This window comes from Serratia sp. CoH_122_TC_1, from assembly GCF_058191755.1.
Genome location: NZ_JBXWLA010000002.1, coordinates 243,040 through 300,091 on the forward strand (window position 1 = coordinate 243,040; position 57,052 = coordinate 300,091).

Sequence of the window (57,052 nt, forward strand, 5' to 3'; positions counted from 1 at the left end):
ACCGTCACGCATACCCAACAGGATACAGATCGGGAACGCAAGACCCGCCAGAATGGCGTGGATTACGTACAGAATCGGCGCAACGAACATGAAGGAGAACTCGATCGGTTCGGTGATACCGGTCAGGAACGAGGTCAACGCAGCGGAGATCATGATACCGCCGACTTTAGCACGGTTTTCCGGCTTGGCTGAGTGCCAGATGGCAATCGCAGCAGCAGGCAGACCGTACATTTTGAACAGGAAGCCACCAGACAGTTTACCCGCAGTCGGGTCACCCGCCATATAACGTGGGATATCGCCGTGGAACACCTGACCTGCTGCGTTGGTGTATTCACCGATCTGCATTTGGAACGGTACGTTCCAGATGTGGTGCAGACCGAATGGCACCAGCGCACGTTCAACCACGCCGTAGATACCAAACGCCACTACCGGGTTCTGATACGCCGCCCATTGGGAGAAGGTCTGGATAGCCGTACCGATTGGAGGCCAGATGAAGGACAATACTACGCCCAGAACGATTGCCGCGAGGCCGGAGATAATCGGCACAAAGCGCTTACCGGCAAAGAAGCCCAGATATTCCGGTAATTGAATGCGGAAGAAGCGGTTAAACATATAGGCCGCGATGGAGCCGGAGATAATCCCCCCGAGTACACCGGTATCTGCCAGGTGTTTGGCCGCGATTTCTTCAGCCGGCAAGTGCAGCACCAAAGGTGCAACCACCGCCATGGTTTTCACCATGATGCCGTAAGCCACCACTGCAGCCAGTGCGGATACACCATCGTTATTGGTGAAGCCAAGGGCAACACCGATGGCGAAAATTAACGGCATGTTGGCGAAAACGGAACCGCCGGCTTCCGCCATCACGTGGGAGACTACCGCAGGTAGCCAGCTAAAGTTGGCGGAACCGACGCCCAGCAGGATACCTGCGATAGGCAATACGGACACCGGCAGCATTAGCGACTTACCTACTTTTTGCAGGTTTGCAAATGCGTTCTTGAACATAGTTGAGTGTGCTCCTGAGTAATAGTGCTTTGCTACTTTCCGCGATTCTTCGCGTTGCAAGGGGGGGAGAAAAAACCCCTGCAATTCAGGGTGTCTGAGCACCCCTTGAATTTTTACGCAGAGTAAAATAAATAGGCTGCGCAATGTTTGATGACAGTCACGTTTCGATGAACAAAACCGGGTGTTTTTCTTAAATTGCCTATTTTTTGGCAAAAAAGAGGAAAAAACGCCCGCACCTCGTCCTAAAACGGGTGGGAACATTACCCGTTTCGATGATTAATTACGAGCTTAAAAAAAATTCCGGATTCGATGACTACAGCTATAGCCTAGGCCAAAGTTCAGAGGTCGATGTGAAATAAGCGTGAAAAATTGGCGGTGGTAGCTTCGGCCAGCGTCTCCAGGCTCACGCCCTTCAATACCGCCATGTATTCAGCCACATCGCGCACATAGGCAGGTTGGTTCTCTTTGCCACGATGCGGCACAGGAGCCAGATACGGGGAGTCGGTTTCCACCAGAATGCGGTCCAGCGGTACGTAACGCGCCACATCACGCAACTGTTCGGCGTTGCGGAAGGTCAGGATGCCAGAAAATGAAATGTAGAACCCCAGATCCAACAAGGCTTCTGCGGTAGCGCAATCTTCGGTGAAACAATGCAGCACACCACCACAGTTCTGGGCATTCTCTTCCCGCAGGATCGCCAGCGTGTCTTCACGCGCATCACGGGTATGCACAATGACCGGTTTATTCAGATCGCAACCGATACGAATATGTTCGCGGAACGACGCTTGCTGCAGTTCTAGATTGTCCTTCTGATAGAAGTAATCCAGCCCAGTCTCACCCAGTGCTACGACCTGCTCTGCCGCCGCCAGACGACGCAGTTCAGCGTAATCATAACCGCCTTCAAGATTAAGCGGGTGTACACCGCAGGAGAACGCCACGTCGTCGCGTGCGCCGATCAACTGCGTCATCGCTTGATAGCCGGGTAGCGTAGTCGCGACAGCCAGCACATAGCCAACGTCGCGCGCCTTGGCCTTTGCCAGCGCGTCATCTACGTTTTGGTGCAGTGTTTGGTAATCCAGGCCGTCAAGGTGACAATGAGAATCTACTAACAACATAATATTTTTAGCTCTTTACAGCGAATGAGGATGAGAATAGCCGGTCACGTCAAGCATTTGCTCCCAGCTGAGTAACTGTTCGGTCAGCAGCAGCTCGCGATTAACGCCAACCACGCTGAGCAACTGATGACGGCAATTAAGCCACTGTTGCACCACTTGCTGCAGCGAGGTGCTGCTCAAGCAACTGGCCAGTTGGTGCACCAGCGGTTGTTGATCCTGGTTAAGTGCGAAACTTGCCGCACCTTGCTGCCATTTCATGGCATCCACGAGCAACGCGCATAACCAGTGTAGCCGCTCTGCGACGTCTTCGTGGTTCAACACCGGCAACAACGACAACATGTCACGCTGTGGCAGTGCTGTACGCAGAGCGGCACACAATGCTCCACGTTGCTGCCAACGTTCCGGCTGCAACAATTGTTCAGCAGCCAGCGGCGCGCCATCGTGCAAACGTAAGGCAGTCAGGAGATCAACCTGATTACCCGGTGTTTGGCGGTTGAGCCATTGCAGGCTGAGTTGCTCATCTGGGCTAGCCAGGTGCCAGTACAAACAACGGCTGCGCAACGTCGCGAGCAAACGTGATGGCTCACGGCAACTCAACAGGAAATAGGTTTTTTCCGGCGGTTCTTCCAGCGTTTTCAACAAGGCATTAGCGGCAGCTTCCGTCAGTAACTCCGCCTGCGGTAACCAGATAACCTTGGCTCCGCCCTGCTGCGCATGGGAATAAAGAATCTCAATCACCTGACGGATGGGTTCCACCCCCAGGCTGCTTTTGCCTTTTTCTGGCGTCAACACGTGATAGTCCGGGTGATTCCCTGCAAGCATGAGCCGGCAGCTATGGCATTCACCGCAGCTTTTCTCACCGTTACGGCGCTGACAGATCAACCAGCGGCTCAGGCCATAGGCCAATGCGTCTTCACCGTTACCTACCGCAGCATGTAACAGCAATGCGTGATGACCGCGCCCGGCAGCATATTGCCCGACCAACTGCCGGTAAGGCGTATTCAGCCACGGGTACCAGTTCATTACGCGCCTTCCTGCTGCTGTAGCCATTGGCTGACACAACCCCGAATCGCCGCGGTTACCTGCTCTAACGATTGAGAAGCATCAACAGTGACAATGGACTCGTCCTGCGCAGCCAACGCAAGGTAACGTGCGCGGGTACGCTCAAAGAACGGCAGTGCTTCTTGCTCGATACGATCCAGCTCACCGCGCGCGCGCGCGCGTTGCAAGCCCACTAATGGCGGTAAATCCAGGTAAAGCGTCAAGTCTGGGCGGAAATCCCCCAACACCGTCTCGCGCAGCGAGGCCATCAATTGTTGGTCAACCCCACGTCCGCCGCCCTGGTAGGCTTGCGAAGACAAATCGTGTCGATCGCCAACGACCCACGCGCCACGCGCCATCGCCGGTTTGATTACCGTTTCCACCAACTGTACGCGGGCCGCATACAGCATCAGCACTTCGGCCTTGATCGTTGGCAGTTCACCGTCCACACCACGTTTAAACAGGTCGCGTAGCTTCTCTGCCAACGGTGTGCCGCCAGGTTCACGGGTAAAGACAATCTCGTTGACACCATGTTCGCGCAATACGCTAACGACTGTGTCGCGCGCGGTCGTTTTACCCGCGCCCTCAAGGCCTTCGATAACCACGAATTTACTTTTCATTCTTTTCCTTTAACGCCTGGCGATAGGCTTTCACTGCCTGATTATGACTGGCCAGGTTAGTGGTAAATTGATGGCCGCCCTTGCCGTCGGCAACAAAGTACAGATACGGTGTCTTCGCCGGGTTGGCCGCGGCCTCCAGCGAGGCTTGGCCCGGCATGGCAATCGGCGTTGGCGGCAATCCGTTGATCACGTAAGTGTTATAGGGTGTCGCCGTTTCTAAATCTTTGCGAGTAATGTTGCCATTATAACCATCGCCCATGCCGTAGATCACCGTTGGATCTGTCTGCAAACGCATGCCAATGCGCAGGCGGTTGATAAACACCGAGGCCACCTTGGTGCGCTCTTCCGGCACAGCCGTCTCTTTCTCAATGATTGAGGCCATGGTTAGCAGGTCTTCAGGCGTTTTGTACGGCAGAGTGGTATCGCGCCCCTGCCAGGCTTCGTCCAATGCCTTGGTCATTCGCAGGTGGGCACGTTTCAACAAGGCCAAATCACTCATGCCGGCGGTGTACGAGTAGGTATCGGGGTACAGGCGCCCTTCTGGGTTGCTGCCTTCCGGCATCCCCAAAGCCACGGCGATCTCCGCCTCACTTTTCCCTGCCAGCGTATGTTTGAGGTATTTTGACTGTTGCAGCACCGTCAGCCAGTCACGCAGGCGAGAACCTTCAATAAAGCGAGCACTAAACTGGGCTTCTTTACCGCTGGCCAGCAATTTAAGCATCTGGCGCACGGTCATCCCCGGCGTAAAACGGTAGGTTCCGGCTTTAAACTCCGCCAACTGTGGCTCCAGACGTAGCAACCACGGGAACCACGTACCATTGCGGATCAGCTTATCGCGCACCAGCAGCCCTTCCAATGCAACCCGTCCGGTGCCCGCCGGCAATTTAAAAATGGCTTCCTGCTGGATGGCCAGCGGGGTATCAGCAAAACGTTCAACCTTCTGATACCCCCAAAACAGCAGGCCTAACACCAGAACAAGCGTAATAGAAACGAACTTCAGCTTTCTTTTCTTCATCAATCAGCCATCGTTAACAATGTGGGCGCAAAAAATCATAGAGTTCGCGTGACGGATAACGCCATGATTGCGCGATATTTACCGGCAACAATGGCATCAATGCATTGCTCACCAGCACTTCATCCGCGTCGGCCAGCGTTTCGAGCGGCTCGCTGACGCAATGCAACCTGTAGCCACTGTCCGCCAACAACTCAATGACCCGGCGACGCATCAGCCCGGCCACGCCGGCCTGACTCAAATCTGGCGTAAACACCGCTTTTCCCTTACGCCAGAACAAATTAGCCGCACAGCATTCCACCAGCATACCCGCAGTGTCAAGCACCAGCGCCTCGTCGGCAGCCGTCTGGTCAAGATGCGTGCGGATCAACACTTGCTCCAAACGATTTAGGTGTTTCAGCCCTGCCAGCAGCGGGTTGCGCGCCAGTGCGACCGGACTCAGCGCCAGGCTGATACCCTGTTCACGCCATTGCAGATAGTGCAAAGGGAAAGTGCTGCGGGAGACGATACGCGTGGGATTTTCACACCCTTGTGGACTGTAACCTCGCCCACCGCTGCCTCGCGTCAGTATCGCTTTGACCACACCCAGAGAAATAGATTCTGCGGCGTGCACCATTTCACGTTCTAATGCATCCCAGTCGCAAACAGGCAACATTAGCCGTTGCGCCGCCAGCTGTAGGCGTTCGATATGCCAAGGCAATAAGTCGATTTTGCCGTCCGTCACCCGAGCGGTAGTGAAACAGCCATCACCAAACTGCAAACCGCGATCGCTTGGCGCGAGCGCATCGTGCTGATGTCCATTAATCCAGTACATAGTCTCCCCCTGGCCACTGTAGCTTTCTGTACAGAATAACAGGCACCGATGTCGTTAGCAGCAGCTTGCTATTGAGCAAAGGTACCGGCAAGCAGAGTTTTCCGAGTCGCGTTTCTGCGCCATAAAAAAAGCCCGGTTTAAAAAACCGGGCTTTTTGTCGACTGCCAGCAGAGGTATTACACCTTGCGGAAGATCAATGAACCGTTGGTGCCGCCGAAGCCAAAGGAGTTACACAGCGTATACTGCATATCACTCACCTGACGCGCTTCATGTGCAACGAAGTCCAGATCGCAACCCTCATCTGGATTATCCAGGTTGATGGTTGGTGGTACGGCCTGATCACGCAATGCCAGTACGGTGAAGATTGACTCAATCGCACCCGCAGCACCTAACAGGTGGCCGGTCATCGATTTGGTCGAGCTGACCAACACGCGCTGTGCATCACTGCCAAATACCGATTTCACTGCTTGCGTTTCGGCTTTATCGCCAGCCGGCGTTGAAGTACCGTGCGCATTGATATAACCGATTTGTGACGTGGTCACACCGGCATCAAGCAACGCATTTTCCATTGCCAGCGCAGCGCCCGCACCGTTCTCAGGTGGTGACGTCATGTGATAAGCATCACTGCTCATCCCAAAGCCAACAACTTCAGCATAAATCTTGGCGCCGCGTTTTTTAGCATGCTCGTACTCTTCCAGCACCATCATGCCAGCGCCATCACCCAGAACAAAACCGTCACGGTCTTTGTCCCAAGGGCGGCTAGCGGCTTGAGGATCTTCGTTACGAGTCGACAGCGCGCGTGCTGCGCCAAAGCCGCCGACACCTAATGGGGTACTGGCTTTCTCTGCCCCACCGGCCAGCATCACGTCGGCATCATTGTAAGCAATGATACGCGCAGCGTGGCCAATGTTGTGCACACCTGAAGTACAGGCGGTGGCGATCGAAATGCTCGGGCCACGCATGCCGTACATGATAGTCAGATGGCCTGCAATCATGTTAACGATGGTTGACGGCACAAAGAACGGACTGATTTTCCGTGGGCCACCGTTAACCAGTGAACTGTGATTCTCTTCAATCAAACCCAGGCCGCCGATACCGGAGCCGATAGCGGCACCAATGCGGGTGGCGTTAGCCTCGGTGATATCTAGCTCAGCATCCTGCATAGCTTGCATGCCGGCAGCGATACCGTACTGGATGAAGGCGTCCATCTTGCGCGCATCTTTGCGGGAGATGAAATCTTCAACGTTAAAATTCTTTACCAAGCCAGCAAAACGCGTTGCATAGGCAGTAGTATCGAAATGGTCGATCAGGCTGATGCCACTCTGACCGGCAAGAAGAGCGTTCCATGTGGACTCTACCGTATTGCCGACAGGAGACAACATGCCCAGTCCGGTCACAACTACTCGACGCTTAGACACGTTTGTCCTCCAAGGAGGGAAAAAATAACACTAGGGATAGAAAAAACTTAGGCGGTCGAGTGACCGCCTAGATATGTTCTCTTACTGCTGGCTAGCGTTGATGAAATCAATAGCTGCCTGAACAGTAGTGATTTTCTCAGCTTCTTCGTCTGGAATCTCAGTGTCGAATTCTTCTTCCAGTGCCATTACCAGCTCAACAGTGTCAAGAGAATCAGCACCCAGATCTTCAACGAAAGAAGCGTTATTTAAAACTTCTTCCTGTTTAACACCCAATTGCTCAACAATGATTTTCTTAACGCGTTCTTCGATAGTGCTCATACTCTTAAATTTCCTATCAAAACTCGCTTTCGCGATGGTTTTCGTAGTGTATAAAATGTTGAAAAAGATGCAACTAAATCCCGGCTGGTCAAACCACGATTTTACGCTATTCTGCGGTTTTTACCCCAAATAACGCAAATAGTTTTCGCATTTTTTAAATCATGTACATGCCGCCATTGACATGTAACGTTTCACCGGTGATGTAGCCAGCCTCGTCAGAGGCTAAAAATGCAACAGCGCTGGCGATTTCTTTAGCATCCCCCAGCCGATTGGCTGGAACTGATGACAAAATGCCTGCACGTTGATCATCTGTCAACGCCCGTGTCATGTCCGTCTCAATAAAGCCAGGTGCCACGACGTTGACTGTAATGCCACGTGAAGCAACTTCACGTGCCAAAGACTTACTAAAGCCAATCAAACCGGCTTTAGCCGCCGCGTAATTAGCCTGCCCTGCGTTCCCCATGGTACCAACTACGGAACCGATGGTGATGATCCGGCCAAACCGCTTTTTCATCATAGCTCGCATTACCGCTTTTGACAGACGGAATACGGAAGTCAAATTGGTGTTCAGGATATCCTGCCACTCATCGTCCTTCATACGCATCAGCAGGTTATCACGCGTAATGCCGGCATTATTCACTAAAATGTCGATTTCGCCAAATTCAGCACGAATAGATGCCAGAACGCTGTCGATAGATTGAGCATCAACCACGTTCAACGCAAACCCTTTGCCGTTTGCACCCAGGTAGCTGCTGATAGCCTCAGCGCCGCTTTCACTGGTGGCGGTGCCGATCACTTTAGCGCCGCGTGCCACAAACGTTTCTGCAATAGCCCGGCCAATACCCCGGCTAGCGCCGGTGACCAGAACAACTTTACCTTCGAAGCTCATTGTTTTCCTCTTTATTGCTCAAGCGCCGCTGACAGGCTGGCGGTGTCATTAACGGCCGCTGCTGTCAGGGTGTCAACAATACGTTTAGTCAGGCCGGTCAGAACCTTACCCGGGCCAACCTCTAGCAGCAACGTAACGCCCTCTGCTGCCATAAACTCTACGCTCTCGGTCCAACGTACCGGGCTGTACAACTGGCGTACCAGCGCACTGCGGATCGCTTCAGGATCGGTTTCGGTGCGCACATCGACGTTATTCACCACTGCAACCTGCGGCGCGCTGAACGTGATTTCTTGCAACGCAACGGCCAGTTTGTCCGCCGCCGGTTTCATCAGTGCACAGTGCGAAGGTACGCTCACCGGCAACGGCAATGCACGTTTGGCGCCAGCGGCTTTACAAGCAGCCCCTGCACGCTCAACCGCCTCTTTATTGCCGGCAATAACGACCTGGCCCGGAGAGTTAAAGTTCACCGGGGACACAACCTGCCCTTGGGCAGACTCTTCACAGGCTTTGGCGATCGCGGCGTTGTCCAGACCGATAATGGCGGACATCGCCCCCGTGCCTTCCGGTACCGCTTCCTGCATCAGTTTGCCGCGCAGCTCAACCAGACGGATTGCCGCCTGGAAATCCAACACGCCCGCACACACCAGCGCCGAGTACTCACCCAGGCTGTGGCCGGCCATGATTGCAGGCATTTTACCGCCCTGTTGCTGCCAGACGCGGAAAATCGCTACGGAGGCGGCCAGCAATGCCGGCTGCGTCTGCCAGGTTTTGTTCAGCTCTTCCGCTGGCCCTTGCTGCACCAGTTGCCACAGGTCATAACCCAGGACGGAAGAGGCTTCGTTGAAGGTCGCTTCAACAATCGGATATTCAGCGGCCAAATCGGCCAGCATGCCAAGAGTCTGTGACCCCTGACCTGGAAAAACAAAAGCAAATTGCGTCATTTTTTCTTCCTGTTAATCAGAAACGAACCAGCGCCGAGCCCCAGGTAAAGCCGCCGCCAAAGGCTTCCAACAGCACCAGTTGGCCGCGCTGGATCCGCCCATCACGCACCGCTTCGTCGAGCGCTGCAGGGACAGAGGCGGCAGAAGTGTTACCGTGACGATCGAGCGTCACTACCACTTTATCCAGCCCCATACCCAGTTTTTTCGCCGTTGCGCTGATAATGCGCAAATTGGCCTGGTGTGGTACCAACCAATCCAGCGCGCTGCGATCCAGATTATTAGCCTGCAACGTTTCATCAACGATGTGCGCCAACTCGGTAACCGCAACTTTGAATACTTCATTACCGGCCATAGTGACGTAAGCCGGTTTGTCCTGCTCTTGACGATCCTTGAACGGTAACGTCAGCAGACCACCGTAACTGCCGTCGGCATGCAGGTGGGTCGAAAGAATGCCAGGCTCTTCTGAGGCCCCCAGCAAAACTGCACCTGCACCATCACCAAACAGGATGATAGTGCCACGATCTTGCGGATCCAAGGTGCGCGACAGCACATCCGCGCCGATCACCAATGCGTGTTTAACCGCGCCATTCTTAACGTACTGATCGGCGACACTCAACGCATAGGTAAAACCGGCACAAGCTGCGGCCAGATCGAAGGCGGCACAGTCTTTAATGCCAAGCATCTGCTGCACCTGGCAGGCAGAACTTGGGAATGCGTGGCTCGAGGTAGTGGTAGCCACTACGATCAACCCGATATCTTCTTTAGCCACACCAGCCATTTCCAGCGCTTTTTCAGCCGCATGGAAGCCCATCGTCGCAACGGTTTCGTCAGCAGCGGCGATACGGCGTTCACGGATACCCGTACGTGAGACGATCCACTCGTCAGAGGTATCCACCATTTTTTCTAGGTCAGCGTTGGTGCGCACTTGTACGGGTAAATAACTCCCCGTACCGAGAATCTTTGTATACATGTACGATCAGTCACTCTTAGGTAATACAGCTTCAAGGCGCGCAGCAATCCTGTCAGGGACTTGCCGCTGCACCGCCTGCACAGCCTGTTCGATTGCAACTGCAAACGCGTGTGGGTTCGCAGCGCCGTGGCTCTTGATTACGGTGCTGCGCAATCCTAACAGACATGCGCCATTATACTGGTCGGGGTTCAGGTGGCCGAACCGCTTTACCACCCGCTTTTGCAACCAACGGCCTAACAATTTTAACCACCACGCCTGTTTGCCACCGTCTCCGGATGACTTCAGTAGCGATAAAAAGACTCTTACCACCCCTTCCATGGTTTTCAGGGTGACGTTACCCACAAAGCCGTCGCAAACCATCACATCGGTTTTACCGGTGAGAAGATCGTTGCCTTCCAGGTAACCAATATAGTTGATTGCCGGCGTATTTTTTAGCACGGCGGCCGCTTCGCGGATATTATCCAGGCCTTTGGTTTCTTCTTCACCAATATTCAGCAGCGCCACGCGTGGTTGCGCAATCCCCACGACCTCTTCGGCCATCACCGCGCCCATCACCGCAAACTGGACTAACATGGTGCTGTCGCATTCGACATTGGCACCGAGATCCAACACGACGGTTTTACCGCCTAACTGATTCGGGATCACCGTCATCAGTGCAGGGCGCTCAATACCGTCCAGCGGCTTAATCAGCATTTTCGCCAACCCCATCAACGCACCTGTATTACCCGCGCTGACACAGCCTTGCGCATCACCATTTTTGGTCAATTCAAGCGCAACGCGCATAGAAGTACCACGGCTGGCGCGTATCGCTTGTGAGGGTTTGGCGTCGCCGGCAATCACTGATTCAGCGGGCACGACTTGCAAACGTTCCAGAAGAACTGGATCGGCTTTGGCAAGTAAAGGAGAGAGGGTGTCGGGATTGCCGACCAGCAGAAGATGAAGCTGTAAATTAGAGGCCAGTGCCTGCAATGAAGCAGGCACTGTGACGCAGGGACCGAAGTCCCCGCCCATTGCATCTAACGCCAGGGTTAGACGAGTCAAGGTACCGCTACTTAGCCGATAACCTTGCGACCGCGGTAGAAACCGTCGGCAGTGATGTGGTGACGACGATGAGTTTCACCGGAAGTCGCATCAACAGACAAAGTGGTGGTGGTCAGGGCATCGTGTGAACGACGCATGCCACGCTTGGAACGGGTTGGTTTATTTTGTTGTACGGCCATGGACCTTACTCCTTAATTACTTACGCTTTAAACTGGCTAATACGGCAAATGGGTTTGGTTTCTCCGCCTCTGCAGGCAGTTTGCCAAAGACCATGTCCGCTTCGGACACTTCACAGTGTTCAGATTCATGTACCGGGACGACAGGCAGTGAAAGAATAATTTCATCTTCAATCATTGCCAACAGATCGACTTCGCCAAACTCATCGACTTCGATCGGCTCGTACGCTCCCGGTAATGCCTCAGCCTGCTCATCATTGACGACCGGGCTAAAACAATATGTTGTGTGTACATGATGCTCGAACGGAACTCCACAGCGTTGGCACATCAGCATTACCTGGACGTCCGCATGCCCTGTTATCACCGCGAGGCGCTGGTTATCGATATTAAAAGATAACGAGACCTCAACATCACTGTCCACACTGACCACAGAGGCGGCGACACGTGTAACCTGCTCAGGCGAATAGGAACCAACATAGTCCAATCGTTTCTGAGCGGTACGTACCGCATCAATGGTCAAGGGTAATTTTACCTTTTGCATAGGGCGCGCATATTAACTTTGTAACGACATAGAGTCAAAGAAAAAGGCCTTAAAACGGCACCTTTCACCAATATTCGCTTCCTCAGCGGCGGACAGTTTAAAATGCCCACTCTATTTACGCTACGGTTTACGAAAAAAATTATGCAGAGACTACTCCTTGCCTCCACCTCGAGCTACCGCAAGATGCTGCTGGAAAAGCTGCATCTTCCTTTTATCTGTGCCGCACCGCACGTCGATGAAGCCCCGCAGGCCGGAGAAACCGCAGAGGCGCTGGTGCTACGATTGGCGGCCGCGAAGGCTCAAGCATTGGCCCTCGCCTACCCTGACACTCTGATTATCGGTTCCGATCAGGTCTGCGTGCTCGATGGAAAAATCACCGGAAAACCACACACCGAGGACAACGCCCGCACACAGTTGCGTCAGGCCAGTGGCAAAACGGTCACCTTTTATACCGGCCTGGCGTTATACAACAGCCGCAATAACCACCTGCAAGCAATATGCGAACCTTTCCATGTGCATTTTCGTACATTGAGCGACCTTGAAATCACCACCTATGTGCGCCTTGAACAACCGCTCAACTGTGCAGGCAGTTTTAAAAGCGAAGGTTTGGGGATTGCATTGTTCGACAAACTGGAAGGACGGGATCCGAATGCGTTGATTGGTCTGCCACTGATCTCACTGTTAGAGATGCTGCGGGCTGAAGGTATCAACCCGCTGGCATAAAACACGGTTTACTGGGCTTTTGACTGCTTGCGCAATACCTGCAGGCAGTGGCGTAACTCTTGGTCCATTGGCGCTTCGATACGCATCGTCTCGCCGGTGCCCGGGTGTTCGAAACGTAGCGCAGCCGCGTGCAGGAACAGACGCTTAAGCCCGGTACCTGCCAATTGGCGATCGAACTCACGATCGCCATAGCGATCGTCAAAGGCTATCGGATGCCCGGCATGCAGGGCATGAACACGAATCTGATGGGTACGCCCAGTGATTGGGCTAGCCTTGACCAGCGTTGCATGCTCAAAACGTTCCTCCACCTTGAAGCGCGTTTCCGACGGTTTGCCTTCGCTGTTGACACGCACAATGCGCTCGCCACTTTGCAAAATGTTTTTCAACAGGGGTGCCTGAACAGCTTTGCAATGCGACTGCCATTGACCGCGTACCAAGGCCAGATAATCTTTCTGCATCCCTTTCAGCCGCAACTGTTCGTGCAGTGAACGTAATGCAGAACGTTTTTTCGCCACCAGCAATACACCCGAGGTGTCACGGTCCAATCGGTGCACCAGTTCCAGGAAGCGCGCTTCAGGACGCAACGCGCGCAACGCTTCGATCACGCCAAAACTCAGGCCGCTTCCACCGTGTACGGCAGTACCTGAGGGTTTGTTCAGCAACAACAGATGATCATCTTCATACAGAATGCAATCTGCCAATGCGGCGACTTTGTCCAGCTTGGCGGAAACGGGGGTATCTTCACGCTCGGCTACCCGCACTGGCGGTATACGTACGATGTCGCCAGGCGCCAGTTTATATTCAACCTTAATGCGCCCCTTATTGACCCGTACTTCGCCTTTGCGCACGATGCGGTAAATCATGCTCTTCGGCACGCCTTTGAGGCGAGCAAGCAGAAAGTTGTCGATTCGTTGACCAGCTTCGTCATCGGAAATCGTGATTAATTGTACTGCAGGAATGTTCGTTTTCATGGAGCAGGATTCTAAATAGAGCGCGTAAATAGCGCCACTTCTTTTTATGTGCTTAACTGTCTCTCTGACTGTGGGGGAAACCTTGGCGGACAATAAGGCAGCAAGCCGGTTTGAACGTTTGCGATTTCTTCCGCAGTTAAGGAAAAGTCACCTTGCTATAACCGTATCAGCAGTGGAATAATGTGTTTACTTTCCACGTTGATTCTCGTTAAACAGGGAAAACTGTGGAATTATAAAATTTGTCTGATGGCACAAAAACGCAGCAATGGCGTAAGACGTAATGTGAAATCAAACAATTAGCGGGCTGCGGGTTGCAGCTTGGCCGGCAAACGGAATCAGATCTGTCGACGTAAATCAGAGGCTATTCCCCTAGTAAAAGTGCTGTTTTTCACAAAGAAATACAGGCTTACCGAGATAATGCGCCCCTATGCAGGCGACAACCGTGAGGTTGACGACTTTGCGAGAAGACACGGGGTTTTCGGTTTTAATCCGGCCATGAGGTTATTTTGCCCGCAGCTTTGTCGATAATGTAAAAATAACGAGTAAGTTAAGATGAAAAGAATGTTGATTAACGCAACTCAGCAGGAAGAGTTGCGTGTTGCCCTCGTAGATGGACAGCGGCTGTATGATTTGGATATTGAAAGTCCGGGTCATGAACAGAAAAAAGCGAATATTTACAAAGGTAAAATCACTCGTATAGAACCAAGTCTTGAAGCAGCGTTCGTTGATTACGGCGCCGAACGACATGGTTTCCTCCCTCTTAAAGAAATCGCCCGCGAATACTTCCCAAGTAACTACTCTTCTCATGGTCGCCCTAACATCAAAGATGTGCTGCGCGAAGGCCAGGAAGTGATCGTTCAGGTTGATAAAGAAGAACGTGGCAACAAAGGCGCAGCCTTAACCACCTTCATCAGCCTGGCGGGCAGTTATTTGGTACTGATGCCGAACAACCCTCGTGCCGGTGGTATTTCACGCCGCATCGAAGGTGACGACCGTACCGAGTTGAAAGAAGCGCTTTCGTCCCTGCAACTGCCTGATGGCATGGGTCTGATTGTTCGTACCGCAGGCGTTGGTAAATCTGCCGATGCGCTGCAGTGGGATCTGTCTTTCCGCCTGAAGCACTGGGAAGCCATCAAAAAAGCCGCTGAAGGCCGCTCTGCCCCCTTCCTGATCCATCAGGAAAGCAACGTCATCGTGCGTGCATTCCGCGACTATCTGCGCCCAGACATCGGCGAAATCCTGATCGACAATCCCAAAATTCTCGATCTGGCCAAAGAGCACATTGCTGCCTTGGGTCGCCCGGATTTCAGCAGCAAAATCAAACTGTACAGCGGTGAGATCCCACTGTTCAGCCACTACCAAATCGAATCTCAAATCGAATCCGCTTTCCAGCGTGAAGTGCGCCTGCCTTCCGGCGGCTCGATTGTTATCGACTCCACGGAAGCACTGACCGCTATCGATATTAACTCCGCGCGTGCAACTCGTGGCGGCGATATCGAAGAAACGGCGTTCAACACTAACCTGGAAGCCGCGGACGAGATCGCTCGCCAGTTACGCTTGCGTGACCTCGGCGGCCTGATCGTTATCGACTTTATCGATATGACCCCGGTTCGTCATCAACGTGAAGTGGAAAACCGCCTGCGTGATGCCGTTCGTCAAGACCGCGCGCGTATCCAAATCGGTCGCATTTCCCGTTTCGGCCTGCTTGAGATGTCGCGTCAGCGCCTCAGCCCGTCGTTAGGCGAATCCAGCCATCACGTCTGCCCACGCTGTAACGGCACCGGCACCATCCGTGATAACGAATCACTGGCTCTGTCCATTCTTCGTCTGATCGAAGAAGAAGCGCTGAAAGAAAACACCAAAGAAGTTCACGCTATCGTGCCAGTTCAGGTTGCTTCTTACCTGCTGAACGAAAAGCGTGAATCGGTGAGCGCGATCGAGAAACGTCAGGGTGGCGTGAAAGCGATCATCGTGCCGAACGATCAAATGCAAACCCCGCATTACTCTGTGCTGCGCGTGCGTAAGGGTGAAGAGACACCAACCCTGAGCTACCTGTTGCCGAAACTGCACGAAGAAGAAATGGCTCAGCCGCTGGAAGATGCTCCGATGGAGCGTAAACGCCCAGAGCAGCCAGCGCTGGCTTCGTTCTCTCTGGCTGCTGACGCACCACCACCGGCTGAAGAACCGGCAGTGGCGAAGTCTACCGCCACCGTTACTGCAACCAAACAAGCCGCGCCAGTTGCTGCAAAACCGGGCCTGTTAGGCCGTCTGTTCGGTGGCCTGAAAGCGCTGTTTGCTGGTGAAGAACAGCCTGTTGTCGAAGCCAAACCCGTTGTTGAAGCACCGAAGCAAGAAGGTAACGGTGAAAACCGCCGCCAGGATCGTCGCGGTCAACGCCGTCAAGGTACTGGTCGTAAAGAACGCGGTGAGCGTGGCGATCGTCCAGAACGTGGCGAGCGTAAAGAACGTGGTGACAACCGTGATCGCGATAACCGTGAACCGCGTGAAAATCGCGAACCACGTGACAACCGCGAAGGCCGCGAAACACGTGAAGTACGTGATGAACAGCGCCGCAACCGCCGCAATGCGCCACAAGCCACTGCACCGGTCGATGAGCCACAGTCTGAAGAGGCCGCAAAAGCACAGCGTGAAGAGCAGCAACAACGCCGTGATCAACGTGCCGAGCGTCAGCGTCGTCGTCAGGAAGAAAAACGTCAGGCTCAGCAGGAAGTGGCCGCGCTTGAAAGCGTAGAGACCACCACGGCCAGCACCAGCAATGACGAAGATCTCGAAGAACGTCAGATGCAGAACATGCAGCGCCGTCAGCGTCGTAATCTGCCACAGAAAGTTCGTGTATTGTCTGCGGAAGAAGAACTGCATCGCGCAGCGGAAGAATTATTGGCACCCAAAGCGCCAGTAGCAAAAGCTCAGGACGTGAAGCCTGCCCAGGTTGAAGACAGCGTTAAACTGCTGCCTGAAACCCTCGAGGCGCAGGCCGAAGATGATGCTCAAGGTGATAACCGCGCTAACGGCGAAAACGGCATGCCACGCCGCTCACGCCGTTCTCCGCGCCACCTGCGCGTCAGTGGTCAACGTCGTCGCCGTTACCGTGATGAGCGTTACCCTACTCAGTCGCCAATGCCATTGGCTGGGGCTTTCGCCTCTCCGGAAATGGCCTCAGGCAAGGTCTGGGTAAGTTACCCTGTCACACAGACTGCGCAAGTGATTGAAGAAGCTGAAGTTCAGGCGGAAGCTATCGAGATCGCTACTGACAATGTCATGGCACCGGAAGCCGTCAGCGTAACCGCACCAGCGGTCGTTGAAACCGCCGTACAAGCCGTTAGTGCGCCAGACGTTGCAGTTGAAGCACTTGAAGCAGAAACCCAACCGGTTGTTGAAACCGTTAAGCCGATTATCACGGCTCAGGCTGAGGAAATCACCGCAGCACCTGTGGTTGAGGCACCGGCCGTAGAAGAAACGGCTGCAGCTGAAGTCGCGCCAGTGGTTGAGGCCGCTCCAGTGGTTGAAGAAGCGCCAACAGTTGAAACTGCCCCAGAGGTGGAAGAAACGCCCGTTGTGGACACCGCAGTGACTACCGTTACTGAAGACACGTTTGTTGCCGAGCAGGCATCCGTGGTCGCAGAACCGGAAGCCGCTGTCGAGCCTGTGCAGGCCGTTGTTGCTCCAACCGTTGTTGAAGAAAAAGTGTCTGTTGTACAGCAGCAACCCGCACCGCTGTACAAGCATATCGCAACGGCACCAATGACCAAGGCCCCTGCACCGGATTATGTGCCGGAACAGCAGCAACACAGTGATTGGCAGCGCCCTACCTTCAACTTCGAAGGTAAAGGTTCCGCCGGTGGCCATGCGGCGGCGAACCAAGCCACCGCACCGGCAACCAAACCGCAGCCGGTTAACGATTAACGTAATCTGCTCCGATCAAAAAACCCGCCATAAGGCGGGTTTTTTATTGCAACAAAATCGGCTCAGGCAATTTTCTTCAGGCGTTTGATATCCAGCGAATCAAGTTTGCCATCAAGCTGGCTGACGAATTGCTTAAAATGTTCGGTGGCATTGTGCTTTTCCAATGCCTCTTCGCTTGCCCAGCGTTCAAAAAATACGAAGGTGCCTGGCTGTTCCAATTCGCGGTGCAAATCATATTGCAGGTTACCCAACTCCCGACGGCTTGGTTCGATAATCTCATGTACCGTATCGCTCACTGCAGATACAAATTCAGGTTTCGCCTGTAGGGTCGCAATTACTCGCACTTCCATTTTTTTCTCCCATTCCACATGAATAACCTTGATTACCCGGCAGTTGCACCCGGGAACCATTAAAATCCTTCTCACTATGCGCCTGATAGCCAATTGATTTCAACTTGCTGTGAACAAACAGATGCATCGCAAGCGCTTTCAGCTTATCCTTACACCCCGGCGTGAATAACCCCCATTATTCGCTTTTATGTAGACCCGTTTCTAACCGCCGGAGCCTTGCAACATGACCGCACAACCTCAAGCCCTGAAAATCCGCCGCCCTGACGACTGGCACATCCATCTGCGTGATGATGACATGCTGAAAACGGTTTTGCCCTATACCAGTCAGGTCTTTGGCCGGGCGATTGTGATGCCGAACCTGGCTCCACCAATTACGACCGTCGATGCCGCCCGCGCTTATCGCGACCGCATTCTGGCAGCAGTCCCTCAGGGGCATAGCTTCACCCCGCTGATGACCTGCTACCTGACGAATTCGCTGGCCGCCACCGAACTGGTCACGGGGTTCGAACAAGGTGTTTTCACTGCCGCCAAGCTGTATCCGGCTAATGCCACCACCAACTCCAGCCACGGTGTCAGCGATGTGAAAGCTATCTACCCGCTGTTCGAAAAAATGCAGAAAATCGGCATGCCGCTGTTGATTCATGGTGAAGTGACCGATGCCGCCGTTGATATTTTCGATCGCGAGGCTCGTTTTATTGAGCAGGTTATGGAGCCAATTCGTCAACAGTTCCCAGAACTGAAAATCGTCTTCGAGCACATCACCACCAAAGAAGCGGCCCAATATGTGCAGGAAGGCAATCGATTCCTTGGCGCCACTATCACTCCACAGCACCTCATGTTTAACCGTAACCACATGCTGGTTGGTGGCATCCGCCCGCACCTGTTCTGCCTGCCTATCCTTAAGCGCAACATTCATCAGGATGCATTGCGCAAAGCGGTTGCCAGCGGCTCAGATCGCTTCTTCCTCGGCACCGACTCTGCCCCGCATGCCAAACACCGTAAGGAATCAAGCTGTGGCTGTGCAGGTGTATTCAATGCCCCTAACGCCATCCCGGCCTACGCCAGCGTATTTGAACAACTGGGCGCACTAGAGCATCTGGAAGCATTCTGCTCACTGAATGGCCCGCGTTTTTATGGTTTGCCGGTCAATACCGATTTTATCGAGCTGCAACGCGTCCCGACCACCCAGCCGGAAGAGATCCTCATGGGTGACGAAACGGTAGTGCCCTTCCTGGCAGGAGAGAGCCTGAACTGGTCAGTGAAGGCGTAAGCATCTTTTTTTAACGTAGCCTCTTGCCCCCGGCCGCGGTTAACTGTATAAATATCCAGTAAATCGCTTCGGGGGCAATTATGCGTGTTGAAGTCACTATAGATAAAACCAAACCACTACCGTCAGGGGCCATAGAGGCTCTGACCGGCGAACTGAGCAAGCGAGTCAATCGCCAATTTCCAGACACCGTGGTTCAGGTACGTTATGCCGGCTCAAACGGGCTCTCGGTACTTGGCGGTCTCAAAACAGATAAAGACCTGATCGCAGACATCCTCCAGGAAACCTGGGAAAGTGCTGACGATTGGTTTAGCGCAGAATAATACTGCAATGTAGTTTTTGCCGGGGGTCGCTCTCCGGCTTTTTTGTATTTGAAGCCTGGCGAAGGGGGTTTAATTTTTTGCTGGAAGAAACCCTTTATCTGGTCTGTACTGAATGCTTTAACAGGAGGTATTTGACATGGCCCCAGACAAAGTGAGAAACGAAGAAGCGATGACGTTTGGCGAGTTGCTGGCACTGATCGCCGATCAAAAACGACGTTTAAGCGTGTTGGAAGTGGCATTCTCCTATCTGGCCTTTGGTCTTGATGACAAAGCCAACCAATTGTTAATCCACAGCCTAAAGCTGGAATCGCAAAATCAGAATCGCGATGCCGAAACACAGCAGCACTTTGCCCATCTGGCCTCCGAGTTAGAAAAACGGCTACACGGAAACGCCCCCCCACCTGATCTTACATAGCACCTGGTCTTCCCTCTTTCGCGAGCGAACCTGTAGAATAATCACTCAAATAAATATTTATTTTGCAAAAGAAGGTGGGAAAAGCTCCACCACCGAAACCAGATGCGTATACTGTAATTGCTCACATGATGATGGGCCGCATTGATCCTCGTTAGTCACTCACGGTAGTCACTACTCAATAAGGGGTCTTTATGGACAGAAATGATGAAGTAATTCAGACACACCCGCTTGTTGGTTGGGATATCAGTACTGTCGACGTTTATGACGCCATGATGATACGCCTTCATTACCTGTCTTCACTAGACCAGACACCCGAAGACGCCCAAGTAGACAGAACGCTTTGGCTAACCACAGATGTCGCACGTCAATTAATCAATATCTTAGAAGCTGGCATCGCCAAGATTGAAGCAACGGATTACCAGGACCTTGATCGTAAAAAACACTAGTTCACTCTACCCAAAAACCTAAGGCGCCAGTATTTATCCCTGGCGCCTTTTTATTTGCCTGTAACTCGTGCAACAAGTGCATTGCGACGCCCAACCTTTTATCATGACGGCATAAGAGAGATGTCACAGAGAGGTTATGGCACGTGGAATATGACTTAATTGTTGTGGGCAGCGGTTCGGTAGGTGCAGCGGCGGGTTACTATGCGACACGGGCCGGCCTTAAAGTATTAATGATAGACAGTGCGATGCCCCCACACCGTAACGGCAGCCACCACGGCGATACGCGCATCATCCGTCATGCCTACGGCGAAGGCGAAAAATATGTTCCGTTGATTCTGCGTGCCCAAGCCTTATGGAACGCACTGATTAAACAAACGGGTGAAGAGTTGTTCCAGGATTGCGGTGTGCTGAACATGGGGCCGGAGCAATCAGAATTTATTCGTAATGCCCAGCACAGCGCGCAAAAATTCCGACTCAATACGCAAAACTTGAGTGCGGAAGAGATAAACCAGCGCTGGCCGGAATTCAATGCACCTGAGGGCTACGTCGGCGTATTTGAGCCGGATGCAGGGTTCCTGCGCTCGGAAAAAGCCATCACCAGCCTGATCAAGCTCGCGAAAGACGCCGGTTGCAGTCAGTTGTTCAATTGCCCAGTCAGTGCAGTGCATCCTATCGACGGTGGTGTTGAAGTCATTACCGCTGAAGGCCACTTTCAGGGGCGCAAGGCCGTAGTCACTGCCGGTACCTGGGTAAACGCGCTACTACCCCGACTCCCAGTTACCCCGCTGCGTAAAGTGTTTTCCTGGCATCAGGCCGATGGCCGTTACAGTATCAATAACCGGTTCCCAGCCTTTACTGTCGAAGCGCAAGACGGCAACCATTACTATGGTTTCCCTGCCGATAACGACGGGTTGAAGGTGGGTAAACACGATGGTGGCCAACCTATAGATAAGCCTGAAGAGCGTAAACCTTTTGGCAGTTTTGCCAGTGACGGTACCGAAGTTTTCCATTTCCTGCGCCAATTCTTGCCAGGTGTAGGAGTATGTTTACACGGTGAAGCATGCAGTTATGACATGAGCCCAGATGAGGACTTTATTATCGATACGCTGCCAGGCTGCGATCGCTTAATGGTTATCACTGGCCTGAGCGGCCATGGTTTCAAGTTTGCCAGTGTATTGGGTGAAATTGCTGCACTGTTTGCCGAAGATAAAACGCCCCCGGTGGACATCCTGCCCTTCTCATTAAAACGCTTTGATTAAGCCCTTCGCTTCACTCAATCGCGCCCGCCACCCGCTGCGGGCGGCGGTTGAGTGCCTAAGTTACAACCAAGAATTATCATAACAATCTGAAATTTAATGTAAAAAATATTTCAACGGAAATTTCTGTCGTAAGTATCCGGATTTCCGAATTGATCCGCTGTGGTGTAAGTTCTATTTTACAGCTGATATGCCATAGTAATTCTTCGATCAACAAGGACGTCACCATGAAACTGCTTGTCGTGGACGAATGCTGCTTCACTCGGGTCGGAATAGATAACTATTTTACTGACAATGTTTTCGCCCAGGTAAAATGTTGCCACAGCCTTGAACAGGCGACCCCCCTGCTGGATCACTACCGGCCAAGCCACATTCTGGTGAACCTGACCAAACAGTGCCGCCATAGCGAAGATGACGCCCAACTTCAGGCCTTTATTGATGCTACATCATCGGCACTGTTGTTTATTTATCTGGATACCCCCTACCCTTATAGCGAAACGCCAATGCGTATCGCCGACCACGCATTTCTGTTCAATAAAGCCACTCTGCCGGTGACCTTGCGCATGATGCGCGAAAAGCCGGTGTCACTGATGGACTGCAGCGTTGAACATTCGCTGTTCAGCCCACAGGAGCTGACGGTAATGAAGCATTGGATGGCTGAAATGCCCAATTACCGCATCGCGAAAAAACTGCAAATCAGTTCGCATACGGTCTACGTTCACAAACGTCATATCACAGAGAAAATCAACGCCCGCAACCGGCTGGAATTTTATTCACTGTATAACGTGCTGCGCTACTTCTATCCGCCAAGCGTGCCTTCGAGCGCTATGCCACTGTCTTTGATGGCGGTGTAACCAAAGCCTGCGATAGCAGGCTGCTGTTAATCTTGAGGTATGCCTCTGTCCCACGTTTTGTTCTCGCGACAGTATGAACGCCGGCCGCAAAAATACTATAATCTGCCCGTCCTTACCTTGTGGCCTCTAAGAATGTTAAACAAAATACTGTCGGCGATCGTCAACAACGTGCGCGAACATCTGGTGCTGTATCTCTGTCTATGGCTGGTGTTATTGGTGCTGGACGTCTATTTCTTCTTTATCGCTTAAACGCATGCCATCTCCCCTTCCGCGCCTGTGCTTTAGCCGTTTTGGCAACCCTGAGCAAGTCATTGATTTGGAACACACTCGTCTTCCTGCGCACCAGCCCAACCACCTGCGTTTACGGATGCATTATGCACCGATCAACCCCTCTGATCTGATCCCAATCCACGGCCAGTATGCACACCGTACCGCCTTGCCTCAGGTACCCGGCTACGAAGGCATGGGCGTTGCTATCGATTCTCATGGTCACTCTACCGATAGGCGGGCGCTGGCGATCATGGGTGATGGCAGTTGGCAAACCTGTGTCACGATTGAACAAGCCAGGGTCGTCTGGGTGCCGGATGATATTGATGATGCCAGTGCAGCACAAATCTATATCAACCCACTCACCTGTTGGGTATTGCTGACACAGTGGCTGTCACTGAATGCTGGCGACATCCTGTTGCTAAACGCTGGGGGATCGGCAATAAGCTTTCTGTTTTGCCAATTGGCCGCGCTGCGTGGTATCAAATTGATTGTGGTCGTACGCAATACGGCACATCGACAGGCGTTACTGAATGCCGGTGCATGGCGAGTCTACGAAAAGAGTTTGTTGCAGCAATATGAGTTACAGCTACTGACCGGCCATACCGCGAAGGCAGCGATCGACTGTGTTGGTGGTGAGGAGGGTTTACAGCTGGCACGTTCGGTGGGCCCTTCCGGTGATTTTGTCGCCTTGGGGTTACTCAGTGGCCAACAGGTTGACTGGCAACGTATTGCTCAGCAATTGCGGCTGCGTACCTCACTGTTTCATCTGCGCAAGTGGAATGCACAAGCCACACTGACTCAGTGGCAAGCTGCATTCCAGCAGCTTTTTCATTTGGTCCGTAGCGGCCAACTGACCCTGCAGCCCCCAGCAGCAGTCTATCCCCTACGGCACTATAAACTGGCGCTGCAGCATGCCGCCGACAGCAAAACGCAGGGGAAAATCTTCTTTACTCCGGAGTAACCTGTTTTACTGGCTGCCCATCACCGAGAATTACAGCCAATTTGTGCCCGCCTTCGGTGGTCTCCAGTGCGATACGCGTAATAATGGTCAGTGGCACCGACAACAACATCCCCACTGGCCCCATCAGCCACCCCCAGAAAATCAGAGACAAGAAGACCACCAGCGTCGACAGCCCCAACCCCCGCCCCATAACGCGCGGTTCCAACATATTACCAATCACCAGGTTGATGGCGATAAAACCCGCAGCCACCACCAGTGCATCGCCAAAACCATTAAACAGCAAAGCCTGGACCAAAGGAGGAACAGCGGCAATCACCGAGCCGATATTGGGAATATAATTTAGCAGGAACGCCAGCAGTCCCCAGATAAACGCAAAACGCACGTCGACCGTAGCCAGGAACCCCCAGACAATAACGCCCGTTGCCAAACTGATTACCGTTTTGATCACCAAATAACGGGTAACGCCATCCAGTGCACGCTGAATATTGGCAATACCTTCACTCGGCTTGTCGAGCGCTTGCTGTAATTTGTAAGGCAAGAGTTGTACTTCAAACAGCATAAATACCACTGTCATCAACAGCAGAAATATATTGGTCATTGCCCCTGAAAAACGGCTCAACAGGCGGGTAACCATATTCATGGCCGCACTGGGATCGACATACTGCAACATTGCCTCGGTAGAAATAGTGATATTGGCGCGGTCTGCGTAATGCTGCAGCTCTCCCAGCTTTTCCATCATCATGCCGCGGTACTGCGGTAACGAGCGGGCAAATTCGTTTAGCGAGGCACCCAATATTCCGATGAACAACATCAATATGATGACAACGGCGACCACCAACAAGGTCACGCCCAACACACGCGGTATCCGCCAACGTTCAAGCTGCGTCACGAGCGGATTCAGTACCATAGCGAGGAATACCGCCAGTAAGAATGGCACCACGACATCCGCTGCGGCTTTGACACCCGCGAGAATAATCACCACCATCGCCAGCATAATGGCCAGGCGCAGGCTGCGATCGGTCGACTCTGTTCGGCCCATGACATTTCCTTGCGTTAATAGCGCTGGCCCGACGGACCACCAGATACCCGTTATGTTAGCAAACTCTGCCTCAGCGCAGCACGGGTATTGCAGGTTGGATAGAAAATACCCTTTTTCAAAACATCACCTGGAAATAGTTGGCAATCTTGACTAGGGTTTATTTGTCAAAACCTCTCAGCATATTTACGCAAAATGACAAAAGCTGACAATAATAAATAAATTCGTTATTTTTCAAACCATAACAAAAAATTAATTTACCACAGCATCTATTAACTCCAACTATTTCACTGATTGACTTATCGCTATCTTAACCAAATCCACTGATTGATATTAATAAGAAGTAACATAGTTAAATTTATTATTGATTTTATGTTTCTTAAAGTTTAATTATTGCAGCCAGAAAATGAGGAATGTAAGGAAACGCGATGCTCTGGAAAAATACCGCGAACCGGTTTGGCCATATTTCAGTGCTGATCCACTGGTTGGTTGCGCTGGCGGTGTACGGCATGTTTGCCCTTGGTCTATGGATGGTCACGCTTGGCTATTATGATGTCTGGTATCACCAGGCACCGGAAATCCATAAAAGCATCGGCACGCTGCTGTTTGTCATCATGGTGATCAGAGTGATTTGGCGCTTTGTTTCACCGCCCCCTAAACCGTTGGCCAGTTACAGTCGCTTCACGCGTGTTAGTGCAATCTTGGCGCATTTGGCACTCTACGTGGTGCTGTTCAGCATCCTGATTAGCGGCTACCTGATTTCTACCGCCGATGGCCAGCCTATCAGCGTTTTCGGCTGGTTCGACGTCCCTGCCACCGTCACTGGCATGGCGGAACAGGCCGATACCGCCGGCACTGTTCATCTTTACCTGGCCTGGGCCGTGGTAGTGCTTTCAGTGCTGCACGGTTTGGCTGCGCTTAAACATCACTTCGTTGATCGTGATGTTACTTTGAAACGGATGCTGGGTAGCAGCGCCGATTAACCTTTGGATTTATGGAGATTGCTATGTTAAAGAAAACCGTACTGGGCCTGGCGACAGGCGCACTGCTGCTGAGCGCCGGTTCCGCACTGGCTGCTGACTACAAAATTGACAAACAAGGTCAGCACGCCTTTATCGAATTCCGCATCCAGCACCTGGGTTACAGCTGGTTGTACGGCTCTTTCAAGGATTTTGACGGTGGTTTCACTTTCGACGATAAAGATCCGTCCAAAGACAAGGTGAACGTCACTATCAACACTGCCAGCGTCGATACCAACCACGCTGAGCGTGACAAACACCTGCGCAGTGCAGAATTCCTGAATGTGGAAAAGAACAAACAGGCCAAATTTGAATCCACTGAAGTGAAAAAGAACGGCGAAGGCTATGCGATTGTCGGCAACTTGACACTGAACGGCGTGACCAAACCGGTTACGTTGGACGCCAAGCTGATCGGTCAGGGTAACGACCCATGGGGTGGATACCGCGCAGGCTTCGAAGCCAACGGTAAGATCAAACTGAAAGACTTTGGCATCACTACCGATCTTGGCCCGGCGTCTCAGGACGTAGAGCTGATTATTTCCGTGGAAGGCGTTCGCGCGAAGTAATGCAAAAGCGCGGCAAGACTGCCGCGCTTGTTAGGGCTCAGCTGGCTGAGCCTTTATCTTCTTCCGGTGCAGGAATATGCATCGTGGTCTGCAATAACCCTTTCGACTTATTGAAAATCTTGATGCCGTTCTCACGGCCGGCACGGCGTGCACGCTGCTCTTCACGCGGCAACTTCAGCTCTTCGCGGCAGATCTCGCTGCAACAACCTTCAAATTTAGCGGCACAACTCGGGCACTGAATAAACAGTAAATGGCAGCCATCATTCTTGCAGTTGGTGTGAGTATCACAGGCAGCACCGCACTGGTGGCAGTTGGCAATCACATCATCAGAAATCCGCTCGCCCATACGCTCGTCAAACACAAAGTTCTTGCCGACAAACTTCAGCGGCAGCCCCTGCTCTTTTGCTTTGCGTGCGTACTCGATAATACCGCCTTCTACGTGATAGACGTTTTTAAAGCCGTTATGCAACATATAGGCACTGGCTTTTTCACAACGGATACCGCCGGTGCAGTACATGACAATATTTTTGTCTTTATTGTCCTGCAGCATTTCAACGGCCATTGGCAATTGATCACGGAAAGTGTCTGAAGGCACTTCGATGGCATTCTCAAAGTGGCCGACTTCGTATTCGTAGTGGTTACGCATATCCACAAACAGCGTATCCGGGTCGTCAATCATTTGGTTAACGCGATCGGCCTGCAAATACTCACCGACGTTAGCCGGGTTAAAGCTTTCGTCATCAATACCATCAGCGACAATGCGATCACGCACCTTCAGGCGCAATACCCAGAAGGATTTACCGTCGTCTTCTAGGGCAATATTCAGCCGAACCTGGTCCAGTGCCGGATGCGAAGCAAACAACGCGGCCTTAAACGCCTCAAACTTATTTTGCGGCACGCTGATCTGCGCATTGATGCCTTCTTTAGCCACATAAATGCGGCCGAAGACCTTTAGCTTGTCGAATTGGACATACAGGCTGTCACGAAACGCCTTAGGATCGTCGATGGTGAAATATTTATAAAAAGAAACTGTAGTGCGCGGCTCGGTTTCCGCCAGCATGCGCGCCTTCAGTTCCTCATTAGAAATTCGGTTATGTAACACTGGCATGGTGTACTTTCCTGTCTTTCGGGAGGTGACTGATTTGAACGCGCGCAGGCCGCTGGCCCACGCGCGGCGCACATAATACCCGAAAAATCGGCTCAACACAGCATTAACCCGCTGGCGCTGTTGAGTGCGAAAACTTGACGTTGTTCACGAATCCCGATAAGCCTAAGGAGATCTTACCCACCCTATTTACCACGGACCTGGAGGACATTATGAGTCAGTTATTTACCCCGATTGCGCTGGGGAAACTGAATTTGCCCAACCGTATTATTATCGCGCCAATGTGCCAATATTCAGCCGACAACGGCAAAGCAACACAATGGCATACCATGCATCTGGGTAGCCTGTCATTATCCGGCGCCGGCCTGCTGATTGTGGAAGCCACATCGATAGCTCCCGAAGGCCGTATCACGCCCAGCGATCTCGGTTTATGGGATGACGCCACCGAACTCGCACTGGCTGAGGTGGTGAACGCGGTAAAAAAACACGCCACCATGCCGTTAGGCATTCAACTTGCCCATGCAGGGCGCAAAGCCTCCTGTGCCGTACCTTGGGCTGGCGGTGGACAACTCAGCGCCGCAAACGGAGGCTGGCAAACATTGTCTGCCTCGACCCTGCCCTTTGCCCCACAGGATGAAAAACCGGTGGCAATGAGTCTGGAAGAGATTGAACAGCTCAAAGCGCAGTTCGTTGCGTCGGCAAAACGTGCGGACCGACTCGGTTTTGAACTGATTGAGCTGCATGGCGCGCACGGCTATCTGCTGCATCAGTTTCTTTCACCGCTGTCCAATCAGCGCAACGATCAGTATGGTGGCTCATTGCAAAATCGCATGCGCCTGTTGCTGGAGATTTTCAACGACGTGCGTGCAGTCTTTCCGGCGCACAAGGCGCTCGGTGTACGTATTTCTGCCAGTGACTGGGTTGACGGAGGGTGGGATGAGCAGCAGTCGGTGCTGCTGGCAAAAGCGCTAAAAGAGCTGGGCTGTGACTACATTCATGTGTCCAGCGGGGGGACGTCACCGCTGCAAAAAATCCCGGTTGGACCTAATTATCAAGTCCCTTTCGCCGAAACCATCAAGCGGGAAACCGGTTTGCCGACGATTGCGGTAGGGCTAATCACCGAGCCAGAACAGGCGGAAGCGATTGTCGCTACCGGGCAGGCAGATATGATCGCACTGGCGCGTGGCATCCTTTACAACCCACGCTGGCCATGGCATGCCGCGGCGAAACTGGGTGAGAAAGTCAGCGCACCACCGCAATACTGGCGTTCAGAACCACATGTGTTGAAAGGTCTGTTTAAAAACGCCTGATAAATCCGGGGTGGATGCTCAGTGGCCACCCCGGCATTCAGTAAACCCGGAAGTCACTATTCCCGCCAACAGGACGATTCCTGCCGTGACCAGCAAAGGGTTAAACTGGAGGTGTGCGCCAAGGCTGCCCAACAGCGTTCCCGTGACCAGCAGCCCTACACTTATCCATGATGCCAACATAATACCCCCTAAATAATTGCGCGGGATGATACGCATCTGTCGCTGACAGGCTTTGTCCTTTCGAGCGGTATCGTCGGATTATTCATCAATTGATATCGATTCATCACCGAAAATGATGTTTTAATGCGGTGCCTTTTCACGTTGCGTGAGAAAAATGTCACAATAGTTGGTTATAAACGGCAGAAAAAGAATGCCTGGCAAAATTGCCTTTGGGTGATGGCCCCTGGTATTACTCTGTTATTATTGTCAAATGACTGCTTCTAAGCTGAGAACACATGACTCAAGTTCCTTCTTTTAATCGCTCTTTATTGCACCCACGCTACTGGCTTACCTGGTTCGGCATCGGTTTGCTCTATTTGCTGGTCCTGCTGCCTTACCCCGTCATCTATCGCCTTGGCACCTCGCTGGGTCGTTTCTCCATGCGCTTTCTTAAGCGCCGAGTGGCGATTGCTCAGCGTAACCTGGTGCTGTGTTTCCCAGACATGCCGCAGGCAGAGCGCGATGCATTGGTTGTGCAGAATTTTGAATCTGTCGGTATGGGGCTATTTGAAACCGGTATGGCGTGGTTTTGGCCAAACTGGCGAATCGAGCGCTGGTTCCAGGTCAGTGGACTGGAACATATTCAGAAGGCGAAAGATAACCATCAGGGGGTTTTGCTGATCGGTCTGCATTTTCTGACGCTGGAACTGGGTGCCCGTATATTTGGTATTCACAATCCGGGCATCGGGGTTTACCGGCCGCATGACAACAAACTGATGGACTGGCTACAGACCTGGGGGCGTATGCGTTCCAACAAGTCCATGTTGGACCGTAAAGACGTCAAAGGTATGATCCGGGCGCTGAAACAAGGTGACATCATCTGGTACGCCCCAGATCACGACTACGGCCCACGCAGCAGCGTGTTTGCTCCCCTGTTCGCCGTGGAAAAAGCCGCCACCACCACGGGTAGCTACGTGTTGGTACGGATGGGTAAACCTGCCATTATTCCCTTTACTCCACGCCGCTTACCCGATGCAAAAGGGTATGAGTTGATTATGCAGCCGGCGGTGGAAAACTTCCCGCTGGATAATGAGCTCGAAGCTGCCGCTTTTATGAATAAAGTGGTAGAGAAGGAAATCCTGATGGCGCCGGATCAATACATGTGGCTACACCGCCGCTTCAAAACCCGGCCGGAAGGCGAGCCTTCTCTCTATTGACCCCTAACCCGCCGTTTGGCGGGTTTTTTATACCGCAGATCTTGAGAAACGTCGGCAACGGTGGGATGGTAAGCCTTTGTCGCTCATCCTGGAGTTGTTATGTACATCGTTAACCTCACCTACCACCGCCCGATAGCAGAAGTGGACGGTCACCTTGAAGGGCATGTCGCCTGGCTGAAGAAATATTTCGAGGACGGCACCTTTATCGCCTCCGGCCGCAAGAACCCACGTACCGGCGGTGTAATCCTGGTGAAAGGCATCGAACGTTCGCAATTGGATGCCATTGTGGCGCAAGATCCCTTCAATGCCGTTGCCCACTATGAGATTACCGATGTCGCCCTCTCGACCACGTCCAAGGGTTTCGAACAGCTCGCTGGGCTTTAAATAGGCTTTTTCCGCGCGCACAGCGCGGAATATTGCCAATACGCTATTTTTAAAACTTTATTTCATTTTCCTCGCATCCCCCACCACATCAATTGATGCCGTCTATAATTAAGCGCATACTTACCAGGCTAACTTTTTTGCTTTGCTCCTTGCCTCCACACAAAAGCAAAGCGTCCTCCTCAGCAGCAGGCACTTATGGCTTCGGCACCAGACCCCATCAACTGGAAACGCAATCTTTTTGTCACCTGGCTAGGGTGTTTCCTCACCGGCGCCGCATTCAGCCTGATCATGCCTTTCCTTCCGCTTTATGTAGAAACCCTTGGTGTAACCGGTCACGAAGCGCTGAATATGTGGTCTGGATTGGTATTCAGTATTACCTTCCTATTTTCTGCAATTGCCTCCCCATTCTGGGGGGGATTGGCTGACCGCCGTGGGCGTAAGCTCATGCTGCTACGTTCGGCGTTGGGGATGTCGATTGTGATGCTGTTGATGGGAATGGCGCAAAATATATGGCAGTTTTTGGCGCTACGAGCAGTTCTGGGTCTCCTCGGCGGCTTTATTCCCAATGCTAACGCGCTAATTGCCACGCAGGTGCCAAGAAATCGCAGCGGGTGGGCCTTGGGCACGCTATCGACAGGCGGCGTCAGCGGTGCATTGATTGGGCCACTGATCGGCGGTCTGTTAGCCGATCAGTACGGATTGCGGCCTGTGTTCTATATCACTGCTGCCGTGCTGTTGGTCTGCTTTATCCTGACGCTGCTGTGCGTAAAAGAACAATTCACCCCAGTGCAGAAAAAGGACATGCTGCACGCCCGGCAGGTGTTCGCTGCGCTGAAAAGCCCCAAGCTGATCCTCAGTCTGTTTGTCACAACCATGATTATTCAAATTGCCACCGGGTCCATTGCACCTATTCTGACGCTGTATGTCCGCGATTTAGCTGGCAATATTCATAACCTGGCCTTTGTCAGCGGTTTGATCGCCTCGGTACCGGGCGTCGCCGCGCTGATGAGTGCCCCCCGTCTGGGCAAACTGGGTGACAGGATCGGTCCAGAACGCATTCTGGTCGTTATGCTGATCGTCTCGGTGTTGTTGCTGATCCCCATGGCCTTTGTGCAAACGCCATGGCAGTTGGGTGTATTACGCTTCCTGCTTGGCGCTGCCGACGGCGCGCTATTACCGGCTGTGCAAACACTGCTGATCTACAACTGTACCAACCAGGTCGCCGGACGGATATTTAGCTATAACCAGTCTTTCCGCGACATCGGCAACGTCAGCGGTCCGCTGTTAGGGGCAGCAGTATCTGCCAGTTATGGCTTCCGTACGGTATTTTGCGTCACTGCTTTGGTGGTGCTATTCAACGCCATTTATTCCTGGTGGTGTTTACAACGGCGTCCGGCACGAATGAGAGAAGATACCCTGCAGGAAGAGCAATAGCTGTATTTATCACCAACTCCCTCACCTAAATGGGTCGATGGCCCGTTTACCCTACTTTTAGTATTGATACCCCATGCAGTCTCTTCTGCAACGACAACAAACACAATCACGTTTTAATTATTTGTTTTTAAACAAATAATAAACTTTTAGCGCAATAAACCGCCTGTCAATAACATTCCTTTCCCAACCAACATAAAAACCAGAAAAGTAGATGTTTGTCGACTTTTCATCTAAAAAATGGGATACAGGGACTAGACAAAACCATCATCCAGTTATCAAATGGTTAAATAATATCACGCCCAATGTAAACCATTGGCCAAGTGAAAAAAGACCAACGCGCTTTCCACGGTTAACGGGCGCTGCGGCCGCGGTTTTGTCGGGTAATCCGCACTGGGTGGGTCACCTTCCTTAAATACACATACATACCACAGTATAAGCTGCATCAATGCAGCGCATTTTATTGGGAAGACGTTATGCAATCCTCTGTTAATAAACAAGAAAGTCGGACATTCTTCGGCCATCCCTATCCGCTGGGATCCCTATTTTTTACAGAAATGTGGGAGCGGTTCTCGTTTTACGGTATTCGCCCATTACTGATCCTGTTTATGGCCGCGACGGTCTATGACGGGGGTATGGGTCTCGCACGTGAAAATGCCTCGGCAATTGTGGGTATTTTCGCCGGCAGTATGTACCTTGCCGCCCTGCCGGGCGGCTGGTTAGCAGATAACTGGCTTGGCCAGCAAAAAGCCGTCTGGTACGGCTCGATTATGATCGCCCTTGGTCATCTGTCGATCGCCCTGTCCGCCATCATGGGCAATAACCTGTTCTTCATTGGTCTGATGTTTATCGTGCTGGGTTCCGGTTTATTTAAAACCTGTATCTCGGTGATGGTGGGCACCCTGTATAAAAAAGGCGACAATCGCCGTGACGGTGGCTTCTCGCTGTTCTATATGGGCATCAACATGGGCTCATTTATCGCCCCGTTGATCTCTGGCTGGTTGATTCGTTCGCACGGCTGGCATTGGGGCTTCGGCATCGGGGGTATCGGTATGCTGGTGGCACTGGTGATCTTCCGCGTCTTTGCGGTACCGGCGATGAAACGCTATGACAGCGAAGTTGGCCTGGACTCAACCTGGAATAGCCCTGTAACCAAGAAAAATGGCGTTGGTGCCTGGTTGATTGCATTGGCCATCGGCGTCGCCGTGGTTGTTACCCTGATTGCCCAAGGCATCATCGTGATTAACCCTGTCGCCGTAGCCAGCATGCTGGTATACGTCATCGCGGCCTCGGTAACCCTGTACTTTATTTACCTGTTCGTGTTTGCCGGCCTTAGTCGCAAAGAACGCGCGCGCCTGCTGGTGTGCTTTATTCTGCTGGTATCTGCGGCGTTCTTCTGGTCCGCTTTCGAACAGAAACCAACATCGTTCAACTTGTTCGCCAACGACTACACCAACCGTATGATTGGCGACTTCGAGATCCCTGCGGTGTGGTTCCAGTCAATCAACGCGCTGTTCATTATTCTGCTTGCCCCGGTGTTTAGCTGGGCATGGCCTGCTCTGGCACGCAATAAAGTGCGCCTGAGCAGCATCACCAAGTTTGTTATCGGTATTCTGTTTGCCGCGGCAGGTTTTGGTCTGATGATGCTGGCAGCACAGAACGTGCTGGGCAATGCTGGCGCAGGTGTATCCCCGCTGTGGCTGGTTGGCAGTATTTTGATGCTGACACTGGGTGAGCTGTGCCTTAGCCCAATCGGGCTGGCAACCATGACGCTGTTGGCGCCAGAAAGAATGCGCGGCCAGATGATGGGCCTGTGGTTCTGTGCCAGTGCGCTGGGCAACCTGGCCGCAGGCCTGATTGGTGGCCATGTAAAAGCCGACCAACTGGAAATGCTGCCTGACCTGTTTGCCCGCTGCTCTATTGCGCTGTTGATCTGCGCCGCAGTATTGACGCTGCTGATCGTACCGATCCGCCGCATGCTGGAAAATACCCAGGGTAAAAGCGCACAGAAACCGGCAACCAATGCCTGATAACGGTTTCGCTTAACCCTTCAGCCAGCGCCCGGTGCGCTGGCTTTTTTTATGCTTCCCACGCCCGTTGTTGTAACACTACCCGATAACCGTCCAGATCTTCGAATGTCCGCCCGTTGACATCCCAATAGGGGTTATATGCCGCAACGCGCCTAAAACCGGCGGCCGACATACGTTGGCATCCTGCCAGCCACGCCTTTTCATCCGGTAAATAAAACACCAGCAGATGGTCCTGCGTCGGCGCCTGCCCCACGTTGACACCGCGATGGTGAGTGAATTCCAGGTGGTAACCATGCTCCGGATGCCCAACCATCACGCCGTCAAATCCCTGATGATCCTCGAACTCACCCAGCCGTTCGAAACCCAGCCCTTGGCAGTACAGGGCCGCTATCTCCTGTAACCTGTCGGTCGGACGTGCAATACGCAGCACCGCGTTAGCTGTTGCCATTATTTTCTCCGTAGTATCATCGTTTCATACAGGGCCATTCCCACCAACATCGCCACAACAAACTGCACCCCAGCCAAGGATCCCGCTCCGGCAAGTACCCAGGCCGGCCCTGGGCAAATGCCCGCCATTCCCCAACCAATCCCGAATAACGCACTGCCGATCAGTAAACGACGATCCAGGCGTCTGTTGGTGGGAATCTGCATCTCCTCACCCAGTAAAGCATGCTGCCGACGACGCGCCCAAAGGAATGCGGGTGCCGCCACGGCTATCGCCCCCACCATGACCAAAGCCAATGACGGATCCCACTGACCGGTAATATCGAGAAAAGCCACTACTTTGGCCGGATTAGCCATCCCGGCAATCATCAAACCGAGACCGAAAATAGCGCCACTCAGTAAAGCAAACAGGAGTTTGAACATGCGGTTAAGCCCCCACCCAATGACGGACGGCCCATACCGTAATAAAGCCCAGCAGCATAAATACCGCCGTAGCCGCCAGCGAACGCGGCGCTAATCTTGCCGTGCCGCAAACACCGTGACCGCTGGTGCAGCCACCGCCCAACCGCGTTCCCAAACCAACCAGCAATCCCGCAGAAATCAGCCATAAACTGCTGCCACTGATCGGCATTACCGGTAAGGGTACCGCCATACGGTACAGCCAGGGAGAAATCAGTAACCCGATAAGAAATGCGGCCCGCCAACGCTTCTCTTTGCCTTGAGGTGTCAACAGGCCACCGGTAATCCCACTGATACCCGCAATACGGCCGTTAAACAGCAACAGCAGTGCCACCGCAATACCGATAATGCCCCCCCCAATCAGGGATGACGCTGGCGTAAAGTGCTGCCAATCGATGCTCATCGTGACTCTCCCGGTTGCGGACAATAGAGCTGATACAACGTATGGATCACCGCCAAGGCTTTTTCATCACTCACGACGTAGTAGATTTGCTTACCCTCCCGACGCGTTGACACCAGCCCTTCCTGCCGCAATACACCAAGCTGCTGCGAAAGGGTTGGCTGACGAATATCCAGCGCCAGCGCCAATTCCCCTACCGACATTTCACCCTGGCTGAGCTGGCAAAGAAGTAGCAAACGGTCCTCATTACCCAGCGCCCGCAGCAGCGTTCCTGCCTGTGCCGCCGCCTGTCGCATACTGCCGATATCCATTGCTTCACCCCAAACAATATACTAAATTATATATTATATGTTTATATACTATAATTTATCACTCTGCCATAGGCTGGTACGAAATGTTTCAGCATGGCATGCTGCCGTTATCATTTCTCCGCGTATCGGGATGCCCCAATAATGCTGCTTTTCCATGGCGCTGTGCCCGCCAATCGCTCAATTGTGCCGGTCTCCAAAGATTATCAACACGGCGACTTCGAACCGCCTCACTACCATGACTGTGCGCAATTAATTCACAGTCTTAGCGGCGTGGTACAGGTGAATACCCGTCAGGGAAGCTGGGTGGTGCCACCTGGGCGGGGTGTCTGGTTGCCTGCACGGGTTGAACACAGCCTACGCATCACCGGCAGAGTGGCGGCAAGAGCCCTATTGGTCGATCCGCTGGCACGCGCCGATCTCCCTGCACGCTGCGAGGTGGTACAAATCTCACCGCTGCTGCGCGAGCTGATTATCTGCGCGATGGATATTGCGGTGGATTATCCCGTAGGCGGTCGTGAGGAGCGGATCATGGAGCTGATTCTGGATGAGTTGCGCGTCCTGCCGATTCTGCCGTTGAATTTGCCAGAACCCCGCAGTGAAGCTTTACTGTCGTTGTGCAGACATATTCAGCAATCCTTGGCACACCCCTGGGAATTAGAGCACGCCGCCGGTTACATCAACGTCAGCGGCCGCACACTGTCGCGCCGATTCCAACGAGAGACAGGGTTGCGCTTTGGCGATTGGGTACGCCGTGCACGTTTACTGGCCGCACTGAACGCCCTGGCTGCCGGGCATTCAGTATTGGAAGTGGCGCTGGATTTAGGCTACGACAGCCCGAGTGCTTTCAGCGCCATGTTTCGCCGCGTATTGGGCGTTGCACCCAGCGCTTACTTCACCAGGTAGCGCGCCGCAACATTGAATAACGCTTGCAGCGAGGCGCTGGCGGAATCGACGTCGATTCCCACACCGTAAGCGGCCTCGCCATGCGCCAGAGTACAGCGAATATAGGCAACCGCACGGCTGTGGCTCTGATGCCCTAACGTGTGCTCATGGTAGTCTTCTATTGCCATACTCAAGCCAAACCGTTGGCGCAACGCATCCACCGCACTGGACAGCAGGCCGTTGCCAACCCCCAGTAACCGTTGTTGATGCCCGTCAAACAACACCCGAGCACTAAAGCTGTAGGCCTCGACGCCGTGGCTTTCCGTCTGATAGCTCAGCAATTGCAAACGCGGTTGCTCCACCAGACCATAGTTGATACGAAACAAGCGCCACAGCTCGGCAGTGGTCATCTCTTTGCCGCTGCCATCCGTCGCTTGCTGCACCACCTTGCTGAAATCAATCTGTAACCCACGCGGCAACGACAGCCCATGGTTTTGTTCCAGTAACCAAGCCGCCCCGCTTTTGCCTGATTGGCTGTTAACCCGAATCACCGCTTCATAACTGCAACCGACGTCCGCCGGATCAAGCGGCAGATAAGGCACTTGCCACAGACCGTCCTGTCGATGCTGTTGGACAGCAAACCCTTTTTTGATCGCATCTTGATGTGAACCGGAAAAGGCGGTGAAAACCAGCTCGCCAGCATAAGGATGCCGCGGATGTACCGGTAACTGATTACACTGTTCGACCACCTCAACAACGTGCTTCAACTGGCTGAAATCCAGCCCCGGCGCAATGCCCTGGGTATACAGATTGAGTGCCAGCGTCACCAGATCGACATTGCCGGTGCGTTCACCGTTGCCGAACAGGCAACCTTCCACCCGATCGGCACCGGCCAGCATCGCCAGTTCGGCGCAGGCCACCCCCGTCCCCCGATCGTTATGCGGATGCACGCTGATGGTCACGCTGTTACGCTGACTGAAGCGACGACAAAACCACTCAATCTGATCGGCGTAAACATTCGGCGTACTCACTTCGACCGTGGCCGGCAGGTTGATAATCATGGGCCGCCCTGGGCCAGGCTGCCACACATCAGCAACCGCTTCACAAATCTCCAGCGCAAACTCCAGCTCGGTAAAACAAAACGTTTCCGGCGAATACTCAAAAGACCAGGCCGTTTCCGGCTGCAGCTCGCACTGCTGGCGGATGCGCAGTGCACCGTTCACCGCCAGCGCAACCGTCGCCGCCTTGTCCTGCTTGAACACAATGTCGCGGAACATCGGCGCAGTAGCGTTATATAAATGAACGATGGCGCGCGGGATGCCACGCAGTGCCTCAAAAGTTCGATCAATCAGATCATCTCGTGACTGAGTCAGTACCTGAATATTGACGTCATCCGGGATCAGTCGTTCATCAATCAACGAGCGGACAAAATCAAAATCTGTTTGCGACGCAGAAGGAAATGCCACCTCAATCTCTTTGAACCCACACGCCAACAACAACTGGTAGAACTGGCGTTTGCGAACATTATCCATGGGTTCCGCCAGCGCCTGATTGCCGTCACGCAGATCGCTGGAGCACCAGCGGGGAGCCTGCTGCAAGGTACGCCCTGGCCATTGGCGGTCAGGTAACGTCACCGGAGGGAATGGGCGATATTTGATTGATGGATTGGTTAACATGGCGATCTCCTGGGCTGTCATAAGCAATAGCGTATTATTTCCCGCCGGGTGATCCCCTGCTCCAGCTCAGCGGACAACCTTCGTCGCAAAACGGACAATAAAAAATTTGCATCCTGCGCCAGTGCGGCAACAATTAATTCTGATGTTAGCCATGGCGCGTTGCGCCCTTAAAGATCCTTTATTAACCTCATGGGACGGGAGAAGAATATGAGCCTGTATGCAACCCTGGAAGACGCGATTGAAGCAGCACGCGAGGAATTTATTGAATCAGCAGAAGGGGGAGACGATGATGAACCCCCGGTACCGCAGCAGTTCAATCTGCAAAAATACGTGATGTTGGATGGTGAGACCATGTGGCAGGCCGAGTTTTTCGAGCAAGAAGGCGAATCGGTTGAATGTCTGACATTACGCAGTGGTGCCGCTGCCCAAGCCATTTTTGACGGTGATTATGACGAAGTCGAGATTAGCGCCGAATGGATAGACGAAAATACGCTGCACGAGTGGGAAGAAGGTGATTTCCAACTCGACCCACCCTTGGATACCGAAGAGGGCCAGACCGCGGCCGATGAGTGGGACGAACGTTGAATAATAACGGGCGGGAGCAAGCAAAATCCCGCCCATAATCCCCATAATTTTCAAAGAGGCATTATGATTATCCGTCAGGCACGCCCCGAAGATTACCCCGCCATTCTGCAGCTGCAAACACAAAATATCCCGGCCAATTTAAGCGACAGCCAAAAGCGTCAGGGTTTTATTGTTTCTAACATGAACGAAGCGCAATTGGCGCGCATTAACCAGGGGCTCGGTATTCTGGTCGCGGTTGAAGATCGGGCGTTGGCCGGTTTTGTCTGTCTGATGACCACGGACGCACAGCCGCGACCGCCGGTAGTGGATGCAATGCTGGAAAAACTTGCCGGCGAGTCCTTCAACGGACGACCGTTGAGTGAACAGCGGGTATTTATGTACGGCCCGGTGTGCCTGAATACCGCCTGGCGTGGCAAAGGTGTGCTGAAGCAGTTGTTCGCCGCCGTCAAAACGCACACCCGTGAGAGATTTGATGTGGGCGCCCTGTTTATTGACAACAACAACCCGCACTCGTTGGCGGCTCATCAGCAGGGATTAAAAATGACGGTGCTGGCCCCATTCCAGTGCGGCCGGCAAGGGTATCAACTGTTGGTGTTTGCCACTCAAAGCTAACCTTATTCGTAAGGCCCGTGCTGTGCATCAAACGGCAGCATAAAGGTGTCCACCACCATCGACAGCGGCACATCGATCACCGTGACATAGCGCCAGGGCGTATCGCGCAGATCCCATTGCACACCCGGGTAGTATTGATGGCCGTGCCCGGCGCCCGGTACTGTGCGGCTGATAATACTGCCGCAGCCGCTTAACAGCGTCACACCCGTTGCCAATAATGCCAGCCGAAGAAAAGAAGAGAGATTCACCACATTGACTCTTAGACCTGGTTGTTCCGAAAATAAACAACGCCCGGAGCAAATTTTAACATAGTTTTTGCCTTTCAGATTATCAGCATTACGTCAGCGACAAGCCAAAAAAAACGGGGAACACGCTATGCGTATTCCCCGTTGAGACAGCCGATTCAGCGTTTAACGCTGGCCAACCGGATGAGCCTTTTCGTTGTGTGGCAATTGCTGGTAGTGTTCACGCCAGGCGACACCCTCCGGCAACAACCAGACACGTTGATGCAACCGCGACAGGGCAACAGGGTCGCTTAGCAGCTCCAGGCGTTTGCCCTTCACCAATTTCTCTGGCCCCAGTTGCAATGCCTCATTCACCCGTTCTTCACGATTGCGCTCGATAGCACCGCGCAAGTGGTGACGCGCGGTCGCCAGCGCAGCCGCCAACGCGTTAAATGACGGGTTAACCACGGCATGCATAAAGCCATTCGCCAGCGCACGTTCACGGTTAAGCTGCAGATACGCTTCCGTCGCCAGGAGTTCGCGCGGCGGCGAGTACTCTTCTGGGATCAGGAACAGCTTGGCACGCTTACTCTTGATACCCAAGGTTGCTCGGCTCGACAAAGCCGAAACGATCGGTGACAAGATCAGGGAGAAGACAATCGGCGACAACCACCACAGGAAACGCAGATCAAGCCAAGCCATACCGCCAGCCCAGACCAGACCGAGCAGCATCTGTGAACCATGACGTTTAAAGGCTTCGCTCCATGGCGTGTCATCATCGTCACGTTGCGGCGAGTTCCACACCACTTCCCAACCGAGGAAGGCACTGACCACAAACACGGTATGGAACAGCATACGTACGGGCGCCAGCAATACCGAGAACAGCATTTCCAACAGCATTGACAGGAACAGACGTACACCACCGCCATATTCCTTGGCCCCTTTAGCCCAAATCAGCACGATACTGAGCAACTTAGGCAAGAATAACAGCACCAGCGTGGTAGAGAACAGGGCGATCGCCAGTTCAGGACGCCACTGCGGCCATACCGGGAACAGCTGACGTGGCTGCAGGAAGTACTGCGGCTCCATCAGGGTATGCACCACCTGCAATGCGGTAGATAAGGCCAGGAACATAAACCATAGCGGTGCCGACAAATAGGACATCACGCCGGTCAAGAACACTGCACGGTGTACCGGGTGCATGCCTTTGACCAGGAACAGACGGAAGTTCATCAGGTTGCCGTGGCACCAGCGGCGGTCACGTTTCAGTTCATCCAGCAGGTTTGGCGGCAATTCTTCATAGCTGCCCGGCAGATCATAAGCTATCCACACTCCCCAACCGGCACGGCGCATCAGCGCAGCTTCTACAAAGTCATGCGACAAGATAGAACCGGCGAAAGAGCCTTCACCCGGCAACGGTGCCAACGCACAGTGCTCAATAAACGGCTTCACGCGGATAATCGCGTTATGACCCCAGTAGTGAGATTCACCCAACTGCCAAAAATGCAGGCCTGCCGTAAACAGCGGTCCGTAAACCCGGGTAGCAAACTGTTGCACCCGAGCGTACAGCGTATCCATGCCCGACGCTTTCGGCGCAGACTGGATAATACCGGCGTTCGGGTTAGCTTCCATCAAGCGTACCAGACCGGTCAAACACTCACCGCTCATCACGCTGTCAGCGTCCAGAATCACCATGTAGCTGTACTCACCGCCCCAGCGACGACAGAAATCGTCGATGTTACCGCTTTTGCGTTTCACACGGCGGCGGCGGCGGCGGTAGAAGATACGACCGTGGCCGTCTACGTCACGGCACAGTTCCATCCAGGCTTTCTGTTCCGCCATGCAGATATCCGGGTCGTAGCTGTCGCTCAGCACGTAGATATCAAAATGTTCGAGCTGACCGGTGGCGGCAACGGACTCATAGGTCGCACGCAGGCCGGCGAACACACGTTCGACGTCCTCGTTACAGATCGGCATAATCAAGGCGGTACGGTGCGCCGGGTTGATTGGCTCATCGCCCTTGATGGTGGAGGAGATACTGTATTTGTCTTTGCCGATCAGCAACTGCAAGAAGCCCATCAGCGCAGTCCAGAACCCCGCAGAAACCCAGCAGAACAAAATAGCGAACAGGATCAAAATGCCGGTTTGCAGCACATAAGGCAGCAGTTGCAATACTGACTGCATCAGGTCCTGATCCCACATGGCCATTGGATCGATCAACGCCCAGCCCTGATACGGCAAGATGGTTTTCATGTACCACGTGGCGATACCGGTCTGCACCAGCATCAGTACCAACAGCACATAACGGCGCATAGACCCCACCACACGCCAGCGGTTTTCTGCGTCGGCCTCTTCCTTGGTCGCGTGACGATTGTGCGGCGTACGACCTAACAGAGAATCCCAAAAACGCGCCACTGGATTCGTGCGCCACGCTTCGGGGAACATACTGGTACGTTTAATCGGCGGCGTGGCCTTAAGAATGCTGCGCCCTTCCACATCGGTATCAAAATCGTCGTCGCGGACCGCATCCGGCCAGGCGCTTTCAATACGCGCCTTGACCGAGGCCAACGCCACGTCATCCGCCGACAGCGTATCAACGTTGGCATCGGTAGCGCCCATCTTACGATGGAGCGCCTCCAGTGCCTGAGCGTCATCCGCACCCGGTTGTGGTTTAAGCGCCTCTGACCGCTCAGCGGTCAGAGGCATTGCCGCAAGATAATCCTGGGCACGTTGAGTAGGCTTATTCATTGGCAGGTAGCTGATAGCTCCAGGTTTCAGACAGGGTCTTATCACCATTGACCAGCGCTGCGCGCATTTCTACCGGCTTTTTGTCGTCTTTAACTTTCAGACGCAGCGTCAAACGCCAGCCTTTGGTCACTGGGTTATAGCGGACATTGTTTTCTACCATTTCCCCGTTATCGCCGATACTCACTTGAGCGGCAACCGGTGTAGCGCCGTCCAGGCCTTTCAGCACTGGGCCAACGAAGTCAACCAGGAAGGCCACGCTACCATCGGGTTCACGAATCAGGTTGGACTGTTTCACGTCACCGGTAGAACGCATGGTTTGGCTAACATACGCAATGTCCTGCGAATGCAGTTTGTCTTCATCACGCGTGAAATGCAGACGATAGCTCAGGGTCAACGCTGTTTTAGCGTCCGGTAAGACGTCCGGCGTCCAGAAGGCAACAATGTTGTCATTGGTTTCGTCCGCCGTTGGGATTTCCACCAGCTCAACTTTACCCTTGCCCCAGTCACCGCGCGGCTCAATCCAGGCACTTGGACGCAGATCGTAACGATCGTCCAGATCTTCGTAATCCTTGAAATTGCGACCACGCTGCAGCAGACCGAAACCTTTAGGATTTTCGACCTGATAAGTGCTGACTGACAGGTGCTTCGGATTATTCAGCGGACGCCAGATCCATTCGCCATTACCCGCATGGATCGACAAACCATTGGAGTCATGCAATGCCGGACGGTAGTTCAGGGTTGGCGACGGCTGACTTGGCCCGAACAGGTACATACTGGTTAGCGGTGCCATGCCCAGCTTGCCGACCTTGTCGCGCAGGAACACTTTAGACTCGACGTCCACAGTGGTATCGCGGCCCGGATAGACCACAAAACGGTAAGCCCCGGTGGCACGCGGCGAATCCAACAGCGCGTAAATCACCAGATGCTTGTCGCCTTGCTTAGGACGTTCGACCCAGAATTCGCGGAAACGCGGGAACTCTTCGCCTGAAGGGAGCGCGGTATCAATCGCCAAGCCACGCGCTGACAGCCCGTACACCTGCCCTTTACCCACCACGCGGAAGTAACTCGCGCCCAGCAGGCTCATAATTTCGTCGTTCTTGTCTGCACTGTTGATCGGGTAAATCACCTTGAAACCAGCAAAGCCAAGGTTTTTCACAGAATCCGGATCGTGCTTCACCGAACCAAAGTTGAAGTAGTCAGGGCTGTACTTGATCTCTTTTACACTTGTTGCGGTGACTTCGTTGATTTTCACCGGCGTGTCGAAGTACATCCCCTGATGATAAAACTCAAGCTTGAAAGGGGTTTTCAGTTTGTTCCAATAGGCTTTATCGTGATTGAACTGAATCTGCTGGTAATCCGCGAATTTCATCTCACGGAATTGAGAAGGAAGGTTGCTCTTCGGAGCCTCAAAGCCTTTCCCTGCCAGATCCTGCGCCTGCTTGGCAACATCATCGATAGAAAAAGCCCATGCTTGCGAAGTAAACAGCGTGAACAAAACGGTCGCACCTAACCAACGTACGCTCGCGGCGCGTGGCTTTTTGGATAATATATTAACTAGCACATCCCCCCCTATTCGTGTGCTCAAATCATTTAAATCCATATTAATGGATTATTCAGCTTTCCGACAACATGATAAATGGATGGTTCATGTTTATGGCTCATTGTTTAAGCAGCTGACTAAACACCAGCGTAGCAAGCCGCGCAACAAGACGCTATGGAAAAATGTGAAACGGTATAGTAGGGTTTGGGATTGCGATTTAACCATTGCCGACTTATTAAGCGTGTTAATGACCTCTCGATAAAATCACCAGCGGTAACCTATGACAAACGGCAGCAACCAACGCGAGTTTTTCCTCGATTCAATCCGGGCTTATTTGATGTTGCTCGGCATCCCTTTTCATCTCTCCTTGATCTATTCAAGCCATGCCTGGGCAGTAAACAGCGCTACGCCCTCATTCTCGCTGACAGTGCTGAACGACTTCATTCATGCCTTCCGCATGCAGGTGTTCTTCGTGATTTCAGGCTACTTCTCCTACATGCTATATGAACGCTATGAGCGCCATAAGTGGTTGAAGGTCAGACTGGAACGCGTCGCAATCCCATTACTGAGCTCGATCCCGTTAATAACTGTTCCCCAATTTTTCATGCTGAAATATTTCACCGATAAATTAAACGGCTGGGACAACTTTTCGCTCTACCAGAAAATAAATGTAACGGTTTGGGAACTGATTTCTCACCTGTGGTTTTTATTAACGCTGTCATTACTGACCACCGCCTGTTTTTATCTTTTCAAAAAGATCAAGGCGCAAAAAACGCAGGTCATTCCCTATCCCATAAATAAAATGACTGGATTAGGAAACATCTCACTGTTCTTTCTTATTTATGCGTTATGCTATTCGGCCGCGCACCGTATTATTTTAATTGTCGCCCCTCATTTACTGTCCAACGGCATGTTCAATTTCGTGGTGATGGAGACGATGTTCTACCTGCCGTTCTTTATCCTTGGCGCTTACGCATTTAAGTACGTGTGGCTTAAAGAGATTTTCCTCAAACCTTCGGCCTGGTCGCTGCTGGGCTCCTTGCTGTTGTTCATAGCCTACATGCTGAATCAGAAGTATCTGGCCCACAGTAGCTATATGTTCGAGCTGGAAGTGCTGATCAAAACCCTGTTGGGGATCCTGATGGCCAACGTGATTTTCTCATTCGGGCATAACCTGCTGAACTATCATTCGCCACGAATCACTTATCTGGTCAATGCATCGCTGTTTATATATCTGGTGCACCATCCGCTGACTCTGATATATGGCGCTTTTGTGACGCCGCATATCAACAATAACCTACTGGGTTTTCTGGCAGGATTGGTGTTTGTCTTCTCCTGCGCCTTCGCCTTATATGAGTTGCACAAGCGCATTCCGCTGATTCGTTTCCTGTTCTCCGGTAAGCCGCAATAAGCCAACCGCCCGGTAATCGTTTCTGCTTACCGGGCCCTTCACTGTCATATCGCTGTACATCAGAACCGCTATCATTTCTCCCACGCCAGAGCGGCCCTCCATTTCCGATACTGAGCACACATTGCTCACACCCATGGCGAAAGTTAAGGCAAAGTTATGCTGGAGCATATTGTTGCTAGTTGTTATAACTGCAACGCATAAGTGGAAATCCACATCCCTGCCTTACGGTAGCGATTGGGCTCAATGAACCCTGAGGGACGGCATTGCCGTTATCGCGGCAAAGCTTGCAGTATCGCCCTTCCGTCACGACAGAGAGGATTTTTTAATGACTGATGATAAAGACACTTCGGCGCAGGAAGCCGTACCGGAAAATGCCACCCTATTGAAAATCCTTGGTCGGTTACTTTCCGCACTGGATTCGTCAATCAGCGGCAAGGATCGCAGTATTCTGGTCACTGAGCTCTCCAGCCTCAACCTTGATGGCATTTCAGAGTCAGAACGAAAACTGGCGGCTGAGCTGATCAAGCGAGCCCTGCAATCACTCGATCATTAACGACACCCTGCCTGCAAACCATTAAGCCTCCTCGCGGGGGTTTAATGGTTTTTCCTGCTCACTACCGCTACAGAAAGCAGGATTATTGAACGCATAGAACTACAGTGTTCTGATAAATATAGGTAAAAGTAAGAAGTTCACCCATTTCTCTGCCCTTCCTCATGCTTCCCCTCTTAAATGACAATAAATGCAAAATCTTTTCCTAATCAGCCTTGGCGTTTTACCCAAAAAACAGGCTATCATCATGGGGTATCTGCGCCCGCGCGCAACGCCTTTTCCCCAGCCTGCAGGAGAACGTTATTTTGGATGCCAGCACCATTAACAGTTTGTTCATCATCGGTGCCGTGTTGGTGGGAGCAAGTATTCTTCTCAGTTCATTTTCTTCGCGTCTGGGTATTCCCATCCTGGTCATCTTCCTGGCCATAGGCATGTTGGCAGGTGTCGATGGGCCGGGCGGCATCGTATTCAGTAATTATCCTGTGGCCTATCTCGTCAGCAACCTGGCACTCGCCGTGATTCTGCTGGACGGGGGGATGCGTACCCGCGTCAGTTCATTCCGTGTTGCACTCTGGCCCGCGCTCTCTCTTGCGACCATCGGGGTGGTGATCACCGCGGGGTTGACCGGCCTCGCTGCCGCCTGGCTGTTCAACCTCGATCTGTTGCAGGGCATGCTGATTGGCGCCATTATCGGCTCTACCGACGCCGCTGCGGTATTTTCATTGCTGGGCGGTAAAGGGCTTAACGAACGTGTCAGTGCCACGCTGGAGATTGAATCTGGCAGCAACGACCCAATGGCGGTGTTTCTTACCATCACCCTGATTGCGATGATCGCCGCCGGCGAAACCACCCTGAGCTGGATGTTCCCTCTCCACCTACTGCAACAGTTTGGTATGGGGATCGTATTTGGTCTTGGCGGCGGTTGGCTGTTACTGACGTTAATCAACCATATCAAACTGGCAGAAGGCTTATATCCATTGCTCGCCGTGAGCGGCGGCATCTTAATCTTTGCGCTGACAACGGCACTGGACGGCAGCGGCATTCTGGCGGTGTATCTGTGCGGCCTGATGTTGGGCAATCGTCCTATCCGCAACCGGCATGGCATTGTCCAAACCTTTGACGGCTTGGCTTGGTTGAGCCAAATCGGCATGTTTCTGGTGTTGGGCCTGCTGCTCAACCCGCACGAGTTGTTGCCTATCGCCATCCCTGCCCTGCTGCTGTCGCTATGGATGATTTTGTTCGCCAGGCCGCTTTCGGTGTTTATCGGGTTGCTGCCGTTCCGCAGCTTTACCCTGCGCGAGCGCAGCTTTATCTCCTGGGTCGGTCTACGCGGCGCCGTACCGGTTATTCTTGCCGTCTTCCCAATGATGGCTGGGTTGCCCAATGCGCAGCTGTTCTTCAATGTGGCTTTCTTTGTCGTATTGGTTTCATTGCTGCTGCAAGGCACAACGCTGTCGTTCGCTGCGAGAAAAGCCAAGGTGATCGTCCCACCCGCACTGGCACCGATTTCCCGGGTTGGGTTAGACGTACACCCAGAAAACCAGTGGGAGCAGTTTGTTTATCAACTCTCGTCAGAAAATTGGTGCGTCGGCGCAGCGCTGCGTGAACTTAAAATGCCCCCCGGCACGCGTATTGCCGCACTCTTCCGCGGGAAGGAATTGTTGCACCCTAGCGGCAGTACACGGCTGCGTGAGGATGACATTCTGTGCGTTATCGGCCACGAACATGATTTGCCCGTCCTGGGGAAACTGTTCAGCCAGGCGCCAGTAGTGACGCTGGATGAGCGGTTCTTCGGCGACTTTATCTTGCAGTCGGACGCACGCCTAAGCGACATTTCGCAAGTGTATGGGCTTAACCTGCATGAAGGTGTGGATGAGCAACAAACGCTTGGCCAATTCGTGATTCAACTGATTGGCGGTGAGCCCGTGGTGGGCGATCAGGTTGAATGGGATGGCCTGACCTGGACCATTGCTGAAATGGATGGCAATGCCATCAGTAAGATTGGCGTAAGAATTGTTACTGACTGATCCTTGAGCAACATAGGCCGTTGCGTCTCACTACCCGCAGCGGCCACCTCAAAACAGACGGAACTTATAGGTTGAGAAAGGTTCTTAAACTCTGTGATTATCAAAACTGGGCGTTCAGCCCGACGTTTTAACCTTTTACTCTGGGAACGCCGCATCGCGGTGATGGGTAATTGATTTGAACAGTAAAACTCAATTTCTATCGGCTATGCTGGGTATTGCACTGACGATCATCGTGCTGGACCTGGGTATCGCCGATTTGATCCATAGACTCTTAATTGGATAACTGTAACGTGGCACAGCAGCAACAAGAAAAAGATATTCTAGGAAAAATACTGGTTACCGTCTCTGCGCTCTGCCTGATCATCGTGGCAGTGCTGCTGGTTTGGGGATTTTTGCTGGATTAAACCATTAGCCTGGCGCAAGTAACAGCGACACATAGCAACAACCATTTTGTTACAATATATCGACATCTCTTGCAGACCATTGCGCGTATGCTCAGTGCAGACAGTAATAACAATAAGCCCTCATACTTCTTAAGTGTTGGCCCGCCTGAAACGGGCTTTTTTTTGTCTGCAACATCTCGATTTAGACATAAAAAAAACCGCCGCAGCGGTTTTTTTATTGGCGATGGCGCTCAGATCTTACAACCTTCGCAGTCCGCTTCATCCTCAAGGATCTCGGGGAGCTCTTTCGCCTTCTGCGCCGCTTTTTCTTCTGCTTGCGCTAATTCTGCATCGATATCAAAATCGAAAATATCATCACTCATCGTAAACTCCACAGGCTAACCAGGCTTCAAAGCGTGAGTATAATCGACAACTACGCAGTCTGAAACCCTTCAGTTAAGCACGGCCACCTGCGGTTGTTCATCCTGCGGCTTCTTTGAATACGCCAGATCGTAAACGTCATAAAAATCGATCTCGCCTTTATTGGCGATGATTTCCTGCATGCGCGTTTTCATCGCCGCACCGATCATCGGCTCATCCAACAGGGCCTTCACCGACTGCGGAGAGAGCGCGCGAGTGAAATACCATTCGCCGTTATAGCATACGCGCAGATCCAACACCCCGATATCTTCAAAACGATAGACCGGTTTGATTTCAATCAGCAGCATCGCGAACATGAACAAAACAAAGGCAGTGAATGCTAAAAACGAAATGAAGCCCATATAAGGGACTTGGTACATCACGGCGATCACAGCGAAATAACCGGCAAACATGGCGAGACACAGATAACGGTGATCGCGGGCAAATTCGCTGTTAAACCGCAGCTTACCGTCGCGCCCTTCCTGTCGATTGATCCGCTCGATTTCTTTTACCAAGATGCTTTTAATCGCGTCCATCGTTACAACCTTATGCCTGGGGGGCATTATTGATAGCAATAATCTTCCCACAAACTAACACAAGTACAGTTTGCCCAGGTAGATCAGTTATGCAATTTAAAATCGGCAACTGTTATACCTATGGCAATTAGCGCTGCAGAGAGTTTTTGCCTTGGGCGAACATAAACATCCGCTGAGCGATATCATCTGCTTGTTTGATTTTTTGTTTTTGCGGCTCGTTGCACCGTTGAATCGCACGAGCATAAGCAAGCTCATGGGCCTGATCGATCATCGCAATAATTTTGTCCCGCTCCTGGGGTTCCAGGTTTCCGAGCATGGTGGTGATGATCGCTTGATAAGCGTTGGAAGCTGCTGTTAGCGACTTTTCTCTGGCTTCAAGTGCCGCTACACGTTGCAATAATTCCTGCAGTTGATCGGACTCAGACATAGCGATCTCCTGTTACCGGGCAGCATACCTGCCTGATCTCAGTCTAGCAAAGATCGATCACAAGAGAAGAAGATAAAAGAAAGGAAGAGAAACGGTTACGGGAAAGCGCACCCGAAAATCCCAACAAGGAGCCGATAGTGCAAATCAACCCGGGTGCGCTTTACGATAGCAATTCCTTAGAAGGAAGCTGGCGCGCTATGCAGGACTCGAACCCGCGTCTATCAATTTTGTAGCCAAATAAGCATGATAAAACCAATCACTCTGCCAACTGAGTTAATAGCGCATTCCTTCGCTTCGGGGCGTCATTATCCATATTAATGCTGTGGATTCAAGTTATCTAGGCATGACCGACTGATTTTACAGAGAATTCTTAAAATTTCGCTCACTTTATATTCATGCCTGCCTATTGCTTTCATCCCGCGATAGTTAATAAGTGAAACTTTTGCAGTATCGACTGCCGCGTGTTTATTGTTAGTTAAAGCGCTGGATGCGACTATTAGGTTTTCTGGAGCCATCGTTTCCTCTGTTATGGATAACACAATGAAAGTCACACCACGCCATTTGGCGTTTATCCTCGCCGGTATTCTGCTGGTCGTCATTATCCTGGTTGTGCTGTTCTCGCTGCAAAACCCTTCTCAGGCTGCCTATGTCACCGCTCCCGTACGTGAGGGCAATATTGAAAATGCCGTACTGGCCACAGGTAAGCTGGATGCTTTCGAGCGGGTTAACGTGGGTGCGCAGGTGTCCGGTCAAGTCAAATCCCTGAAGGTTAAACTGGGCGAGCGAGTCACCAAAGGCCAACCCATCGCCGACATTGATGACTTGCCGCAACGCAATAATCTGCGCAACGCCGAAGCCGCACTCAACGTTGCCAAGGCTGATTTGCTGGCCAAACAGGCACTGTTAAAACAAGCCGAGTCTCGCTTTAAACGCCAAAAGCGCATGTTGGATGATGAAGCCGGTTCACGTGAAGATTTTGAAACGGCAGAGGCGACCCTCGCCGCCACCCGCGCCGAACTGGTCGCGCTGAATGCTCGCATCGTGCAAGCACAGATTGAGGTGGACAAGAAAAAGGTGGAGTTGAGCTACACCCGGATTCTGGCGCCGATGGACGGTATCGTGATTGCGGTAATTACACAGCAGGGGCAAACGGTGAATGCCAACCAGAGCGCCCCGACCATCGTTAAACTGGCCCAATTGGATGTGATGACCATCAAGGCGCAGATTTCCGAGGCCGACATTACGCGTGTATCTCAGGGACAGAAAGCCTACTTCACGATTTTTTCCGAACCAGACAAGCGTTATGACGCCACGTTGCGAACTGTCGAGTTGGCCCCTGAGTCGGTAATGAAAGACGACTCGCTCTCCAGCAGCAGTTCCGCATCAGGCTCAGGTGCATCCAATGCATCGGTGTATTACAACGCGCTTTTGGACGTGCCCAACGCAGACAACCGTCTACGGATTGCCATGACAGCTCAGGTTTCGTTACTGCTGGGCGAAGCAAAAAACACATTACTGATACCCGCTCAGGCAGTACATAAAACCGCCGACAAAAAACAGCAAGTACAGGTACTGACCCGTGATAACCGGTTAGAAATGCGTGACGTAAAAACCGGTATTACCAATAACGTTGATATTCAGATCTTGTCCGGGCTGACGGCCGGTGAAAACGTCGTGCTGGCACAGGAAAGTGCCAAAGCTGACGAGGATGGTCTATCACTGTGAATACCATCATTGAGTTGAAAGGTATTGGCCGCACCTATACCAATAGCAGTCAGCCACTCACCGTACTGAAAAACATCAACCTGAAGATCGCTGCCGGGGAGTTGGTCGCCATCATTGGTGCCTCGGGTTCAGGCAAGTCAACGCTAATGAATATCATTGGCTGTCTGGATGTGCCGGACCAGGGCGACTATTACATCAATGGCCATAATGCCGCTCACCTGTCACCAGACGAACTGGCCAAACTGCGCCGTGAACATATCGGATTTATTTTCCAGCGTTATCATTTGATGCCGGATATCAGCGCGTTGGGGAATGTTGAAATCCCTGCGATTTACGCCAACAGCAAACGCGACCAACGTCGCCAACGCGCAGCACAACTGCTGGCTCGACTCGGGTTAGAAGGCCGTGAACACCACAAACCTGGCCAGCTTTCCGGCGGCCAGCAACAGCGTGTGAGCATCGCCCGCTCATTAATCAACGGTGCGGAAATCATCCTGGCAGATGAGCCCACGGGCGCATTGGACTCAAAATCCGGGCTGGAAGTGCTGGAAATCCTTAGCGAACTTAATCAGCGCGGCCATACGGTTGTCATTGTAACCCACGATATGAAAGTGGCTCAGCATGCGCAACGTATCATCGAACTGCAGGACGGCGAGATCGTCGCCGACAGCGGCCGTAAATCACCAGGGTCTCTGCCCTCCCTGCAAAAAAGCCAGCCAGTGGCGCAAGGTTACTGGCAGAGCTTGCTCGATCGCACCCGCGAATCCTTGCACATGGCACTCAAAGCAATGAACGCCCATCGCCTGCGCACTGCGCTGACCATGACTGGGATCATTTTCGGGATCGCCGCAGTCGTCACGGTAGTTGCCCTGGGCGAAGGCGCTAAACAACGCACGCTGGAGAATATCAAAGGGTTGGGCACTAACGTCGTCAGCATCTATCCAGGGCGCGATTTTTTTGATGGCGCCATCGACAGCATCCGTACCTTGGTGCCCGCCGACGCCGACGCACTGGCCCACCAGAGCTTTGTCGACAGCGTCAGCCCTGAGGTTACGGCTTCTGACAGCATTCGTTTTCGCAGCAAATCGGCCACGGCCTCGATCAACGGCGTAGGGCGCGATTACTTCCGCGTTAACGGCTTGACGATAATACAAGGCAGCACTTTCCGGGACGATCGCAACGCGTTACAGGAAGTGATCATTGACGATAACGCACGCCGCTCACTGTTTGGTGAGTTCGGCGTAGAGCCACTGGGGCAAATCGTGTTTCTCGGCTCAGTGCCCGCACGGGTCGTTGGCGTAGTCCAAAGCAACCAGGATTACGCGCCAAACCGCATCAGAGTCTGGATGCCTTACACCACTGTGATGTACCGCATGGTGGGTAAACCGACGCTAAGCAGTATCAGCATTAGGTTGAAAGATGATGTCTCCAATAAAGCCGCCGTCAGTGCCATTGAACAGTTACTTACCCAGCGCCACGGTGCCAAAGACTTTATGCTGTTCAACCTCGATAAATACCGTAAATCGATCGAACACACGTCAATGACCTTGAATCTGCTGATTCTGATGGTTGCTTCCGTCTCACTGATCATCGGCAGCCTCGGCGTGATGAATATCATGCTGGTTTCAGTAACCGAACGGACACATGAGATCGGCGTGCGTATGGCGGTAGGGGCGAGACGTAGCGACATAATGCAGCAATTTATGATCGAAGCTGTGCTGGTCTGCCTGATCGGCGGCGTATTGGGTATTTTACTGTCGTTCGCCGCCGGCTCGCTGTTTACCCTGCTGGCAGGTGGCATGTTGACCGCCATCTATTCCTGGCAGGCTGCCGCCATTGCCTTTTTCTGCTCCACCTTGATCGGCATGATTTTTGGTTATCTCCCTGCCCGAAAAGCGGCGCGGATGGATCCGGTCATTTCACTGGCCAGCGAGTAACTTATGAAAATTTTATCCCCCCTGGCATTATGTGTCGCAGCACTCGTCAGTGCTGGCTGCGGCAACACGCTTAAAAGTGAATATCAGCCACCAAAGGTGGACTACCCCGCTCACTGGCAGTCAGGAACCGATGCAGCCACACCGGTTCCCTTTGACTGGCAGGATTTTCACGATCCCCAGCTAGACCGCCTGCTACAACAGGTGATGGTAAGCAACAACGATGTGGCTGCGGCTGCGTTACGTGTTTACCGTGCCCAGTTGGCAGCGCAGCGCGTCGATATCAGCACGGCACCGAGCGTGAACGCGTCACTCAATACCGGCGCAAATACGGCTCTTTCCGATTCATCTGCCTGGAACAAAAGCAGCAGCGCTAACCTTGGTGTCAGCTATGAAGTGGATCTGTGGGGTAAATTGGCACGGCAACGGGATGCCGCAGAATGGGCAAGCCAAGCAACCCAACAGGATTTACAAAGCGCACGCTTGGCATTGCTCGCCAGCGCCAGTAAAAATTATTGGCGTATCGGCTTTATCAATCAACGGATCGGCGTCAGCCAACAAAGCATCGCGTACTCCCGACAAACGCTGCAATTGGCGAACGCACGCTACCATGCGGGCAGCGTCTCTTCGTTGGACGTCGTGGATGCAGAGCAGAGCCTAATCAATCAAGAAAGCACCCATTTGGCCCTGTTGCGTGAACGTCAGCAAGCGTTGAACGAACAGACGCTTCTGTTAGGCGCACCGCCGGGTAGCGCATTGGTTGAACCCACGCGTCTGCCAACCGGCCCGCTGCCCCAAATCAATGCAGGTATTCCAGCCAGCGTCCTGCAGCATCGCCCGGACATCAGCGCCAAAGAACTTCGCTTGCGTGAATCGCTGGCCAACGTCGACATAAAACGCACGCAGTACTATCCGGCGTTTAGCCTGACAGGTTCTTTAGGCGCCAGCAGCAGCGCCCTGCTGGAATTTTTGCGCAATCCGCTTGCCAGCGTGGGGGCTGGTCTGTCGCTGCCTTTCCTTGAATGGCGGCAAATGAACGTCGACATCAACATTGCGCGCAGCGACTATGAACTGCAAGTCCTTGAGTTCAAACAGGCTCTCTATAAAGCCATGGCTGACGTCGATAATGCCCTCTCGTTACGAACGCAATTACTCGCGCAAGAGAAGCATCTTCGCGCTGCGCTGGCATTGGCACGTAAATCTGAACAACTCAATGAAAGCCGTTACCGGCAAGGGGCAGTCCCTATCAATTTCTGGCTAGATGCGCAAAACCGCCGCCGGCTGGCGGAGCTAGCTCTGGATGAAAACCGCTTTGACCAGTACCAAAACCTGGCGCAACTTTATCTGGAATTTGGGGGTTCCCCGCAATAACACATCGGCCTGGCATTCCGCCGGGCCTTTTTCCACGCCCGTCAAATACATAAACATTGCCGGTTTTTGTGGCAATTCTTCCTATACTTTACGCATCCACAATCAGACAAAAAAACGCCAATCAGCACATTAGTTAATCGATTCATGCACTAATTCGGTGCAAAAACATAAGATAAACTGCTAAATTTGATCGCTGCAAGATATAACGTTAAGCTATACATGCAAAATAATTAGTCACCTAAATGACATATTCTCGGTGAAAATTGAGATATTACGTGATTCGCGTCACACAAAAAATGGCAATAGCCGATCTCTGTGCAAAGCACTTAGATTAGCCAAATTGATAACTGGGCAGAAGGATTGCGAATTTACGTACGACTAAAATTGATTAAGGGATGATTATATGAAGTTAAGAAAAAAACGACATAAACCGATGCATATTAATGACATCACCATTATTGACGACAGCAAACTCAAGAAGGCCATTACCGCGGCTGCATTAGGCAACGCAATGGAGTGGTTCGACTTTGGCGTCTATGGCTTTGTGGCCTACGCGCTTGGGCAAGTCTTTTTCCCTGGCGCCACTCCCGGCGTACAGATGATCGCCGCACTGGCCACCTTCTCTGTCCCCTTCCTGGTTCGTCCGCTCGGTGGCATCTTCTTTGGCGCCATGGGCGATAAGTTCGGGCGTCAAAAAGTCCTTTCCATCACCATTATTATTATGGCGGTGAGTACTTTCTGTATCGGTCTGATCCCCTCGTATGCGTCGATCGGCATCTGGGCCCCGATCTTACTGCTGCTGGCCAAGCTGGCGCAGGGCTTTTCAGTGGGCGGCGAATACTCTGGTGCAGCCATCTTCGTTGCCGAATACTCACCGGACAGAAAGCGCGGCTTTATGGGAAGCTGGCTTGATTTCGGCTCCATTGCCGGCTTTGTCATGGGTGCTGGCGTTGTAGTGCTGATTTCCAGCATCGTGGGTGAAACTAATTTCCTCGATTGGGGTTGGCGCATTCCGTTCTTTATCGCTGCGCCTTTGGGCTTAATTGGCCTCTACCTGCGTCATGCCTTGGAAGAAACCCCCGCGTTCCAGCAGCATGTGGATAAGATGGAAAAGGAAGATCGCAACGCCATCGAAAATCCACCGAAGACCTCATTCAAGGAGATTGCCGCCAAGCACTGGAAAAGCTTGCTGGTCTGTGTCGGTATCGTAATTTCAACCAACGTGACTTATTACATGTTGTTGACCTACATGCCGAGCTACCTGTCGCATAATCTGCATTATTCGGAAGACCACGGCGTCCTGATCATCATCGCCGTCATGATCGGTATGCTGTTTGTACAGCCGGTCATCGGCCTGACCAGCGATCGCATCGGCCGTAAGCCGTTTATCATCGGCGGCAGCATCGGCCTGTTGGCGCTGGCGATACCGTGCTTTATTCTGATCAACAGCAGTGTAATTGGCTTGATCTTCGTTGGCCTATTAGTGTTGGCCGTGTTGCTCAACTGCTTCACTGGCGTGATGGCTTCTATCTTGCCTGCGATGTTCCCGACGCATATTCGCTACAGCGCCCTGGCGATCTCGTTCAACATCTCGGTACTGGTTGCCGGTGCAACGCCAACGGCTGCCGCATGGTTAGTCGAATCAACCGGCAACCTCTATATGCCGGCCTACTACCTGATGGTCGTTGCGGTGATCGGTCTGATCACCGGGTTGTACATGAAGGAAACAGCCAATAAACCGCTTCGCGGCGCCACACCGGCTGCATCGGACCGGTCGGAAGCCAAAGAGCTGCTGCAAGAGAACTACGACAACATCGAACAGAAAGTCGATGACATCAATGAGCAGATCGCTGAACTGGAAAAGAAAAGACAAACGTTGATCGACCAGCACCCTAAACTGGACTAAACAACGTTCTTTGGATAAGCCACCTTCGGGTGGCTTTTTTTGGTATGCCAAATCCAGGCAAGCCTAGACTGAGGTTTTATCCCCGAAGCGATTAATGCTAGGCTTGAAAACTTGTTAACCCATTGAAGACGATAGCCAATGAATAAAATGGATCTGCCGGTTGTCATTGGAGTGGCTGCCATGATTGCAGTATGGGTAGGTGCGATATTTAACATCGGCGATATTACCCTCAACCTTGCACGCATTTTCCACTGGCTCGAAAGCCTCCGCTAATACGCTTCATCGCTCGCTCTGCCAAGTAAAAAACCGCCTGGCGGCGGTTTTGGTGTTATGGCACGCCACTTTTGTCACTCTCTACAAAAACGGCGATGGCCTCCCTGACGGGTATGCATAATTACGGTGTCGAGGTTTGTTCACCCGCCACAGCACTTTGCACCGACGCAGCCGCATGATTTTCTTCACGGTATTTTTGCTTATCCCAGGCACGGAAGAACGGGTAGTAAATCGCCATTGAAATAAGAAGATTCACGACTTGGATCACCGTTCCCGATATATGGCCGCCGGTT

Annotated in this window: 59 protein-coding genes and 1 tRNA gene (2 of these 60 running past the window's edge); 28 read left to right on the top strand and 32 right to left on the bottom strand. The window is 52.6% G+C overall.

The annotated features are described in order from the left end of the window. The 14 genes from ptsG to yceD form a co-directional block, all read right to left on the bottom strand. Positions 1-1,002 carry the 5' portion of a PTS glucose transporter subunit IIBC gene (ptsG, locus tag AC2FC2_RS03760; protein ID WP_209632737.1) on the bottom strand. 432 nt of this gene lie to the left of the window's left edge, so only the first 1,002 of its 1,434 coding nucleotides appear in the window; its start codon is at positions 1,000-1,002; its stop codon lies off the left edge, out of view. Between the two features lie 338 nt (positions 1,003-1,340). Then, positions 1,341-2,117 (bottom strand): metal-dependent hydrolase, encoded by a 777-nt coding sequence (locus AC2FC2_RS03765; RefSeq protein WP_265554947.1) that lies wholly within the window; start codon positions 2,115-2,117, stop codon positions 1,341-1,343. 15 nt (positions 2,118-2,132) lie between these two features. Continuing rightward, entirely contained in the window at positions 2,133-3,140 is a 1,008-nt protein-coding gene (gene holB, locus AC2FC2_RS03770) for a DNA polymerase III subunit delta' (protein WP_209632735.1), read from the bottom strand. Next, positions 3,140-3,778, bottom strand: a complete 639-nt coding sequence (gene tmk / locus AC2FC2_RS03775; protein WP_209632734.1) for a dTMP kinase — start codon at positions 3,776-3,778, stop codon at positions 3,140-3,142. The genes holB and tmk overlap by 1 nt, the downstream gene beginning before the upstream one ends. Further along, a complete protein-coding gene (gene mltG, locus AC2FC2_RS03780; RefSeq protein WP_209632733.1) occupies positions 3,768-4,793 on the bottom strand; it encodes an endolytic transglycosylase MltG in 1,026 nt (341 codons plus the stop codon). Before mltG ends, tmk begins: the two co-directional genes overlap by 11 nt. A gap of 13 nt (positions 4,794-4,806) precedes the next feature. After that, on the bottom strand, positions 4,807-5,604 hold the full coding sequence (gene pabC / locus AC2FC2_RS03785) for an aminodeoxychorismate lyase (RefSeq protein ID WP_209632732.1): 798 nt from the start codon (positions 5,602-5,604) through the stop codon (positions 4,807-4,809). Positions 5,605-5,780: 176 nt separating this feature from the next. Beyond that, on the bottom strand, positions 5,781-7,022 hold the full coding sequence (gene fabF, locus AC2FC2_RS03790) for a beta-ketoacyl-ACP synthase II (protein ID WP_490658775.1): 1,242 nt from the start codon (positions 7,020-7,022) through the stop codon (positions 5,781-5,783). Between the two features lie 81 nt (positions 7,023-7,103). Beyond that, positions 7,104-7,340 (bottom strand): acyl carrier protein, encoded by a 237-nt coding sequence (gene acpP / locus AC2FC2_RS03795; protein ID WP_004719003.1) that lies wholly within the window; start codon positions 7,338-7,340, stop codon positions 7,104-7,106. A 154-nt stretch (positions 7,341-7,494) separates the two neighbouring features. Continuing rightward, positions 7,495-8,229, bottom strand: a complete 735-nt coding sequence (fabG, locus tag AC2FC2_RS03800) for a 3-oxoacyl-ACP reductase FabG (protein ID WP_020826338.1) — start codon at positions 8,227-8,229, stop codon at positions 7,495-7,497. 11 nt (positions 8,230-8,240) lie between these two features. After that, positions 8,241-9,170 (bottom strand): ACP S-malonyltransferase, encoded by a 930-nt coding sequence (fabD, locus tag AC2FC2_RS03805; RefSeq protein ID WP_404759832.1) that lies wholly within the window; start codon positions 9,168-9,170, stop codon positions 8,241-8,243. A gap of 16 nt (positions 9,171-9,186) precedes the next feature. Next, positions 9,187-10,140 carry a beta-ketoacyl-ACP synthase III gene (locus tag AC2FC2_RS03810; RefSeq protein ID WP_037423865.1) on the bottom strand — a complete coding sequence of 318 codons (954 nt, stop codon included), beginning with the start codon at positions 10,138-10,140 and terminating at the stop codon, positions 9,187-9,189. Positions 10,141-10,146: 6 nt separating this feature from the next. After that, a complete protein-coding gene (plsX, locus tag AC2FC2_RS03815) occupies positions 10,147-11,181 on the bottom strand; it encodes a phosphate acyltransferase PlsX (RefSeq protein WP_209632729.1) in 1,035 nt (344 codons plus the stop codon). A gap of 11 nt (positions 11,182-11,192) precedes the next feature. Next, a complete protein-coding gene (gene rpmF / locus AC2FC2_RS03820) occupies positions 11,193-11,360 on the bottom strand; it encodes a 50S ribosomal protein L32 (RefSeq protein ID WP_004943042.1) in 168 nt (55 codons plus the stop codon). 16 nt (positions 11,361-11,376) lie between these two features. Further along, positions 11,377-11,898, bottom strand: a complete 522-nt coding sequence (gene yceD / locus AC2FC2_RS03825) for a 23S rRNA accumulation protein YceD (RefSeq protein ID WP_037423869.1) — start codon at positions 11,896-11,898, stop codon at positions 11,377-11,379. A 141-nt stretch (positions 11,899-12,039) separates the two neighbouring features. On the opposite strand from yceD, the gene AC2FC2_RS03830 reads away from it, so the two are divergent. Beyond that, positions 12,040-12,621 carry a Maf family protein gene (locus tag AC2FC2_RS03830; protein WP_209632728.1) on the top strand — a complete coding sequence of 194 codons (582 nt, stop codon included), beginning with the start codon at positions 12,040-12,042 and terminating at the stop codon, positions 12,619-12,621. 8 nt (positions 12,622-12,629) lie between these two features. Here AC2FC2_RS03830 and rluC read toward each other — a convergent pair whose 3' ends face one another. Further along, positions 12,630-13,592, bottom strand: coding sequence for a 23S rRNA pseudouridine(955/2504/2580) synthase RluC (gene rluC / locus AC2FC2_RS03835; protein ID WP_209632727.1), 963 nt, complete (start codon positions 13,590-13,592; stop codon positions 12,630-12,632). A 552-nt stretch (positions 13,593-14,144) separates the two neighbouring features. Between rluC and rne the strand changes: the two genes are divergently transcribed. Beyond that, positions 14,145-17,516 (top strand): ribonuclease E, encoded by a 3,372-nt coding sequence (gene rne, locus AC2FC2_RS03840; RefSeq protein ID WP_490658776.1) that lies wholly within the window; start codon positions 14,145-14,147, stop codon positions 17,514-17,516. 62 nt (positions 17,517-17,578) lie between these two features. Here the strand turns inward: rne and AC2FC2_RS03845 are convergent, their stop codons facing one another. Next, positions 17,579-17,866, bottom strand: a complete 288-nt coding sequence (locus AC2FC2_RS03845) for a putative quinol monooxygenase (protein ID WP_209634167.1) — start codon at positions 17,864-17,866, stop codon at positions 17,579-17,581. A gap of 223 nt (positions 17,867-18,089) precedes the next feature. On the opposite strand from AC2FC2_RS03845, the gene pyrC reads away from it, so the two are divergent. The 8 genes from pyrC (at position 18,090) to AC2FC2_RS03885 (ending at position 23,658) form a co-directional block, all read left to right on the top strand. Then, the gene (pyrC, locus tag AC2FC2_RS03850) at positions 18,090-19,136 is read left to right on the top strand and encodes a dihydroorotase (protein WP_490658777.1); all 1,047 of its coding nucleotides are present in this window, start codon (positions 18,090-18,092) and stop codon (positions 19,134-19,136) included. A gap of 80 nt (positions 19,137-19,216) precedes the next feature. Then, positions 19,217-19,456: a DNA damage-inducible protein I gene (gene dinI / locus AC2FC2_RS03855; protein WP_037423878.1), complete on the top strand. Its 240-nt coding sequence runs from the start codon at positions 19,217-19,219 to the stop codon at positions 19,454-19,456. Positions 19,457-19,592: 136 nt separating this feature from the next. After that, complete coding sequence (locus AC2FC2_RS03860; RefSeq protein WP_209632724.1) at positions 19,593-19,871, top strand: hypothetical protein; 279 nt, start codon at positions 19,593-19,595, stop codon at positions 19,869-19,871. 191 nt (positions 19,872-20,062) lie between these two features. Next, the gene (gene bssS, locus AC2FC2_RS03865) at positions 20,063-20,317 is read left to right on the top strand and encodes a biofilm formation regulator BssS (protein WP_037423884.1); all 255 of its coding nucleotides are present in this window, start codon (positions 20,063-20,065) and stop codon (positions 20,315-20,317) included. A 143-nt stretch (positions 20,318-20,460) separates the two neighbouring features. Beyond that, entirely contained in the window at positions 20,461-21,576 is a 1,116-nt protein-coding gene (gene solA, locus AC2FC2_RS03870) for an N-methyl-L-tryptophan oxidase (protein ID WP_490658778.1), read from the top strand. A 224-nt stretch (positions 21,577-21,800) separates the two neighbouring features. Beyond that, positions 21,801-22,427, top strand: coding sequence for a helix-turn-helix transcriptional regulator (locus tag AC2FC2_RS03875; RefSeq protein WP_209632722.1), 627 nt, complete (start codon positions 21,801-21,803; stop codon positions 22,425-22,427). A gap of 132 nt (positions 22,428-22,559) precedes the next feature. Further along, positions 22,560-22,676 (top strand): DUF2770 family protein, encoded by a 117-nt coding sequence (locus tag AC2FC2_RS03880; protein ID WP_209632721.1) that lies wholly within the window; start codon positions 22,560-22,562, stop codon positions 22,674-22,676. Between the two features lie 4 nt (positions 22,677-22,680). Further along, entirely contained in the window at positions 22,681-23,658 is a 978-nt protein-coding gene (locus AC2FC2_RS03885; RefSeq protein WP_490658779.1) for a zinc-dependent alcohol dehydrogenase family protein, read from the top strand. Here AC2FC2_RS03885 and AC2FC2_RS03890 read toward each other — a convergent pair. Next, positions 23,645-24,697: an AI-2E family transporter gene (locus AC2FC2_RS03890; RefSeq protein ID WP_490658780.1), complete on the bottom strand. Its 1,053-nt coding sequence runs from the start codon at positions 24,695-24,697 to the stop codon at positions 23,645-23,647. The genes AC2FC2_RS03885 and AC2FC2_RS03890 overlap by 14 nt on opposite strands. 425 nt (positions 24,698-25,122) lie before the next feature. On the opposite strand from AC2FC2_RS03890, the gene AC2FC2_RS03895 reads away from it, so the two are divergent. Further along, the gene (locus AC2FC2_RS03895) at positions 25,123-25,677 is read left to right on the top strand and encodes a cytochrome b (RefSeq protein ID WP_404759838.1); all 555 of its coding nucleotides are present in this window, start codon (positions 25,123-25,125) and stop codon (positions 25,675-25,677) included. 23 nt (positions 25,678-25,700) lie between these two features. Then, positions 25,701-26,279, top strand: a complete 579-nt coding sequence (locus AC2FC2_RS03900) for a YceI family protein (protein WP_265554978.1) — start codon at positions 25,701-25,703, stop codon at positions 26,277-26,279. A 37-nt stretch (positions 26,280-26,316) separates the two neighbouring features. Here the strand turns inward: AC2FC2_RS03900 and trhO are convergent, their stop codons facing one another. Then, on the bottom strand, positions 26,317-27,387 hold the full coding sequence (trhO, locus tag AC2FC2_RS03905; RefSeq protein WP_209632716.1) for an oxygen-dependent tRNA uridine(34) hydroxylase TrhO: 1,071 nt from the start codon (positions 27,385-27,387) through the stop codon (positions 26,317-26,319). Between the two features lie 209 nt (positions 27,388-27,596). Between trhO and AC2FC2_RS03910 the strand changes: the two genes are divergently transcribed. After that, the gene (locus AC2FC2_RS03910) at positions 27,597-28,694 is read left to right on the top strand and encodes an NADH:flavin oxidoreductase/NADH oxidase (RefSeq protein WP_265554980.1); all 1,098 of its coding nucleotides are present in this window, start codon (positions 27,597-27,599) and stop codon (positions 28,692-28,694) included. Positions 28,695-28,712: 18 nt separating this feature from the next. Here AC2FC2_RS03910 and AC2FC2_RS03915 read toward each other — a convergent pair whose 3' ends face one another. Next, positions 28,713-28,874 carry a histidine kinase gene (locus AC2FC2_RS03915; protein WP_209632714.1) on the bottom strand — a complete coding sequence of 54 codons (162 nt, stop codon included), beginning with the start codon at positions 28,872-28,874 and terminating at the stop codon, positions 28,713-28,715. 275 nt (positions 28,875-29,149) lie between these two features. Between AC2FC2_RS03915 and AC2FC2_RS03920 the strand changes: the two genes are divergently transcribed. The 4 genes from AC2FC2_RS03920 (at position 29,150) to AC2FC2_RS03935 (ending at position 33,915) form a co-directional block, all read left to right on the top strand. Beyond that, a complete protein-coding gene (locus tag AC2FC2_RS03920; protein ID WP_037423910.1) occupies positions 29,150-30,070 on the top strand; it encodes a Kdo(2)-lipid IV(A) acyltransferase in 921 nt (306 codons plus the stop codon). 99 nt (positions 30,071-30,169) lie between these two features. Continuing rightward, positions 30,170-30,454 carry a YciI family protein gene (locus tag AC2FC2_RS03925; protein ID WP_490658781.1) on the top strand — a complete coding sequence of 95 codons (285 nt, stop codon included), beginning with the start codon at positions 30,170-30,172 and terminating at the stop codon, positions 30,452-30,454. Positions 30,455-30,649: 195 nt separating this feature from the next. Next, entirely contained in the window at positions 30,650-31,888 is a 1,239-nt protein-coding gene (mdtG, locus tag AC2FC2_RS03930; RefSeq protein WP_209632712.1) for a multidrug efflux MFS transporter MdtG, read from the top strand. Positions 31,889-32,361: 473 nt separating this feature from the next. Continuing rightward, positions 32,362-33,915 (top strand): peptide MFS transporter, encoded by a 1,554-nt coding sequence (locus tag AC2FC2_RS03935; protein ID WP_265554985.1) that lies wholly within the window; start codon positions 32,362-32,364, stop codon positions 33,913-33,915. A gap of 49 nt (positions 33,916-33,964) precedes the next feature. Here the strand turns inward: AC2FC2_RS03935 and AC2FC2_RS03940 are convergent, their stop codons facing one another. From AC2FC2_RS03940 to AC2FC2_RS03955, 4 genes are read right to left on the bottom strand one after another with little or no spacing between them, the layout of a single operon-like run. Continuing rightward, positions 33,965-34,363, bottom strand: a complete 399-nt coding sequence (locus AC2FC2_RS03940; protein WP_265554987.1) for a VOC family protein — start codon at positions 34,361-34,363, stop codon at positions 33,965-33,967. Continuing rightward, a complete protein-coding gene (locus AC2FC2_RS03945) occupies positions 34,363-34,782 on the bottom strand; it encodes a YeeE/YedE family protein (RefSeq protein ID WP_209632709.1) in 420 nt (139 codons plus the stop codon). Before AC2FC2_RS03945 ends, AC2FC2_RS03940 begins: the two co-directional genes overlap by 1 nt. A 4-nt stretch (positions 34,783-34,786) precedes the next feature. Beyond that, the gene (locus AC2FC2_RS03950; RefSeq protein WP_209632708.1) at positions 34,787-35,221 is read right to left on the bottom strand and encodes a YeeE/YedE family protein; all 435 of its coding nucleotides are present in this window, start codon (positions 35,219-35,221) and stop codon (positions 34,787-34,789) included. Then, positions 35,218-35,529 carry an ArsR/SmtB family transcription factor gene (locus AC2FC2_RS03955; RefSeq protein WP_209632707.1) on the bottom strand — a complete coding sequence of 104 codons (312 nt, stop codon included), beginning with the start codon at positions 35,527-35,529 and terminating at the stop codon, positions 35,218-35,220. Before AC2FC2_RS03955 ends, AC2FC2_RS03950 begins: the two co-directional genes overlap by 4 nt. Before the next feature lie 141 nt (positions 35,530-35,670). On the opposite strand from AC2FC2_RS03955, the gene AC2FC2_RS03960 reads away from it, so the two are divergent. Then, positions 35,671-36,432, top strand: coding sequence for an AraC family transcriptional regulator (locus AC2FC2_RS03960; RefSeq protein WP_209632706.1), 762 nt, complete (start codon positions 35,671-35,673; stop codon positions 36,430-36,432). On the opposite strand, the gene leuA is transcribed toward AC2FC2_RS03960, so the two are convergent. After that, positions 36,417-38,087 (bottom strand): 2-isopropylmalate synthase, encoded by a 1,671-nt coding sequence (gene leuA, locus AC2FC2_RS03965; protein WP_490658782.1) that lies wholly within the window; start codon positions 38,085-38,087, stop codon positions 36,417-36,419. The two genes, AC2FC2_RS03960 and leuA, sit on opposite strands and share 16 nt — an antisense overlap. 207 nt (positions 38,088-38,294) lie before the next feature. On the opposite strand from leuA, the gene AC2FC2_RS03970 reads away from it, so the two are divergent. Both AC2FC2_RS03970 and AC2FC2_RS03975 read left to right on the top strand, forming a co-directional pair. Then, complete coding sequence (locus tag AC2FC2_RS03970; RefSeq protein WP_209632704.1) at positions 38,295-38,672, top strand: MysB family protein; 378 nt, start codon at positions 38,295-38,297, stop codon at positions 38,670-38,672. A gap of 63 nt (positions 38,673-38,735) precedes the next feature. Further along, positions 38,736-39,284, top strand: coding sequence for a GNAT family N-acetyltransferase (locus AC2FC2_RS03975; protein ID WP_490658783.1), 549 nt, complete (start codon positions 38,736-38,738; stop codon positions 39,282-39,284). Positions 39,285-39,286: 2 nt separating this feature from the next. Here the strand turns inward: AC2FC2_RS03975 and AC2FC2_RS03980 are convergent, their stop codons facing one another. The 3 genes from AC2FC2_RS03980 to mdoG all read right to left on the bottom strand — a co-directional run bounded on the left by AC2FC2_RS03980 (position 39,287) and on the right by mdoG (position 43,817). Then, on the bottom strand, positions 39,287-39,532 hold the full coding sequence (locus AC2FC2_RS03980) for a YceK/YidQ family lipoprotein (protein ID WP_265554997.1): 246 nt from the start codon (positions 39,530-39,532) through the stop codon (positions 39,287-39,289). Between the two features lie 162 nt (positions 39,533-39,694). Next, complete coding sequence (gene mdoH / locus AC2FC2_RS03985) at positions 39,695-42,256, bottom strand: glucans biosynthesis glucosyltransferase MdoH (RefSeq protein WP_209632701.1); 2,562 nt, start codon at positions 42,254-42,256, stop codon at positions 39,695-39,697. Next, positions 42,249-43,817, bottom strand: coding sequence for a glucans biosynthesis protein MdoG (mdoG, locus tag AC2FC2_RS03990; protein WP_209632700.1), 1,569 nt, complete (start codon positions 43,815-43,817; stop codon positions 42,249-42,251). Before mdoG ends, mdoH begins: the two co-directional genes overlap by 8 nt. Before the next feature lie 259 nt (positions 43,818-44,076). On the opposite strand from mdoG, the gene mdoC reads away from it, so the two are divergent. From mdoC to AC2FC2_RS04005, 3 genes are all read left to right on the top strand, one after another. Continuing rightward, positions 44,077-45,207, top strand: coding sequence for a glucans biosynthesis protein MdoC (mdoC, locus tag AC2FC2_RS03995; protein ID WP_209632699.1), 1,131 nt, complete (start codon positions 44,077-44,079; stop codon positions 45,205-45,207). 325 nt (positions 45,208-45,532) lie between these two features. Beyond that, entirely contained in the window at positions 45,533-45,760 is a 228-nt protein-coding gene (locus tag AC2FC2_RS04000; RefSeq protein ID WP_209632698.1) for a hypothetical protein, read from the top strand. Positions 45,761-46,062: 302 nt separating this feature from the next. Then, positions 46,063-47,784 (top strand): potassium/proton antiporter, encoded by a 1,722-nt coding sequence (locus AC2FC2_RS04005; protein ID WP_209632697.1) that lies wholly within the window; start codon positions 46,063-46,065, stop codon positions 47,782-47,784. Between the two features lie 634 nt (positions 47,785-48,418). On the opposite strand, the gene AC2FC2_RS04010 is transcribed toward AC2FC2_RS04005, so the two are convergent. The 4 genes from AC2FC2_RS04010 to AC2FC2_RS04025 all read right to left on the bottom strand — a co-directional run bounded on the left by AC2FC2_RS04010 (position 48,419) and on the right by AC2FC2_RS04025 (position 49,833). Continuing rightward, positions 48,419-48,550: a hypothetical protein gene (locus AC2FC2_RS04010; protein WP_017892391.1), complete on the bottom strand. Its 132-nt coding sequence runs from the start codon at positions 48,548-48,550 to the stop codon at positions 48,419-48,421. Between the two features lie 69 nt (positions 48,551-48,619). Continuing rightward, a complete protein-coding gene (locus AC2FC2_RS04015) occupies positions 48,620-49,123 on the bottom strand; it encodes a YlaC family protein (RefSeq protein WP_037419616.1) in 504 nt (167 codons plus the stop codon). Between the two features lie 127 nt (positions 49,124-49,250). Further along, entirely contained in the window at positions 49,251-49,550 is a 300-nt protein-coding gene (locus tag AC2FC2_RS04020) for a sigma-S stabilization anti-adapter protein IraP (RefSeq protein WP_209632696.1), read from the bottom strand. Between the two features lie 188 nt (positions 49,551-49,738). Beyond that, positions 49,739-49,833 (bottom strand) — tRNA-OTHER (locus AC2FC2_RS04025). A 257-nt stretch (positions 49,834-50,090) separates the two neighbouring features. Here AC2FC2_RS04025 and etsA point away from each other — a divergent pair. The 5 genes from etsA to AC2FC2_RS04050 all read left to right on the top strand — a co-directional run bounded on the left by etsA (position 50,091) and on the right by AC2FC2_RS04050 (position 56,759). Continuing rightward, positions 50,091-51,275, top strand: a complete 1,185-nt coding sequence (gene etsA, locus AC2FC2_RS04030; protein ID WP_490658784.1) for a macrolide efflux RND transporter periplasmic adaptor subunit EtsA — start codon at positions 50,091-50,093, stop codon at positions 51,273-51,275. Beyond that, the gene (locus AC2FC2_RS04035; protein ID WP_209632694.1) at positions 51,272-53,212 is read left to right on the top strand and encodes a MacB family efflux pump subunit; all 1,941 of its coding nucleotides are present in this window, start codon (positions 51,272-51,274) and stop codon (positions 53,210-53,212) included. Before etsA ends, AC2FC2_RS04035 begins: the two co-directional genes overlap by 4 nt. A 3-nt stretch (positions 53,213-53,215) precedes the next feature. After that, entirely contained in the window at positions 53,216-54,580 is a 1,365-nt protein-coding gene (etsC, locus tag AC2FC2_RS04040; RefSeq protein WP_209632693.1) for a macrolide efflux RND transporter outer membrane subunit EtsC, read from the top strand. A 403-nt stretch (positions 54,581-54,983) separates the two neighbouring features. Then, the gene (proP, locus tag AC2FC2_RS04045) at positions 54,984-56,486 is read left to right on the top strand and encodes a glycine betaine/L-proline transporter ProP (protein WP_209632692.1); all 1,503 of its coding nucleotides are present in this window, start codon (positions 54,984-54,986) and stop codon (positions 56,484-56,486) included. A 138-nt stretch (positions 56,487-56,624) separates the two neighbouring features. Then, positions 56,625-56,759: a hypothetical protein gene (locus AC2FC2_RS04050; protein ID WP_490307697.1), complete on the top strand. Its 135-nt coding sequence runs from the start codon at positions 56,625-56,627 to the stop codon at positions 56,757-56,759. A gap of 121 nt (positions 56,760-56,880) precedes the next feature. Here the strand turns inward: AC2FC2_RS04050 and celB are convergent, their stop codons facing one another. Beyond that, positions 56,881-57,052: the final stretch of a PTS cellobiose transporter subunit IIC gene (gene celB / locus AC2FC2_RS04055; protein WP_404759845.1), read on the bottom strand. The gene runs 1,190 nt beyond the window's last position; the window shows 172 of its 1,362 coding nt (coding positions 1,191-1,362); its start codon lies beyond the right edge, outside the window; the stop codon is at positions 56,881-56,883.

Bases quoted from the DNA above. Each gene is read 5' to 3' on its own strand.
- AC2FC2_RS03765 (WP_265554947.1), bottom strand. From the start codon at position 2,117: ATGTTGTTAGTAGATTCTCATTGTCACCTTGACGGCCTGGATTACCAA.
- holB (WP_209632735.1), bottom strand. From the start codon at position 3,140: ATGAACTGGTACCCGTGGCTGAATACGCCTTACCGGCAGTTGGTCGGG.
- tmk (WP_209632734.1), bottom strand. From the start codon at position 3,778: ATGAAAAGTAAATTCGTGGTTATCGAAGGCCTTGAGGGCGCGGGTAAA.
- mltG (WP_209632733.1), bottom strand. From the start codon at position 4,793: ATGAAGAAAAGAAAGCTGAAGTTCGTTTCTATTACGCTTGTTCTGGTG.
- pabC (WP_209632732.1), bottom strand. From the start codon at position 5,604: ATGTACTGGATTAATGGACATCAGCACGATGCGCTCGCGCCAAGCGAT.
- acpP (WP_004719003.1), bottom strand. From the start codon at position 7,340: ATGAGCACTATCGAAGAACGCGTTAAGAAAATCATTGTTGAGCAATTG.
- fabG (WP_020826338.1), bottom strand. From the start codon at position 8,229: ATGAGCTTCGAAGGTAAAGTTGTTCTGGTCACCGGCGCTAGCCGGGGT.
- fabD (WP_404759832.1), bottom strand. From the start codon at position 9,170: ATGACGCAATTTGCTTTTGTTTTTCCAGGTCAGGGGTCACAGACTCTT.
- AC2FC2_RS03810 (WP_037423865.1), bottom strand. From the start codon at position 10,140: ATGTATACAAAGATTCTCGGTACGGGGAGTTATTTACCCGTACAAGTG.
- rpmF (WP_004943042.1), bottom strand. From the start codon at position 11,360: ATGGCCGTACAACAAAATAAACCAACCCGTTCCAAGCGTGGCATGCGT.
- yceD (WP_037423869.1), bottom strand. From the start codon at position 11,898: ATGCAAAAGGTAAAATTACCCTTGACCATTGATGCGGTACGTACCGCT.
- AC2FC2_RS03830 (WP_209632728.1), top strand. From the start codon at position 12,040: ATGCAGAGACTACTCCTTGCCTCCACCTCGAGCTACCGCAAGATGCTG.
- rluC (WP_209632727.1), bottom strand. From the start codon at position 13,592: ATGAAAACGAACATTCCTGCAGTACAATTAATCACGATTTCCGATGAC.
- rne (WP_490658776.1), top strand. From the start codon at position 14,145: ATGAAAAGAATGTTGATTAACGCAACTCAGCAGGAAGAGTTGCGTGTT.
- AC2FC2_RS03845 (WP_209634167.1), bottom strand. From the start codon at position 17,866: ATGGAAGTGCGAGTAATTGCGACCCTACAGGCGAAACCTGAATTTGTA.
- pyrC (WP_490658777.1), top strand. From the start codon at position 18,090: ATGACCGCACAACCTCAAGCCCTGAAAATCCGCCGCCCTGACGACTGG.
- dinI (WP_037423878.1), top strand. From the start codon at position 19,217: ATGCGTGTTGAAGTCACTATAGATAAAACCAAACCACTACCGTCAGGG.
- AC2FC2_RS03860 (WP_209632724.1), top strand. From the start codon at position 19,593: ATGGCCCCAGACAAAGTGAGAAACGAAGAAGCGATGACGTTTGGCGAG.
- bssS (WP_037423884.1), top strand. From the start codon at position 20,063: ATGGACAGAAATGATGAAGTAATTCAGACACACCCGCTTGTTGGTTGG.
- AC2FC2_RS03875 (WP_209632722.1), top strand. From the start codon at position 21,801: ATGAAACTGCTTGTCGTGGACGAATGCTGCTTCACTCGGGTCGGAATA.
- AC2FC2_RS03880 (WP_209632721.1), top strand. From the start codon at position 22,560: ATGTTAAACAAAATACTGTCGGCGATCGTCAACAACGTGCGCGAACAT.
- AC2FC2_RS03885 (WP_490658779.1), top strand. From the start codon at position 22,681: ATGCCATCTCCCCTTCCGCGCCTGTGCTTTAGCCGTTTTGGCAACCCT.
- AC2FC2_RS03890 (WP_490658780.1), bottom strand. From the start codon at position 24,697: ATGGGCCGAACAGAGTCGACCGATCGCAGCCTGCGCCTGGCCATTATG.
- AC2FC2_RS03895 (WP_404759838.1), top strand. From the start codon at position 25,123: ATGCTCTGGAAAAATACCGCGAACCGGTTTGGCCATATTTCAGTGCTG.
- AC2FC2_RS03900 (WP_265554978.1), top strand. From the start codon at position 25,701: ATGTTAAAGAAAACCGTACTGGGCCTGGCGACAGGCGCACTGCTGCTG.
- trhO (WP_209632716.1), bottom strand. From the start codon at position 27,387: ATGCCAGTGTTACATAACCGAATTTCTAATGAGGAACTGAAGGCGCGC.
- AC2FC2_RS03910 (WP_265554980.1), top strand. From the start codon at position 27,597: ATGAGTCAGTTATTTACCCCGATTGCGCTGGGGAAACTGAATTTGCCC.
- AC2FC2_RS03915 (WP_209632714.1), bottom strand. From the start codon at position 28,874: ATGTTGGCATCATGGATAAGTGTAGGGCTGCTGGTCACGGGAACGCTG.
- AC2FC2_RS03920 (WP_037423910.1), top strand. From the start codon at position 29,150: ATGACTCAAGTTCCTTCTTTTAATCGCTCTTTATTGCACCCACGCTAC.
- AC2FC2_RS03925 (WP_490658781.1), top strand. From the start codon at position 30,170: ATGTACATCGTTAACCTCACCTACCACCGCCCGATAGCAGAAGTGGAC.
- mdtG (WP_209632712.1), top strand. From the start codon at position 30,650: ATGGCTTCGGCACCAGACCCCATCAACTGGAAACGCAATCTTTTTGTC.
- AC2FC2_RS03935 (WP_265554985.1), top strand. From the start codon at position 32,362: ATGCAATCCTCTGTTAATAAACAAGAAAGTCGGACATTCTTCGGCCAT.
- AC2FC2_RS03940 (WP_265554987.1), bottom strand. From the start codon at position 34,363: ATGGCAACAGCTAACGCGGTGCTGCGTATTGCACGTCCGACCGACAGG.
- AC2FC2_RS03945 (WP_209632709.1), bottom strand. From the start codon at position 34,782: ATGTTCAAACTCCTGTTTGCTTTACTGAGTGGCGCTATTTTCGGTCTC.
- AC2FC2_RS03950 (WP_209632708.1), bottom strand. From the start codon at position 35,221: ATGAGCATCGATTGGCAGCACTTTACGCCAGCGTCATCCCTGATTGGG.
- AC2FC2_RS03955 (WP_209632707.1), bottom strand. From the start codon at position 35,529: ATGGATATCGGCAGTATGCGACAGGCGGCGGCACAGGCAGGAACGCTG.
- AC2FC2_RS03960 (WP_209632706.1), top strand. From the start codon at position 35,671: ATGCTGCTTTTCCATGGCGCTGTGCCCGCCAATCGCTCAATTGTGCCG.
- leuA (WP_490658782.1), bottom strand. From the start codon at position 38,087: ATGTTAACCAATCCATCAATCAAATATCGCCCATTCCCTCCGGTGACG.
- AC2FC2_RS03970 (WP_209632704.1), top strand. From the start codon at position 38,295: ATGAGCCTGTATGCAACCCTGGAAGACGCGATTGAAGCAGCACGCGAG.
- AC2FC2_RS03975 (WP_490658783.1), top strand. From the start codon at position 38,736: ATGATTATCCGTCAGGCACGCCCCGAAGATTACCCCGCCATTCTGCAG.
- mdoH (WP_209632701.1), bottom strand. From the start codon at position 42,256: ATGAATAAGCCTACTCAACGTGCCCAGGATTATCTTGCGGCAATGCCT.
- mdoC (WP_209632699.1), top strand. From the start codon at position 44,077: ATGACAAACGGCAGCAACCAACGCGAGTTTTTCCTCGATTCAATCCGG.
- AC2FC2_RS04000 (WP_209632698.1), top strand. From the start codon at position 45,533: ATGACTGATGATAAAGACACTTCGGCGCAGGAAGCCGTACCGGAAAAT.
- AC2FC2_RS04010 (WP_017892391.1), bottom strand. From the start codon at position 48,550: ATGAGTGATGATATTTTCGATTTTGATATCGATGCAGAATTAGCGCAA.
- AC2FC2_RS04015 (WP_037419616.1), bottom strand. From the start codon at position 49,123: ATGGACGCGATTAAAAGCATCTTGGTAAAAGAAATCGAGCGGATCAAT.
- AC2FC2_RS04020 (WP_209632696.1), bottom strand. From the start codon at position 49,550: ATGTCTGAGTCCGATCAACTGCAGGAATTATTGCAACGTGTAGCGGCA.
- etsA (WP_490658784.1), top strand. From the start codon at position 50,091: ATGAAAGTCACACCACGCCATTTGGCGTTTATCCTCGCCGGTATTCTG.
- etsC (WP_209632693.1), top strand. From the start codon at position 53,216: ATGAAAATTTTATCCCCCCTGGCATTATGTGTCGCAGCACTCGTCAGT.
- proP (WP_209632692.1), top strand. From the start codon at position 54,984: ATGAAGTTAAGAAAAAAACGACATAAACCGATGCATATTAATGACATC.
- AC2FC2_RS04050 (WP_490307697.1), top strand. From the start codon at position 56,625: ATGAATAAAATGGATCTGCCGGTTGTCATTGGAGTGGCTGCCATGATT.